The sequence below is a fragment of the Hydrogenophaga sp. genome, assembly GCF_014773545.1.
Lineage (GTDB): Bacteria > Pseudomonadota > Gammaproteobacteria > Burkholderiales > Burkholderiaceae_C > Hydrogenophaga.
Window position 1 is genome coordinate 111,792 of the sequence record NZ_SDDV01000006.1, and the last position, 55,324, is coordinate 167,115.

General features: G+C 66.2%; 57 protein-coding genes (2 of these 57 only partly in view). 27 read left to right on the forward strand and 30 right to left on the reverse strand.

The genetic code is table 11. The annotated features are described in order from the left end of the window. The 4 genes from EST26_RS06395 to EST26_RS06415 form a co-directional block, all read left to right on the forward strand. Positions 1-889 carry the 3' portion of a hypothetical protein gene (locus tag EST26_RS06395; protein ID WP_291066288.1) on the forward strand. It extends 236 nt beyond the left edge of the window, so the window shows 889 of its 1,125 coding nt (coding positions 237-1,125); its start codon lies off the left edge, out of view; its stop codon occupies positions 887-889. 5 nt (positions 890-894) lie between these two features. After that, entirely contained in the window at positions 895-2,271 is a 1,377-nt protein-coding gene (locus tag EST26_RS06400; RefSeq protein ID WP_291066407.1) for a copper oxidase, read from the forward strand. A gap of 52 nt (positions 2,272-2,323) precedes the next feature. Next, the gene (locus tag EST26_RS10465) at positions 2,324-3,076 is read left to right on the forward strand and encodes a copper-binding protein (protein WP_366474460.1); all 753 of its coding nucleotides are present in this window, start codon (positions 2,324-2,326) and stop codon (positions 3,074-3,076) included. A 233-nt stretch (positions 3,077-3,309) separates the two neighbouring features. Beyond that, positions 3,310-3,780, forward strand: coding sequence for a hypothetical protein (locus EST26_RS06415; protein ID WP_291066290.1), 471 nt, complete (start codon positions 3,310-3,312; stop codon positions 3,778-3,780). Positions 3,781-3,846: 66 nt separating this feature from the next. On the opposite strand, the gene EST26_RS06420 is transcribed toward EST26_RS06415, so the two are convergent. The 10 genes from EST26_RS06420 to EST26_RS06465 all read right to left on the reverse strand — a co-directional run bounded on the left by EST26_RS06420 (position 3,847) and on the right by EST26_RS06465 (position 11,043). Then, positions 3,847-4,332 (reverse strand): copper chaperone PCu(A)C, encoded by a 486-nt coding sequence (locus tag EST26_RS06420; RefSeq protein ID WP_291066292.1) that lies wholly within the window; start codon positions 4,330-4,332, stop codon positions 3,847-3,849. Positions 4,333-4,384: 52 nt separating this feature from the next. After that, entirely contained in the window at positions 4,385-5,029 is a 645-nt protein-coding gene (locus tag EST26_RS06425; RefSeq protein ID WP_291066294.1) for an SCO family protein, read from the reverse strand. Between the two features lie 65 nt (positions 5,030-5,094). Further along, a complete protein-coding gene (locus EST26_RS06430) occupies positions 5,095-5,496 on the reverse strand; it encodes a DUF2946 family protein (RefSeq protein WP_291066296.1) in 402 nt (133 codons plus the stop codon). Positions 5,497-5,650: 154 nt separating this feature from the next. After that, complete coding sequence (locus EST26_RS06435; RefSeq protein WP_291066298.1) at positions 5,651-6,145, reverse strand: hypothetical protein; 495 nt, start codon at positions 6,143-6,145, stop codon at positions 5,651-5,653. 223 nt (positions 6,146-6,368) lie between these two features. Continuing rightward, positions 6,369-7,109 carry a lysophospholipid acyltransferase family protein gene (locus EST26_RS06440; RefSeq protein WP_291066300.1) on the reverse strand — a complete coding sequence of 247 codons (741 nt, stop codon included), beginning with the start codon at positions 7,107-7,109 and terminating at the stop codon, positions 6,369-6,371. Further along, the gene (locus EST26_RS06445) at positions 7,106-8,449 is read right to left on the reverse strand and encodes a dihydroorotase (RefSeq protein ID WP_291066301.1); all 1,344 of its coding nucleotides are present in this window, start codon (positions 8,447-8,449) and stop codon (positions 7,106-7,108) included. The genes EST26_RS06440 and EST26_RS06445 overlap by 4 nt, the downstream gene beginning before the upstream one ends. An 11-nt stretch (positions 8,450-8,460) precedes the next feature. After that, a complete protein-coding gene (locus EST26_RS06450; RefSeq protein ID WP_291066410.1) occupies positions 8,461-9,423 on the reverse strand; it encodes an aspartate carbamoyltransferase catalytic subunit in 963 nt (320 codons plus the stop codon). Continuing rightward, the gene (pyrR, locus tag EST26_RS06455) at positions 9,420-9,932 is read right to left on the reverse strand and encodes a bifunctional pyr operon transcriptional regulator/uracil phosphoribosyltransferase PyrR (protein ID WP_291066303.1); all 513 of its coding nucleotides are present in this window, start codon (positions 9,930-9,932) and stop codon (positions 9,420-9,422) included. Before pyrR ends, EST26_RS06450 begins: the two co-directional genes overlap by 4 nt. Continuing rightward, positions 9,929-10,450, reverse strand: a complete 522-nt coding sequence (gene ruvX / locus EST26_RS06460) for a Holliday junction resolvase RuvX (RefSeq protein WP_291066305.1) — start codon at positions 10,448-10,450, stop codon at positions 9,929-9,931. Before ruvX ends, pyrR begins: the two co-directional genes overlap by 4 nt. A gap of 2 nt (positions 10,451-10,452) precedes the next feature. Beyond that, positions 10,453-11,043, reverse strand: a complete 591-nt coding sequence (locus EST26_RS06465; RefSeq protein WP_291066307.1) for a YqgE/AlgH family protein — start codon at positions 11,041-11,043, stop codon at positions 10,453-10,455. A 53-nt stretch (positions 11,044-11,096) separates the two neighbouring features. Here EST26_RS06465 and EST26_RS06470 point away from each other — a divergent pair, with 53 nt between their 5' ends. The 5 genes from EST26_RS06470 (at position 11,097) to ftsB (ending at position 16,930) form a co-directional block, all read left to right on the forward strand. After that, positions 11,097-12,569, forward strand: coding sequence for a deoxyribodipyrimidine photo-lyase (locus tag EST26_RS06470; protein ID WP_291066309.1), 1,473 nt, complete (start codon positions 11,097-11,099; stop codon positions 12,567-12,569). 72 nt (positions 12,570-12,641) lie between these two features. After that, on the forward strand, positions 12,642-14,339 hold the full coding sequence (locus EST26_RS06475; RefSeq protein ID WP_291066310.1) for a CTP synthase: 1,698 nt from the start codon (positions 12,642-12,644) through the stop codon (positions 14,337-14,339). A 25-nt stretch (positions 14,340-14,364) separates the two neighbouring features. Then, positions 14,365-15,222 (forward strand): 3-deoxy-8-phosphooctulonate synthase, encoded by an 858-nt coding sequence (gene kdsA, locus EST26_RS06480; RefSeq protein ID WP_291066312.1) that lies wholly within the window; start codon positions 14,365-14,367, stop codon positions 15,220-15,222. A gap of 49 nt (positions 15,223-15,271) precedes the next feature. Then, on the forward strand, positions 15,272-16,555 hold the full coding sequence (eno, locus tag EST26_RS06485) for a phosphopyruvate hydratase (RefSeq protein WP_291066314.1): 1,284 nt from the start codon (positions 15,272-15,274) through the stop codon (positions 16,553-16,555). A 90-nt stretch (positions 16,556-16,645) separates the two neighbouring features. Then, the gene (gene ftsB, locus EST26_RS06490; protein ID WP_291066316.1) at positions 16,646-16,930 is read left to right on the forward strand and encodes a cell division protein FtsB; all 285 of its coding nucleotides are present in this window, start codon (positions 16,646-16,648) and stop codon (positions 16,928-16,930) included. A 28-nt stretch (positions 16,931-16,958) separates the two neighbouring features. On the opposite strand, the gene glmU is transcribed toward ftsB, so the two are convergent. The 4 genes from glmU to rplM form a co-directional block, all read right to left on the reverse strand. Then, positions 16,959-18,365, reverse strand: a complete 1,407-nt coding sequence (gene glmU, locus EST26_RS06495) for a bifunctional UDP-N-acetylglucosamine diphosphorylase/glucosamine-1-phosphate N-acetyltransferase GlmU (protein WP_291066318.1) — start codon at positions 18,363-18,365, stop codon at positions 16,959-16,961. Between the two features lie 137 nt (positions 18,366-18,502). Next, on the reverse strand, positions 18,503-18,868 hold the full coding sequence (gene erpA / locus EST26_RS06500; RefSeq protein ID WP_291066320.1) for an iron-sulfur cluster insertion protein ErpA: 366 nt from the start codon (positions 18,866-18,868) through the stop codon (positions 18,503-18,505). 270 nt (positions 18,869-19,138) lie between these two features. Beyond that, entirely contained in the window at positions 19,139-19,531 is a 393-nt protein-coding gene (gene rpsI, locus EST26_RS06505) for a 30S ribosomal protein S9 (RefSeq protein WP_291066321.1), read from the reverse strand. 12 nt (positions 19,532-19,543) lie between these two features. Beyond that, positions 19,544-19,975 (reverse strand): 50S ribosomal protein L13, encoded by a 432-nt coding sequence (gene rplM, locus EST26_RS06510; protein ID WP_291066322.1) that lies wholly within the window; start codon positions 19,973-19,975, stop codon positions 19,544-19,546. Between the two features lie 242 nt (positions 19,976-20,217). Here rplM and coaBC point away from each other — a divergent pair, with 242 nt between their 5' ends. After that, positions 20,218-21,444 carry a bifunctional phosphopantothenoylcysteine decarboxylase/phosphopantothenate--cysteine ligase CoaBC gene (coaBC, locus tag EST26_RS06515; RefSeq protein ID WP_291066325.1) on the forward strand — a complete coding sequence of 409 codons (1,227 nt, stop codon included), beginning with the start codon at positions 20,218-20,220 and terminating at the stop codon, positions 21,442-21,444. Positions 21,445-21,476: 32 nt separating this feature from the next. Here coaBC and EST26_RS06520 read toward each other — a convergent pair whose 3' ends face one another. Continuing rightward, the gene (locus EST26_RS06520) at positions 21,477-22,607 is read right to left on the reverse strand and encodes a substrate-binding domain-containing protein (protein ID WP_291066327.1); all 1,131 of its coding nucleotides are present in this window, start codon (positions 22,605-22,607) and stop codon (positions 21,477-21,479) included. Positions 22,608-22,725: 118 nt separating this feature from the next. On the opposite strand from EST26_RS06520, the gene EST26_RS06525 reads away from it, so the two are divergent. From EST26_RS06525 to EST26_RS06570, 10 genes are all read left to right on the forward strand, one after another. Next, on the forward strand, positions 22,726-23,454 hold the full coding sequence (locus EST26_RS06525) for an ABC transporter permease (RefSeq protein ID WP_291066329.1): 729 nt from the start codon (positions 22,726-22,728) through the stop codon (positions 23,452-23,454). Further along, positions 23,451-24,218: an ATP-binding cassette domain-containing protein gene (locus EST26_RS06530; protein WP_291066330.1), complete on the forward strand. Its 768-nt coding sequence runs from the start codon at positions 23,451-23,453 to the stop codon at positions 24,216-24,218. Before EST26_RS06525 ends, EST26_RS06530 begins: the two co-directional genes overlap by 4 nt. After that, the gene (locus tag EST26_RS06535; protein ID WP_291066332.1) at positions 24,215-25,063 is read left to right on the forward strand and encodes a substrate-binding domain-containing protein; all 849 of its coding nucleotides are present in this window, start codon (positions 24,215-24,217) and stop codon (positions 25,061-25,063) included. The genes EST26_RS06530 and EST26_RS06535 overlap by 4 nt, the downstream gene beginning before the upstream one ends. Positions 25,064-25,155: 92 nt before the next feature. Continuing rightward, on the forward strand, positions 25,156-26,016 hold the full coding sequence (locus EST26_RS06540; protein WP_291066334.1) for a transporter associated domain-containing protein: 861 nt from the start codon (positions 25,156-25,158) through the stop codon (positions 26,014-26,016). Between the two features lie 21 nt (positions 26,017-26,037). Then, a complete protein-coding gene (gene lnt / locus EST26_RS06545; protein WP_291066335.1) occupies positions 26,038-27,846 on the forward strand; it encodes an apolipoprotein N-acyltransferase in 1,809 nt (602 codons plus the stop codon). A gap of 92 nt (positions 27,847-27,938) precedes the next feature. Further along, entirely contained in the window at positions 27,939-28,844 is a 906-nt protein-coding gene (gene glyQ, locus EST26_RS06550; protein WP_291066336.1) for a glycine--tRNA ligase subunit alpha, read from the forward strand. A gap of 142 nt (positions 28,845-28,986) precedes the next feature. Then, positions 28,987-31,167 carry a glycine--tRNA ligase subunit beta gene (gene glyS, locus EST26_RS06555; RefSeq protein ID WP_291066339.1) on the forward strand — a complete coding sequence of 727 codons (2,181 nt, stop codon included), beginning with the start codon at positions 28,987-28,989 and terminating at the stop codon, positions 31,165-31,167. Further along, positions 31,164-31,727, forward strand: coding sequence for a D-glycero-beta-D-manno-heptose 1,7-bisphosphate 7-phosphatase (gene gmhB / locus EST26_RS06560; RefSeq protein WP_291066341.1), 564 nt, complete (start codon positions 31,164-31,166; stop codon positions 31,725-31,727). The genes glyS and gmhB overlap by 4 nt, the downstream gene beginning before the upstream one ends. A gap of 34 nt (positions 31,728-31,761) precedes the next feature. Continuing rightward, positions 31,762-32,508, forward strand: a complete 747-nt coding sequence (locus EST26_RS06565) for a lysophospholipid acyltransferase family protein (protein WP_291066412.1) — start codon at positions 31,762-31,764, stop codon at positions 32,506-32,508. Between the two features lie 7 nt (positions 32,509-32,515). Continuing rightward, positions 32,516-33,337 (forward strand): SprT family zinc-dependent metalloprotease, encoded by an 822-nt coding sequence (locus EST26_RS06570; protein ID WP_291066343.1) that lies wholly within the window; start codon positions 32,516-32,518, stop codon positions 33,335-33,337. Between the two features lie 286 nt (positions 33,338-33,623). Here EST26_RS06570 and EST26_RS06575 read toward each other — a convergent pair whose 3' ends face one another. Beyond that, positions 33,624-34,700 carry an MBL fold metallo-hydrolase gene (locus EST26_RS06575; protein WP_291066344.1) on the reverse strand — a complete coding sequence of 359 codons (1,077 nt, stop codon included), beginning with the start codon at positions 34,698-34,700 and terminating at the stop codon, positions 33,624-33,626. 120 nt (positions 34,701-34,820) lie between these two features. On the opposite strand from EST26_RS06575, the gene EST26_RS06580 reads away from it, so the two are divergent. Together EST26_RS06580 and EST26_RS06585 are read left to right on the forward strand one after the other, a co-directional pair. Continuing rightward, the gene (locus tag EST26_RS06580; RefSeq protein ID WP_291066346.1) at positions 34,821-35,240 is read left to right on the forward strand and encodes a MerR family DNA-binding transcriptional regulator; all 420 of its coding nucleotides are present in this window, start codon (positions 34,821-34,823) and stop codon (positions 35,238-35,240) included. Positions 35,241-35,278: 38 nt separating this feature from the next. Beyond that, complete coding sequence (locus tag EST26_RS06585) at positions 35,279-36,460, forward strand: isovaleryl-CoA dehydrogenase (RefSeq protein ID WP_291066347.1); 1,182 nt, start codon at positions 35,279-35,281, stop codon at positions 36,458-36,460. Positions 36,461-36,479: 19 nt separating this feature from the next. Here EST26_RS06585 and EST26_RS06590 read toward each other — a convergent pair whose 3' ends face one another. From EST26_RS06590 to EST26_RS06625, 8 genes are all read right to left on the reverse strand, one after another. Beyond that, positions 36,480-36,776 carry a hypothetical protein gene (locus tag EST26_RS06590; protein WP_291066349.1) on the reverse strand — a complete coding sequence of 99 codons (297 nt, stop codon included), beginning with the start codon at positions 36,774-36,776 and terminating at the stop codon, positions 36,480-36,482. Further along, positions 36,773-37,411, reverse strand: coding sequence for an exopolysaccharide biosynthesis protein (locus EST26_RS06595; RefSeq protein WP_291066351.1), 639 nt, complete (start codon positions 37,409-37,411; stop codon positions 36,773-36,775). The genes EST26_RS06590 and EST26_RS06595 overlap by 4 nt, the downstream gene beginning before the upstream one ends. A gap of 28 nt (positions 37,412-37,439) precedes the next feature. Then, on the reverse strand, positions 37,440-38,780 hold the full coding sequence (locus EST26_RS06600; protein WP_291066353.1) for a hemolysin family protein: 1,341 nt from the start codon (positions 38,778-38,780) through the stop codon (positions 37,440-37,442). A gap of 265 nt (positions 38,781-39,045) precedes the next feature. Beyond that, positions 39,046-39,735 (reverse strand): TorF family putative porin, encoded by a 690-nt coding sequence (locus EST26_RS06605; protein ID WP_291066355.1) that lies wholly within the window; start codon positions 39,733-39,735, stop codon positions 39,046-39,048. A gap of 398 nt (positions 39,736-40,133) precedes the next feature. After that, positions 40,134-41,222: a porin gene (locus tag EST26_RS06610; protein ID WP_291066357.1), complete on the reverse strand. Its 1,089-nt coding sequence runs from the start codon at positions 41,220-41,222 to the stop codon at positions 40,134-40,136. Positions 41,223-41,397: 175 nt separating this feature from the next. Then, on the reverse strand, positions 41,398-42,249 hold the full coding sequence (queF, locus tag EST26_RS06615) for an NADPH-dependent 7-cyano-7-deazaguanine reductase QueF (RefSeq protein ID WP_291066359.1): 852 nt from the start codon (positions 42,247-42,249) through the stop codon (positions 41,398-41,400). Between the two features lie 187 nt (positions 42,250-42,436). After that, positions 42,437-43,945, reverse strand: coding sequence for a D-alanyl-D-alanine carboxypeptidase/D-alanyl-D-alanine-endopeptidase (gene dacB, locus EST26_RS06620; protein WP_291066361.1), 1,509 nt, complete (start codon positions 43,943-43,945; stop codon positions 42,437-42,439). A 309-nt stretch (positions 43,946-44,254) separates the two neighbouring features. After that, positions 44,255-46,213 (reverse strand): choice-of-anchor I family protein, encoded by a 1,959-nt coding sequence (locus EST26_RS06625; RefSeq protein WP_291066363.1) that lies wholly within the window; start codon positions 46,211-46,213, stop codon positions 44,255-44,257. A gap of 674 nt (positions 46,214-46,887) precedes the next feature. Between EST26_RS06625 and tsaB the strand changes: the two genes are divergently transcribed. Genes tsaB through EST26_RS06650 form a run of 5 tightly spaced genes read left to right on the forward strand, consistent with a single transcriptional unit; the run spans position 46,888 to position 50,641 of the window. Then, on the forward strand, positions 46,888-47,697 hold the full coding sequence (gene tsaB, locus EST26_RS06630) for a tRNA (adenosine(37)-N6)-threonylcarbamoyltransferase complex dimerization subunit type 1 TsaB (protein ID WP_291066365.1): 810 nt from the start codon (positions 46,888-46,890) through the stop codon (positions 47,695-47,697). A 25-nt stretch (positions 47,698-47,722) separates the two neighbouring features. Continuing rightward, entirely contained in the window at positions 47,723-48,283 is a 561-nt protein-coding gene (gene rimI, locus EST26_RS06635; protein WP_291066366.1) for a ribosomal protein S18-alanine N-acetyltransferase, read from the forward strand. Beyond that, positions 48,280-49,140: a uracil-DNA glycosylase gene (locus tag EST26_RS06640; RefSeq protein ID WP_291066368.1), complete on the forward strand. Its 861-nt coding sequence runs from the start codon at positions 48,280-48,282 to the stop codon at positions 49,138-49,140. Before rimI ends, EST26_RS06640 begins: the two co-directional genes overlap by 4 nt. Next, positions 49,137-50,006: an orotidine-5'-phosphate decarboxylase gene (gene pyrF, locus EST26_RS06645; protein WP_291066369.1), complete on the forward strand. Its 870-nt coding sequence runs from the start codon at positions 49,137-49,139 to the stop codon at positions 50,004-50,006. The genes EST26_RS06640 and pyrF overlap by 4 nt, the downstream gene beginning before the upstream one ends. Then, positions 50,003-50,641 (forward strand): exopolysaccharide biosynthesis protein, encoded by a 639-nt coding sequence (locus tag EST26_RS06650; protein ID WP_291066371.1) that lies wholly within the window; start codon positions 50,003-50,005, stop codon positions 50,639-50,641. The genes pyrF and EST26_RS06650 overlap by 4 nt, the downstream gene beginning before the upstream one ends. 1 nt (position 50,642) lies before the next feature. Here EST26_RS06650 and EST26_RS06655 read toward each other — a convergent pair whose 3' ends face one another. The 6 genes from EST26_RS06655 to EST26_RS06680 form a co-directional block, all read right to left on the reverse strand. Beyond that, positions 50,643-51,788 (reverse strand): aminotransferase class V-fold PLP-dependent enzyme, encoded by a 1,146-nt coding sequence (locus EST26_RS06655; RefSeq protein ID WP_291066373.1) that lies wholly within the window; start codon positions 51,786-51,788, stop codon positions 50,643-50,645. A 124-nt stretch (positions 51,789-51,912) separates the two neighbouring features. Beyond that, positions 51,913-53,742, reverse strand: a complete 1,830-nt coding sequence (locus EST26_RS06660; protein ID WP_291066374.1) for a peptidase M61 — start codon at positions 53,740-53,742, stop codon at positions 51,913-51,915. After that, the gene (locus EST26_RS06665; protein ID WP_291066376.1) at positions 53,742-54,467 is read right to left on the reverse strand and encodes a DsbC family protein; all 726 of its coding nucleotides are present in this window, start codon (positions 54,465-54,467) and stop codon (positions 53,742-53,744) included. The genes EST26_RS06660 and EST26_RS06665 overlap by 1 nt, the downstream gene beginning before the upstream one ends. Continuing rightward, positions 54,464-54,595 carry a CcdB family protein gene (locus EST26_RS06670; RefSeq protein ID WP_291066378.1) on the reverse strand — a complete coding sequence of 44 codons (132 nt, stop codon included), beginning with the start codon at positions 54,593-54,595 and terminating at the stop codon, positions 54,464-54,466. Before EST26_RS06670 ends, EST26_RS06665 begins: the two co-directional genes overlap by 4 nt. 7 nt (positions 54,596-54,602) lie before the next feature. Next, positions 54,603-54,872, reverse strand: coding sequence for a type II toxin-antitoxin system Phd/YefM family antitoxin (locus EST26_RS06675; RefSeq protein WP_291066380.1), 270 nt, complete (start codon positions 54,870-54,872; stop codon positions 54,603-54,605). A 276-nt stretch (positions 54,873-55,148) separates the two neighbouring features. Further along, a protein-coding gene (locus EST26_RS06680) for an FAD-dependent monooxygenase (RefSeq protein WP_291066382.1) crosses the window boundary here: on the reverse strand, positions 55,149-55,324 show its 3' portion. The gene runs 994 nt beyond the window's last position; only the last 176 of its 1,170 coding nucleotides appear in the window; its start codon lies beyond the right edge, outside the window — the gene reads right to left on this strand; its stop codon occupies positions 55,149-55,151.

The following is a 55,324-nucleotide window of genomic DNA, read 5'->3' on the forward strand; positions in this document are numbered from 1 at the left end:
CAGCGCTGAAGACGCGGTGCGTCAGGCCTGGCGCTCCCAGCCCAAGCTGGCAACGGCGCTGGCGCGGCTGGGGCCACAGGCGCAAAAGCACATCGCTGCCGGGCAGTGGATCGACCTCGACCCCAGCCTGTTTGTGCGCATCCACGATGCCGATGAGGTGCTGAAAACCGCTGTGCAGGCGCGCAAAGTCTGGCTGCAGGCGGTCGCCGCGCAACAGGTGGTGCACCAGCGGCAGCAAGGCCTGCAAGCCGCGCAAGCCGGCAACGAACTGGGGCGGCGCATGGTCAGCGTGGGCAATTGGAGCGCCTTGCAGCGCAGCCAGGTGCAGTTGGCCGAATCGGTGGCGCAGATGGACTTGACCCGTGCGCGCTACGCCGCCGCGCTGGCGCAGGCCGATTTGCTGCGTCTGCTCCAACTCAGCGGCGTCCACGCGGCAGTGGAATTGCCCGAGCAGCTACCTGGCGCGGCGCTGCCGGCGCTGTCGCAGGAACAGGTGCAACGGCGGCTAGAGGCACTGCGGGCACAACTGCCGCGCGCCGAAGGCTTGCGCGCGCGTGCCGATGCGCAGCTCGCGCTGACGGCCTATCAGGCCAGTCAGGCCGTGCTGCACGCCAGCCAGAATGAGGTTTTGACGCTGCAGCAGTTCATCACCGAGCAGACCGTGCTGCACTACAACGGCATGCTCAAAAGCGTCTGGGACCTGTTGGGACAAGCACGCATGCAGTCGCAAGCGGTGATCGATGCCATCGAGACGCAGCGCGATTTTTTGCTCGCCGAGACCGACCTGCAATGGGTGTTGCAGGGCGGAGCGCCCGCGTATTTCGTCTCTCTCGCTGATGCCGGCGCAGACGCCGCCGCCCCCGGACATTTTAAAGGATGGTTGCCATGAACCCAATCAAATCGAGACGTCAATTCTTCGCCGGTGCAGCCGCTGGTGTGGCCGGCCTGGCGGTGGCGCGTTCTGCGCTGGCCGGCCTGCCCGAACCAGCCCTCCAGACCTCCAGCAACACCGCCGCCCCTGTGCTGCCCCACAGCGGCAGGCCGTACCACCCGGTCGTCACCCTCAACGGCTGGACGCTGCCTTGGCGCATGAAAGACGGCGTGAAAGAATTTCACCTGGTGGCCGAGCCGGTGGTGCGCGAAGTCAGCCCCGGCTTCGTCGTCAACATGTGGGGCTACAACGGGCAGAGCCCGGGTCCGACGATAGAGGTGGTCGAAGGCGACCGGGTACGTTTGTTCGTCAGCAACCAACTGCCCGAACCCACCAGCGTGCACTGGCACGGGCAGCGCCTGCCGGCCGGCATGGACGGCGTAGCCGGCCTGAACCAAGCGTCCATACCGGTCGGCAAGACCTTTGTCTACGAATTCCAGGCGCGCCGTCCCGGCACCTTCATGTACCACCCGCACGCCGACGAAATGGTGCAAATGGCCATGGGCATGCACGGTTTTTGGGTCACGCACCCAAAAACCAGCCACCCCTACATCAGCGAAGTGCAGCGCGACTTTTGCTTCCTGCTCAACGCCTTCGACGTCGAACCCGGCAGCAAGACGCCGCGCGTCAACACCATGCTCGACTTCAACATCTGGTGCTGGAACAGCCGCATCTTCCCCGGCATCGACAGCTTGAACGTGCGCCACAACGACCGGGTGCGCATCCGCATCGGCAACCTCACCATGACCAACCACCCGATCCACCTGCACGGCCACGAGTTCGAGGTGACCGGCACCGACGGCGGCCCCACGCCGCCGCTCAGCCGCTGGCCCGAAGTCACGGCCGACATCGCGGTCGGTCAGATGCGCCAGCTCGAATTCCAAGCCACCGAGGAAGGCGACTGGGCCATTCACTGCCACAAGAGCCACCACACCATGAACGCCATGGGGCACGACGTGCCAACCATGATTGGCGTCGACCACCGTGGCCTGATCCAGAAAATCCAGCAACTGGTGCCCGACTACATGATGATGGGCGAGCGCGGCATGTACGACATGAAGCAAATGCAAATGCCGCTGCCCGACAACACCGCACCCATGATGAGCGGCCAGGGCCAGTTTGGTCCGATCGGCATGGGCGGCATGTTGAGCGTGCTCAAAGTACGCAAAGACCAAAAACCCGGCGATTACAGCGACCCCGGCCCCTACCGTTTTCCGGCTGGCACGGTGGCGCGTGAATGGCAAGGCAGCACCCCCGCGCCGGCACGCGCGCCGCAACACGCCAGCGCACCGGCGGCGGCCAGCGTGGTCAAGCCGCGGGGCACGGGCCCACATCACTGATGCCGGAGCGCCACGCGCGGGCTGACCTTGACTTGACTTGACTGGAGCATATATGACCCGGATCAGAATCTGTTTCGCCGCCGCCTTGCTGGCCGCCAGTGCCGGCGCGCTGGCGCACGGCCCGCAAGGCCATATGCCAGAACGCGCTGCTGCGCCGGCGCAACAAAAGCCCTGGGGAATCGCAGGCCAGACCGACAGCGTGGCGCGGACGGTGGAAATCCGCATGACCGACGATATGCGCTTTACGCCAGCCAGCGTGGCGGTCAAGTACGGCGAAACGGTCCACTTCTTGCTGTACAACGATGGAAAAATCACGCACGAAATGGTGCTGGGCACGCCACAGGAACTGCGCGCGCATGCCGCCTTGATGAAAAAATTTCCCGGCATGGCGCACGATGAACCCTATATGGCGCACGTGGAGCCTGGCCAGCGCGGCGAAATCGTCTGGACCTTTAACCGGGCGGGCGAATTTGACTTTGCCTGCTTGTTGCCCGGTCACTTTGAAGCCGGCATGGTGGGCCGCATCCAGGTGCTGGCAGCGGCGCCGGCCCAGCCGGCAAGCACCGACAGCGCTGCCGTTGCGGACATGACCGAGGGCGAGATCCGCCGCATCGACAAAGTCGGGGGGAAAATCACCATCCGGCACGGCGAGATCAAACACCTGGACATGCCACCCATGACCATGGTTTTCACGGCCAAAGACAAAACCCTGCTCGATCGGGTTCAAGTCGGTCAGCGGGTGCGCTTTCAGGTCGAGCAAGAAGCCGGGGTGCTGCTGGTGACGGCAATCGAGCCCGCCAACTAGCGTGGTGGTGCGCGCTTGATGAGGCAAATAAAACCAATGGATTTTTTCCCCTGATCAGGCGCAAACCAAAACCATCCTCCCGTTCGGGCTGCTTGCGGCGTTGAAACTGACACTTTTGTCATGTGCGCGTCATGTTTTTCCCCAGGCCGGGTGGCCACAATCGATTCGAATGCGAGCGGCTGGCGGTCTGCTTGCAGCCCACACATCGACCCACCGTCCTGCAAGGAAATGCCATGTCTTATTGGAAACAAACCCTGATCGGTTTGACCTTTGTCGGCGCCGCGTTCGGGGCCACCGCCCAGACGCCGCCACCCGCTGCGGCACCGGGCGCAGCGCAGCCGGCCGACGATGCCGGCGTGGCCGCGCGTCTGGCGCGCATGGATCAACACATGACCGCCATGCAGGACTTGCGCACCCGCATGGCTGGCGCCAAAACCCCGGCGCAACGTGAGGCGCTGTGGGCCGAGCACAGCAGACTGATGCAAGAAGGCATGACCCTAATGGGCGGCATGGGGCCGGGCGGCAGGGGCATGGGTATGGGCATGGGCGGCATGGGCATGGGCGGCATGGGTATGCGCGGCGGCCCGGGCGCTTCGCTGGACGCCGAAACGCGTCAACTCATGCTGGAGAGACGCATGGAAATGATGCAGTCCATGATGCAACTGATGATGGACCGCCAGGCCGCGCCCGCCGCCCGGCCCTGACACAGCCGGGTGCGGGCCGCGCGCGGCACGGCGGCCGCGCCGGGTTCGCGCCGCCGCGCCGCCACTTCAGTGCATGGGGCCGCGCGGCGGATGGGCGCCGCCTCCGTGTCCATGCGCCGCACCGGCACCCAGCGCGGTCACCGGCGCCAGCACGTCCTGGCTGAAGCGCCGCTGGGCGGCGTCCTCAAACACCAGCGTGATGGGCACGCTCTGCCCGGCCGACAGCGGCTGCTTCAATTCCATCAGCATCACGTGGTAGCCGCCCGGCTTGAGCTCGGTGCTGCGTCCGGCGGGCAAGTCCAGCCCCGCAATCTGGCGCATCTTCATCACGTTGTGCTCCATTTTCATTTCGTGAATCTCGACCACGCCCGCCAACGCTGAGCTGGCGGCCACCAGGCGCGCCGGGGCGCTGGGCGTCAGACGCATGAAAGCGCCGGTGGCCTTTTGCGTTGCCACGGTGCCGCGCACCCAGGCGTTCTCGACCAGGACGGTGATTTGCGCCCAGGCGCTGGCAGAGGTGGCCAGCAAAGCGGCGATCAGTATTTTTTTCATTGCAAACTCCAATTCTGTAACGATTCAAACAATCAAAAAACTCACAGCGGCTTCAGACCGCTGGCTCAGCCAGCAGCAGCCGCACGTCGGCGACGTAATCGGCCGTCGGTTGCTGGTGGCGCAGCGCGACCCGCAGCCGCCCCTGGCGGTCGAGCAGATAAGTCATCGCCGTGTGATCGATGGTGTAGCTGGTGGCGGTGGCAACGGTCTTGTAATAAACGCGAAACTCGTCCGCCACCACCCGAATCTGCGCCGCAGTGCCGGTCAAGGCCAGAAACGAAGGGTCGAACGCCGCCATGTAGGCGCGCAACAACTCGGGCGTGTCGCGCTGCGGGTCCAGCGTGACGAACAGCAGTTGCACCTGCTGCGCCTGCGGCCCGAGCTGCTGCATGACCTGGGCCGCCCGCAGCAAAGCGGTCGGGCAGACGTCGGGGCACTGCACGAAGCCAAAAAACAGCATCACCACCTGGCCGTGAAAGTCGGCCAGGGTGCGCGGCTTGCCGTGCTGATCGGTCAGTGCCAGCGCGCGCCCGTAGGGCACGCCGGTGATGTCTATGCCTTTGAAGGCGGCCGCAGCGCCGCTGGCCGACGGACGTTCGCAAGCGCTGAGCAAAACGCCCAGGGCCGCAACGCCGAACCAGGCCAGGGCGCGGCGACGCGGCAGGATCAGTGCCCCATATTGAATATCAAGCGACATGAAAAACCTCCGCAACGTCCGACCACATGCGCAGCTCCCGGCAACGGGTCTGCGGCCCCAGGGGTTCAGGCGATCCAGGCAGGCGGGGCGCGCGACTGGGCCGAACCCCACAGTCGGGTGGCAAGCCAGACCGGATCGAAGCGCGGCCAGGGCCGCGTCGTCGGCTCTGACGGCACGCCGGTGTGCGGCGTCAGCGCCCAGTTGACGGCCGCCGCTTGTTGCACGCACCAGAGGCAATGCTTGGCCGCATCGGTCAGGAGGCGATCGTCACCATCTGCGTCGGCCGGCGCCGGCTGCAGATCGAACTTGACCCACGCCATGCCGGTGCTGCTACAGACCTCGATCCACTGCACTCGTTCGCCCGCGGCCGCCAGCGCCTGCGCCGCCGTGGGCGCAAGCGCGCCCAGCGCCACGGCCAGCAAGGCCAGCCAGACGGTCAGGCGGCGGTGAAAGCGCGTGAGCGACATGGGCGTAGTTTAGCGGTGCGGCTTGGCGGCTTGGCGGTCTGCCCGCTTGCCTTGGCGACTGCTGCGCAGCGCCCGGCGCCCCCAAGAAGGCCCAGCGCACTGGCGATTGCGACAGGCGCGCTCAGCCAAGACTTGCCAACTGCTGCACCCTTGCTCAAAGACCCGAAGGCCGGGTTGGCAAGTTGGTGCGGTAGATCAGTTCCACGGTCTTGCCGTCGACCATCAACAGTTGCACGGTCATGCGGCGAAAAGACCACAGAAGATCGACGGTGTCCAGCGTCGCAACCGACCGCGAAGGGGCGCTGACGGGCAGGCCGAAACTGGCGCGCAGCGAAGCCCGCAGGGTTTTCAGCAGCGCCTGGGTGCGCTCGGGGGTGGCGGGTTGGGCTCGCAGATGGATACGCTGGAGGCGTTCGGACTCGAAGTGGTAGGTGACTGAGAAGGTCTCGTCTGCAATGGGGGTGCTGGGGATTTCCAGCAAGGCGCTGGGATCGACCGAACGCTGGGCGGCTGACGTTTCGCGGGCTTGCGGCATGAGCGCGCGGATTTCGGCCGGACTGGCCTGCATGGGTGCGTCGCGCCACAGGGTCTGCGCCGAAACACTCAGCGCCATGCTGACCAGCAAAAGACAGGAAAGAAGTTTTTTCATGTTGTCAGACTTCAATTGGCTCGCCGTTGGGCATGTCGGCGCTGGCGTGCGTTGGTTTTTTGGTGTCGCGGGTGAGCCGCATCATGGCCCGAGCAGGCTCGCCAAGGAGCCACCATCTGGGCTGTACGCCCACCCAGGCCAAGCCCGAAGGGAGCGGCAACCACCGCAACGGCAGGAGCGCCAAGACGGGTCAAGGCCGGGCGCACAGCCAACGCCGGGCCGCTCAGCCGGTCTGCAGCAAGCGCTCGACCTCGCTGCGCAGCTCTTGCGCCCAGGCCCGGCGCTCGCGGCCGCTGGCGCATTGCGCTTGGCCAAAGTGCAGCACCGCTTGCAGCTCGCTGGCGCACAGGGTGCGCCAGATCGAGGTCAGCAAGGCGGTGTCGCCGGTGTACAGCGGCGCCGTGCTGCGTGCACCGCTGCGGCGCTCGACGTAGGTCAGCCCCACCGGCAGCGCTGGCGCCTGCGCTGCAATGGCGGCCTGCAGCAGGTTGGCATGAAACGGCAGCAGCGCCGTGCCGTCGCCGGTGGTGCCCTCGGGGAACACCGCCAGCAAGTCGCCGGCCTGCAAGCGTTCGGCCATCAGGTGCACCACGCGCAGGGCGTCGTGGCGGCTGGCGCGCTCAATATAGAGTGTGCCTATGCCGGCGCTGAGGGTGCCGAGCAGCGGCCAGCGCTTGACGTCGGCCTTGGAGACAAAGCGCAGCGGCTGCACGGCATTCAGGGCGATGATGTCCAGCCACGAAACATGGTTGGCCACCAGCAGCAAGGGCCCGCACGTCGGCGGCTGACCGTGCACCACCAGTTCCACGCCCATGAGGCACAGCAGCCGGCGCGACCATTCGCGCACCAAGGGCGTCATTGGCGGCGGCGCCTGCCGCGCCAGCAGGCGGCGCAAGGTCCACCAGCCATGCAGCAGATGCGCCAGCACGCGCAGGCCGCGCCAGAGAGCGCGCCAGCGGCTCACGCCGTGTGCACCCGGGGCCAGCCCGGGGCCAGATGCGTGAGCTGGCCACCCACCAGCGTGGCGCACACCGTCAGCGGCAGCTCGTGGCCGGCAAATGGGGTGTGCTTGCCCTGGCTGCGCAGCGCAGCGGGTTGCACGACCCAGGGCGCGTCGAGGTCGAACACGCACACGTCGGCCGCGCCACCAGGCACCAGAGCACCCACGCTGGCCGGCAGCGTGCCCAAGCGGGTGCCGAGCACGGCACGCGCGCCGCTGCTGAGCACGCGCAGCGCCTGCATCAGGCTGACGCGGTCTTGCTGCGCCCACTTGACGCACAGACCGAGCAAGAGCTCGACCGCCGTGGCGCCGGGTTCGGCCAGGGCAAAGGGCTGCGTCTTGGCGTCGCTGCCAACCGGGTTGTGGTCCGACACCAGCGCGTCTATGCTGCCGTCGGCCAAACCGGCGCGCAGCGCGTCGCGGTCGCGCGGCTGGCGCAGCGGTGGCTGTAGGCGCAAGCGGCTGTCGAAGTAGCCCAGATCGACGTCGCTCAGGTGCAGGTTGTGTACGCTGACGTCGCAGGTCACGGGCAGTCCATCGGCCTTGGCCTGGCGCACCAGTTGCAGACCGGCCGCGCTGCTGAGGCGGCACAAATGCACCCGCACGCCAGCGCCGCCGGCCGTCTGGCCCTGCAGCGCGCGCATGAGCTCGAACAAGGTATGCAAGGCGATGGTCTCGGCCGCCACCGGAATGCCCGACAAGCCCATGCGCGTGGCCAGCGCGCCGCTGGCGGCCACGCCCTGCCCCAGCCAGTGGTCTTGCGGCCGCAGCCACAGCGTGTAGCCGAAGGTGGCGGCGTACTGCAATGCACGCTGCAGCACCTGGGTGTTGACGATGGGCTGTTCGGCCTGGCCAAAACCGATGCAGCCGGACTCGGTCAGCTCGACCATTTCGGTCAGCACCTCGCCCTTGAGGCCGCGCGTGAGCGCGCCGAGCGGGCAGACGCGCGCGCGCTGCAGACGCTCGGCGCGAAACTTCAGCATATCGACCAGCCCGGGCTCATCGAGCACCGGATCGGTATCGGGCGGACAGACCAGCGTCGTGACCGCGCCGGCCACGGCGGCGGCGGTCTCGCTCTCCAACATGCCGGCGTGCTCCTGGCCGGGCTCGCGCAGCCGCACCGCCAAATCCAGCAGGCCGGGCGCGACCACGCAGCCGCTGGCGTCGATGCGGCGGTTGGGCTGGAACTCGGCTCCGATGCGGCCGATGGCGACGATGCGACCGGCGGCAATCGCGACGTCGGCCGGTTCGTCACGGCCGCTGGCTGGGTCGATCAGGCGACCGTTTTGAATCAGAATTTTCATCGTCTTCGCTCTCAGGCCTCGTTGCCCGCCACGATGCCCATCACCGCCATGCGCACCGCAATGCCAAAAGTCACTTGCGACAGGATCACGCTTTGCGGCCCATCGACCAGCGCCGAGTCGATTTCGACCCCGCGGTTGATCGGCCCGGGGTGCATCACGATGGCGTCCGGCTTGGCCCAGCGCAGCCGCTCGGGCGTGAGGCCAAAGCTCTTGAAATATTCCTGACTCGATGGCAGCAACGCGCCGCTCATGCGTTCGTTTTGCAGCCGCAGCGCAATCACCACGTCACAGCCCTTGATGCCTTCTTCCAGCGTGTGGCACACGCGCACGCCCAACTGTGACAGCTCGGGTGGCACCAGCGTGCGCGGCCCCACCACCCGCACGTCCGGGCAGCCCAGTGTGGTCAGCGTGTGGATGTCGGAGCGCGCCACGCGCGAATGCAGCACGTCGCCGACGATGGCCACCGAGAGCTGGGTAAAGTCGCGCTTGTAGTGGCGGATGGTGTAGGCGTCGAGCAGCCCCTGCGTCGGGTGGGCGTGGCGGCCGTCACCGGCGTTGATGACGTGCACATGGGGTGCCACATGCTGCGCAATCAGGTAGGGCGCGCCCGATTCGCTGTGACGCACGACGAAAATGTCAGCCGCCATGGCCGAGAGATTGGCAATGGTGTCGAGCAGCGACTCGCCCTTGGCGGCCGAGCTGCGCCCGATGTCGAGGTTGATGACGTCGGCCGACAGGCGCGTGGCGGCAATCTCGAACGTGGTTCGGGTGCGCGTGCTGTTCTCGAAAAACAGGTTGAAAACGGTTTTTCCGCGCAGCAGCGGCACCTTCTTGACCTCGCGGCTGCTGACGCTGACGAAGCTGGCCGCCGTGTCCAGGATCTGCGTCAGCAGCTCGCGCGACAAGCCCTCGGTGGAGAGCAGGTGCAGCAGGGCGCCGTTTTTGTTGAGCTGGGGATGGCGCGGCACGATCAGGTCTCCTGATTTTTCAGCACGAAGCGCAAGTCCCCGCTGGTCTGGCGCGCCAGCGCCAGCGACTGCCCGGGCGGCAGGCGCAACCGGGCGGCGCAAAACTGGGGCTCAATCGGCAGCTCGCGCCCGCCCCGGTCCACCAGCACCGCCAGTTGCACGCTGGCCGGGCGACCGTAGTCGAACAACTCGTTGATGACGGCGCGCAGCGTGCGCCCGGTGTGCAGCACGTCGTCAATCAGCAGCACGTGCGCGCCCTCGACCGCAAACGGCAACACGGTCTGCGCGCTGGCGGCCAAGCCACGGCGCGCAAAGTCATCGCGGTGCAGCGCCGATGAAATCACGCCCGCGGCCGCGGGCCGACCCAGGTCGCGCTGCAGCCGCTCGGCCAGCCAGGCACCACCCGAAGCAATGCCCACCAACTGCAGCGGCGCCGGACTGCTGGCTTGCAAAGCCTGCACGCCGCGCAGCAGCTCGCCGTACAACATTTGTGCATCCGGCAGCAGAAAACTCAAGGCAAGCTCCTCAAAAACTGTTCCAGGATGATGCAGGCCGCCGCCGCGTCCACGTCGCGCGCGCCCAGGGCGTGCGCTTCGGTGCTGCTGTAGCGTTCGTCAACCTCAAACACCGGCAGGCCAAATCGGCCGCGCAACTGGCGCGCGAATTTCAGCGCCAGCGCCGTGTTTTCGTGCGCTGAGCCGTCTGGGTGGTAGGGCACGCCCACCACCAACGCGTCGGGCTGCCACGACTGGATGCAAGCAGCAATCGGTGGCCAGCGCGCCGCACCCTCGGCGGCAATGCTGGCCTGCGGCGTGGCGCTGCGGGTCAGGCGGTTGCCGCTGGCCACGCCGCTGCGCCGGGTGCCAAAGTCAAATGCCAGAAACAACTGGCAGTGCGCCGGCACCTCGGGCCCCGCAGCAGGGGTTTGCCCCGCAGGCGCGGCCAACGGGACAGCCGCCGGGCCGTCCCGCTGGCTGGCCCAGCCCCCTTGGGGGGCGCGTATGCGCGCAGCGCTGGCGTCTGGCGGCGCCATCGCTAGGCGTGCCCCACGTCGCGCGAGAGCATCCAGGGCTGCAAGCCCAGCAAGGCCAAGGCGCGCGGGTAGCGCTCGGCCACCGGAGCGTCGAAAATCAGGCCCGGCTCGGCCGGGACGGTGAGCCAACTGTTTTCGGCAATTTCCGATTCCAACTGCCCCTCACCCCAGGACGCATAACCGAGCGTGACGAACACCTTGCGCGGCCCGGCCCCCGAGGCCAGGGCTTCGAGCACGTCTTTGGAGGTGGTCATCTCCAGCCCGCCGGGAATGCTCAGGGTGGAGGCGTAGACCGATTCACCCGCGCCAGCCTCGAGCGCCTCGTGCAGCACAAAACCGCGCTCGGTCTGCACCGGGCCGCCGTGGAACACCGGCAGAGCGCTCAAATCGGCGCGGCCCAATGTCAGCTCCACTTTCTCGAACAGCCGAGGCAGCAAAATATCGGCCGGCTTGTTGATCACCAGCCCGAGCGCGCCGCGTTCGCTGTGCTCGCACACGAACACCACGCTGCGGCCAAACAGCTCGTCGTTCAAGCCGGGCATCGCAATCAGAAAATGATTGGTGAAATCGTTCGAGGCAAAATCAACGGGCATGAGGTCATTCTAAGCCGCCCGCTGTGGGCACCCCGCACACGCCAGCCCAACACATGAACCGCTACGACAAAGGCCTGATGTGGTTTCGGCGCGACCTGCGCAGCCAGGACAACGCCGCGCTGCACCACGCGCTCAAGGCCTGCCGCCAAGTCTGGTGCGTATTCGTGTTCGATACCGCCCTGCTGGACGCACTGCCGCGGCGCGACCGGCGGGTCGAGTTCATCCGCGAGTCGCTGCTGGAGCTGGACGCTGAACTGCGCACGCTGGGCCAGGAAAACGGTGCACCCGGCGCCGGACTGATCGTGCTGCACGCCAACGCCAAGCACGCCATTGCCAAACTGGCGCAGCACCTGCGGGTGCAGGCGGTGTTTGCCAACCACGACGACGACCCGGCCGCGCTGGCGCGCGATGCGCAGGTGTTTGGCGAACTGGCGCACGCCGGCATTTTGCTGCACAGCCACAAAGACCATTTGATTTTCGAGCGGCGCGAACTGCTCACCCAGGCCGCCCACCCCTACACCGTCTTTACGCCTTACCAAAAGGCCTGGCTCAAGCAGATCACGCCCTTGCATTACCAGCCCTACCCAGTGGCGCGCTACGCGCAGGCGCTCGCGCCGCGGCCGACCGAATGGGCGCTGGCGCCGCCGCGCCTGTCCGACATCGACTTTGAACCCAGCAACCTGGCGCAACTGCCGCTGCCCACCGGCGCCAGCGGCGCGCAGCACCTGCTGCAAGACTTTTTGCCGCGCCTGGGGCGCTACACGCAAACGCGCGATTTTCCCGCCCTCAAAGGGCCCAGCTACCTGAGCACGCATCTGCGCTTTGGCACCGTCTCGATCCGGCAACTGGTGGGGCTGGCGCACCCGCTGCACCTGCAGGGCGACGCGGGCGCGAGCTGCTGGCTGTCGGAGCTGATCTGGCGCGATTTTTACCACCAGATTTTGGCCAATTTTCCACACGTGGCGCAGCAGGCCTTCAAGCCCGAGTACGAGCGGCTGCGCTTTGAGCACGGCAAACACGCCCAGCACTTGTTTGCCGCCTGGTGCGAGGGCCGCACCGGCTACCCGCTGGTGGATGCAGCGATGGCGCAGCTCAACCAGACCGGCTACATGCACAACCGGCTGCGCATGGTGGCGGCGAGTTTTCTGGTGAAAGACCTGGGGCTGCACTGGCGCTGGGGCGAGCGCTATTTTGCCGAGCACCTGCTCGACTTCGACCTGGCGGCCAACAACGGCGGCTGGCAATGGTGCAGCTCAAGCGGTTGCGACGCCCAGCCCTGGTTTCGCATTTTCAACCCAGTCCGGCAAAGCGAGCGCTTTGACCCGCAGGGCAAGTTCATTCGCCGCTACCTGCCGCAACTCGCCGCCCTGCCCGATGCGGCGATCCATGCGCCCTGGCTGGGCCATGAAGTGGAGCTGGCGGCAGCGGGCGTGGCGCTGGGCAAAAACTACCCGCTGCCCATCGTCGATCATGCGTCGGCACGCGCCCGCACGCAGCAGCGCTATGCCGTGTTGCGCCAAACCTGAGCCGCCAGCCGCCGCCGGGGGGCTTTACAATCCACATTTCCACCTCCTGCGGGCAAGCGGCTCGCCCGAGACATGACCAAATTTGTGTTCGTCACCGGCGGCGTGGTGTCCTCGCTTGGCAAGGGCATTGCATCCGCATCGCTGGCCGCTATCCTTGAATCGCGCGGCCTCAACGTCACCCTCATCAAGCTCGACCCCTACATCAACGTCGATCCGGGCACCATGTCGCCGTTTCAGCACGGCGAAGTCTTCGTCACCGAAGACGGCGCCGAAACCGACCTCGATCTGGGTCACTATGAGCGTTTCATCGAAACGCGCATGAGGAAAACCAACAACTTCACCACCGGCAAAATTTACCAGTCGGTGCTGGAAAAAGAGCGGCGCGGCGACTACCTGGGCAAAACGGTTCAGGTCATCCCGCACGTGACGAACGAAATCCAGGAATTCATACAGCGCGGCGCCGGCCTGCTGCCGCCCCAGGGCCAAGACCCGAAAACCTTCCAGCCCGAGCCGCCCGACGTGGCCATCGTCGAAGTCGGCGGCACCGTGGGCGACATCGAATCGCTGCCGTTTCTGGAAGCGGTGCGTCAGATGAGCCTGCGCATGGGCCCCAACCATTCGGCCTTTGTTCACCTGTCCTACGTGCCCTGGATCGCGGCGGCCGGCGAGCTCAAAACCAAACCCACCCAGCACACGGCGCAAAAGCTGCGCGAAATCGGCATCCAGGCCGACGTCTTGCTGTGCCGCGCCGACCGCCCGATTCCAGCCGAAGAACGCGCCAAAATTTCACTCTTTTCCAACGTGGCCGAGTGGGGCGTGATATCGATGTGGGACGTCGACACCATCTACAAAGTGCCGCGCATGCTGCACGAGCAAGGACTCGACGGCCTGATCTGCGACAAGCTGCGCCTGCACACGCCGCCGGCCAACCTCAAGCGCTGGGACGATCTGGTCTACGAGCTCGAACACCCGCAGGGCGCGGTGCACATTGCCATGGTCGGCAAGTACGTCGATCTGTCTGACAGCTACAAATCGCTCAACGAGGCGCTGCGCCACGCCGGCATGAAAAACCATGTCAAGGTGCAGATCGACTACATAGACTCCGAAACCCTGCACGCCGACAACGTGGCCTCCGAGCTGCGCCGCTTCGACGCCATTTTGGTGCCGGGCGGTTTTGGTAAGCGCGGCGTCGAAGGGAAAATCTGCGCCGCCCGTTTCGCACGCGAAAACCGGGTGCCCTACCTGGGCATTTGCCTGGGCATGCAGGTCGCCACCATCGAATTCGCGCGCCACGTGGCCGGCCTGAGCCAGGCCAATAGCACCGAATTCGACCCCGACACGCCGCACCCGGTGATCGCCCTCATCACCGAATGGACCAACGCTGACGGCAGCGTGCAACTGCGCGACGCCAGCTCCCACCTGGGCGGCACCATGCGGCTGGGCGCGCAAAGCTCGGACGTCGCACCCGGCACGCTGGCGCAGCAGATCTACGGCGACGTGCTCAGCGAGCGCCACCGGCACCGCTACGAGGCCAACGTCCATTACCTGGACCGCCTGCGCAGCGCCGGGCTGGTGATTTCAGCGCTGACGCAGCGCGAGCAACTCACCGAGGTGATCGAACTGCCGCAAACCGTGCACCCCTGGTACCTGGGCGTGCAGTTCCACCCGGAATTCAAATCCACCCCCTGGGACGGCCACCCGCTGTTCAACGCCTTTATCCAGGCCGCCGTGGAACAGCACGGTCGGCAACAACTCAAGGCCGTGGCCTGAGAAACTGACACTGGAGCGCCCACCCATGAAACTCTGCGGATTCAACGTCGGCCTGGACCAGCGCTTTTTCCTGATCGCCGGCACCTGTTCGATCGAAAGCCTGCAGATGTCGCTAGACGTCGCGGGCCAGCTCAAGGAAACCTGCGCCGCGCTGGGCATTGCGCTGATCTACAAGGGTTCGTTCGACAAGGCCAACCGCTCCTCAGGCAGCAGCCCGCGCGGTGTGGGCCTCGATGCCGGCCTGAAGATACTCGACGAGGTGCGACGCCAACTGCGCTTGCCCATTCTCACCGACGTGCACGACGTGTCGCAGGTGGCCGAAGTGGCCAGCGTGGTGGACGTGCTGCAGACGCCGGCCTTTCTGTGCCGCCAGACCGATTTCATTCGCGCCGTGGCCCAGAGTGGCAAGCCGGTGAACATCAAGAAGGGCCAATTTCTTGCGCCCTGGGACATGACGAACGTGATCGAAAAAGCCCGCGCCGCCGCGCGCGAGGCGGGCCTGTCGCAAGACCGCTTCCTGGCCTGCGAGCGCGGCGTGTGCTTTGGTTACAACAACCTGGTGGCCGACATGAGCAGCCTGGCCGAAATGCGCCACTCCGGTGCCCCGGTGGTGTTCGACGTCACCCACTCGGTGCAAAAGCCGGGTGGCCTGGGCGCGGTCAGCGGTGGCGCGCGCAACATGGTGCCGGTGCTGGCCCGTGCCGGCGTGGCGGCCGGGGTTTCTGGCCTGTTCATGGAGACCCACCCCAAGCCCGCCGAGGCCTGGTCAGACGGCCCGAACGCCGTACCGCTCAAGCACATGCGCGAGCTGCTGCAGACGCTGCTGGAGCTGGACACGGTGACGAAAAAGCACGGCTTTCTGGAAGACCGCTTCAACGACTGACCCCCCTTTCTTTGCTTATCGTTTTAACTCACTCAAAGGCAAACACCACATGAGCGCAATCGTAGACATCGTCGGCCGCGAAATCCTGGACAGCCGCGGCAACCCCAGCGTCGAATGCGACGTGCTGCTGGAGAGCGGCGTCATGGGCCGCGCGGCCGTACCCTCGGGTGCGTCCACCGGCTCGCGCGAAGCCATAGAGCTGCGCGACGGCGACAAAAACCGCTACCTCGGCAAAGGCGTGCTCAAGGCGGTCGGCCACATCAACACCGAAATCTCGGAAGCCGTGCTCGGGCTGGACGCTTCCGAGCAGGCCTTTCTGGATCAGACCCTGATCGATCTCGACGGCACCGACAACAAAGGCCGCCTGGGCGCCAACGCCATGCTGGCGGTCTCGATGGCGGTGGCGCGTGCCGCTGCCGAAGAATCCGGCCTGCCGCTGTACCGCTACTTCGGCGGCATGAGCGCGGTGCAAATGCCGGTACCGATGATGAACGTGGTCAACGGCGGCGCGCACGCCAACAACAACCTCGATCTGCAAGAGCTGATGATCGTTCCGGTCGGCGCGCCGAGTTTTCGTGAAGCGCTGCGCTGGGGTGCCGAGGTGTTCCACGCGCTCAAGCAAATCATCCACGACCAGGGCATGAGCATTGCCGTGGGCGACGAAGGCGGTTTTGCGCCCAACGTGGCAAACCACGAAGCGGCGATCCAAATGATTCTGCAAGCCATAGGCAAGGCCGGTTACACCGCCGGCACGCAAATCGCGCTCGCCCTGGACTGCGCCGCCAGCGAGTTCCACCAAGACGGCCTGTACCGACTGCAAGCCGAGGGCCTGGCGCTGAGCGCGGTCGAATGGACCGACATGCTGGCCGCCTGGGTTGACAAATACCCCATCATCAGCATCGAAGACGGCATGGCCGAAGGCGACTGGGACGGCTGGAAAATCCTCACCGAACGCCTGGGCAAAAAGGTGCAACTGGTGGGCGACGACCTGTTCGTGACCAACACCAAAATCCTCCAAGAAGGCATTGACAAAGGCGTTGCCAACTCGATCCTGATCAAGATCAACCAGATCGGCACCCTGACCGAGACCTTTGCCGCCATTGAAATGGCCAAACGCGCCGGCTACACCGCTGTCATTTCACACCGCTCGGGTGAGACCGAAGACAGCACGATCGCCGACATTGCCGTCGGCACCAACGCCGGTCAGATCAAAACCGGTTCGCTCAGCCGCTCGGATCGCATGGCCAAGTACAACCAGTTGCTGCGCATCGAAGAAGACCTGGGCGACGTTGCGGTCTACCCCGGCCGGGCAGCGTTTTACAACCTGCGCTAAAACCCCATGCGCCCAGCCGATCGGCTGGGCGACGCAGCCCCAAGCAAACCAAGCGCGACTGCGGGTGCTGTGCCCGCATAATCAAACGGTATGACGCGCCGCCTGATTCCCGCTCTGCTGCTTGGCTTACTGCTGCTGCTGCACGCCCAACTCTGGTTCGGGCGCGGCAACGTGGCGCAAGTAGCCGCCTGGCGTGAACAACTGGCGGCGCAACAAGCCGAAAACCGCGCCGCGCAGCAGCGCAACGATCAAATCGCCAGCGAAGTGCGCGACCTGCAAGAAGGCCTGGAAATGGTCGAAGAACTGGCCCGGCACGAACTCGGCATGGTCAAACCGAACGAAATTTTCATCCAGTTCGCGCAGAGCCGGCCCTGAGCGAAGCATCGGAATCCTCCGACCCCGATCAACTGGCTTGGCCCGGCTTGCGCGGTCGCTGCCAACCCGGCACACTCGCTTGCCGGGCGCGCGCCAGGCTCAGGCCGCCCGTCGGCGTGCTCTGGGTGATGGTCGAACCCGCACCCACCGTGCTGCCCGCCCCCAGCGTCAGCGGCGCCACCAGCACGCAGTTGCTGCCCACGTGCACGTCGGCCTCGATCACAGTGCGGTGCTTGTGGGCACCGTCGTAGTTGGCGGTGATGCAACCAGCGCCGTAGTTGACGCGCTCACCCAACGTCGCATCGCCCAGATACGCCAGGTGATTGGCCTTGGCGCCGGCTGCCAGGCTGGAATTCTTCACTTCGACGAAATTGCCAATATGTACCTGCGCGCCCAGTTGCGCGCCCGGGCGCAGACGGGCGAACGGTCCCACCTGTGCACCGGGCCCGACGCTCACGCCGGCGGCCTCACCCTGAATATGGGTGAAAGCCTGAATGACGGCACCGTCTTCAATCACCGCATCGGAAATCACACAATGAGGGCCGATCCGCACCCCGGCGCCCAGACGCACGCGGCCTTCAAAGATGCAATTGACGTCGATCTCGACATCCGGCCCACAGCTCAATACGCCGCGCACGTCCAGCCGCGCCGGATCGACCAGGCGCGTGCCCTGCTCCAGCAGTGCCTGCGCCACCCGCTTCTGATAAGCGCGCTCGAGTTCGGCCAGTTGCAGCGGGCTGTTGACGCCCGCCACCTGCAGCGCATCGTCGATGCGATGCGCCAACACCGGCTGGCCATCGGCAACAGCAAACCTGACCACGTCAGTCAGGTAATACTCACCCTGTGCGTTCTGATTCTCCAGCCGCGCCAACCACCGACGCAGCCAGCGCGTCGGCGCCGCCATGATGCCGCTGTAAATCTCACTGATCGCCAACTGCGCCGGGCTGGCGTCTTTTTGCTCGACGATGGCCTGCACCGCCCCCTGCGCGGTGCGCAGCACGCGGCCGTATCCGCTTGGGTCTGGCAGCTCCAGCGTGAGCAAGGCCAGTTGCTGGCCGGCGCACAGATCGAGCAAGGCGCGCAGGGTAGACGGCTGCGTCAGCGGCACGTCGCCCGACAGCACCAGCGTCACGCCGTCGTCGGGCAACAACGGGGCAGCCTGTTGCAGCGCGTGGCCGGTGCCCAACTGCGGCTGCTGGCGCACAAACTGCAACTGCGCCGCGCTGTGCTCGCCGCACCGCAAGCCCGCCTCGACCTGAGCGGCCTCGTGGCCGGTGATCAGCAGCACCGAGCGCGGCTGCAAGCTGCAAACGCAATCGATCACGTGCTGCGCCAGCGCGCGTCCGCCCAAACGGTGCAAGACCTTGGGGCGGGCGCTTTTCATGCGCGTGCCCTTGCCGGCCGCCAAAATCACCACATCGACGGGAAATGACATGATTGCATCGGTTTTTGTTGGGGCGCAGCCCAGCGGCGCGCCCAAGCGCCGATTATCCCAAATCCAGCATTGTCAGCCGCGCCCGAACGCGCCAGCGGGCCTTGGGCCGATCCGCCAGACCAGACGCAGCGCTCGCTTCAGACGCTGAAGCTGGAGCCGCAGCCGCAGGTGGTGGTGGCGTTGGGGTTGCGGATGACGAACTGAGCGCCTTCCAGGTCGTCCTTGTAGTCGATCTCGGCACCCAGCAGGTACTGGTAACTCATGGCGTCGATCAGCAGCGAAACGCCGTTCTTGCTCATGGTGGTGTCGTCTTCGTTGATCACCTCGTCAAAGGTGAAACCGTACTGAAAACCGGAGCAGCCCCCGCCCTGCACGAAGACGCGCAGCTTGAGATCGGGGTTGCCTTCTTCGGCCACCAGCTCGGCCACCTTGGCCGCAGCGCTGTCTGTGAAGACCAGCGGAGCGGGCATTTCAGTCTGAATGGTTTGCGCCAGTGCACTCATGGATCACCTCGTGTCTTGCTCGTGCCAACTCAGCCTGCAGCACGAAAATGTAGCTCTGCGGATGACCACCACCCACAGCAGCGGCAATGCTATAGCAAAACGCTCGGGAATGTGCTCAAGAGCTGTTTGCCGCTCATTTCAACGTGGGTTTATCCCAGGCGGGAGCGGGCATTGCGTCTGAAGATCCGGGGCCGCTGCCGCTCGGCCCTGAAAGAAAAAACCGCCCCAAGCCGAACTTGCAGGCGGTTTTTGCAGCGAAAGCAGACCCGATCAGCGTTTGCTGAACTGCTTGGCGCGGCGCGCCGAGCGCAGACCGACTTTCTTGCGTTCCACTTCGCGCGCATCGCGCGTGACGAAGCCGGCTTGCGACAAGCTGGGCTTGAGCGTGGCGTCGTAGTCGATCAGGGCGCGCGTGATGCCGTGGCGCACCGCGCCGGCCTGGCCCGATTCACCCCCCCCATGCACGTTGACCTGCACGTCAAAGCTGGTGGCGTGGTCGGTGAGCAGCAGGGGCTGCTTGGCGATCATGATCGAGGTTTCACGGCCAAAGTAAGCCTGAATGTCCTTGCCATTGACCGTGATCTGGCCGCTGCCTTTTTTCAAAAACACGCGCGCCACGCTCGATTTGCGACGGCCGGTGCCGTTGTTCCATTCACCAATCATTGGAAGGCTCCTTTACAGTTCCAGCACTTGCGGCTGTTGGGCGGTGTGCGGATGCTCGGCGCCGCCGTAGACCTTGAGCTTCTTGATCATGGCGTAGCCCAGCGGGCCTTTGGGCAGCATGCCCTTGACCGCTTTTTCGAGCGCGCGGCCGGGGTGTTTGGCCTGCATGTCACGAAAATTGGTGCCGTAAATACCGCCGGGGTAGCCCGAGTGGCGGTAGTACACCTTGTCTTGGGCTTTGTTGCCCGTGACGCGGATTTTGGCCGCATTGACGATGACGATGTAGTCACCGGTATCGACGTGAGGCGTATAAATGGCCTTGTGTTTGCCGCGCAAACGGAGAGCAACTTCACTGGCTACTCGTCCGAGGACCTTGTCGGTCGCGTCAATCACAAACCACCCGTGCACCACGTCAGCGGGTTTGGCGCTGAAAGTTTTGGTCATGAGATGTTCTTCAAGAGAAGTGGTTTGGCAGGCTCGGCGTGAGCCTGCGAACGCGGGTTCTTTTCCACGGTCGGTTCTTCTCTGACGGAAAACTCTTAGGTGGGTTTGCAGCGCGCCAGTGAACCGGCAGGCCGCCTTCGTCGCGGAACCCTGAAAATTCGCTGCGAAGCCCGCGATTATATGAAACTACAGCGCTGCCCCGACTTTTTTTTACCTGCGGCGTCTGCTGCTACATTGCGCGCATGGACGAGCTTGCAGACAAACACATCGTACTGGGTCTCTCGGGCGGCATTGCCTGCTACAAGGCGGCCGAACTCTGCCGCTGCCTGATCAAACACGGGGCGAGCGTGCAGGTGGTGATGACCGAGGCGGCCGAACAATTCATCACCCCGGTGACCATGCAGGCGCTGTCGGGCCAGCCGGTGTTTCGCTCGCAGTGGGACGCGCGCAGCGCGGGCGGGCTGGCCAACAACATGGCGCACATCAACCTCAGCCGCAAGGCCGACGCGATTCTGGTGGCCCCGGCCAGCGCCGACTTGATGGCCAAGCTGGCGCAGGGCCACGCCTGCGACCTGCTGACCCTGCTGTGTCTGGCGCGGCCGCTGCAGCGGGTGCCCTTGCTGCTGGCACCGGCCATGAACCACGAAATGTGGGCGCATCCGGCCACGCAACGCAACGCCGCGCAACTGCGCGCCGATGGCGTGCGCGTGCTCGACGTCGGCGTGGGCGAACAGGCGTGCGGCGAAAGCGGCGACGGCCGCATGCTGGAGCCGCCGGATCTGCTCTACGAGCTGCTGCGCGCCCTCAGCCCGCAAACGCTGGCCGGCCAAGCGGTGCTGGTGAGTGCCGGGCCCACCTATGAGGCGATCGACCCGGTGCGCGGGCTGACCAATTTGTCCAGCGGGAAAATGGGTTTTGCCATCGCGCGCGCCGCGCACGAGGCCGGCGCCGAGGTCACGCTGGTGGCCGGGCCGGTGGCGCTGGCGACGCCGCGCGGCGTGCAGCGCATCGACGTGCGCTCAGCGCTGCACATGCAAGCGGCGCTGCAAACGCACAGCCAGCGCGCGCGCATCTTCATCTCGGCGGCGGCGGTGGCCGACTGGCGTCCGGCGCAGACGCAGGACGAGAAAATCAAGAAGGGCGGCAGCCGGCAGGCGCCGACCCTGTCCCTGGTCGAAAACCCCGACATTCTGGCCGGCATCGCGGCCAGCGAACGCGCGCGCAGCGGCGCTTTGTTTTGCGTCGGTTTTGCCGCTGAGAGCCACAACCTGCTGGCACACGCCCAGGCCAAGCGCGTGCGCAAAGGCGTTGCGCTGCTGGTGGGCAACATCGGGCCAGACACCTTTGGCCGCGACGACAACGCCTTGCTGCTGGTCGACGCGCAGGGCGCGACCGAACTGCCGCGCGCGCCCAAGCTGCAACTGGCGCGCCAATTGGTGGCCGAAATCGCCCGCCGCCTGCCCGGCTGAACCGACGGGCACAGCCCGCGCCGGTGAGCCCATCAAGGCCACCAAGGCAGCAAGCGCTTCATCGCCGCCACTTCGCCGCTGTGATCGGCGGCGTAGCCGGGCAGGCTATCCAGCCGCTGCTGCCAGGCCGGACTGCGCAGCAGCGCCAGCAACTGCTGCACGGCCGCCAACTCCAGCGCCGATTGCAGACACACCAACAGGTAGCGTTCGTCGGTCAGCGCAACAAAATCGAGCCCCTGGCTGCGCGCGGCGTAAGCGGCACCCAGACCGACGTCGGCCGCGCCGCTGGCCACCGCCTGCGCCACGGCGGCGTGCGAGCTCTCCACGTCATCGAAGCCGCCGATATCGCTCGCCACCAGCCCGGCCTGCGCCAGCAACTCGTCGAGCAGCAAGCGCGTGCCAGTGCCCTTGGCGCGGTTGACGAAACGCGCCCGCAAGCGGGCCACGTCGGCCAAGCGGGTCAGCCGCAGCGGATTGCCCGGCGCCACTATCAGACCCTGGGTGCGCCGCGCAAAGCCGATGATCTTGTGGCGCCCGGGCTTGAGCAGCGCACGGTAGGTGCGCGCACTCAGGCTGCCGGCGCCGGCAAACGGCTGGGTGTGAAAACCCGCCAGCAGACAGCGCCCTTCATTGAGCGCGCGCATCGCGTCGACGCTGCCGCAAAAACGAATATCCAGGTGCAGCGCTTGCAAGCCGCCCGGCACGCCAGCGTCCAAACCGCTGGCCAGGTCTTGCAGTTCGGTCAGCGCGTGGTCGTGGCTGGCGTAGAGCGTGATCGATTCGCTGGCGCGGGCCTGCGAGAGCGGCTGCAGCGCCAGCGCAAAAGCGCGCTCCAACTCGCTGCGCAGATGCTGCAGTTGCGGCCCCAGGCGCGCCTGCGCCAGCCGCTCGGCTTGCAACAGGCGCTGACCAAACAGGCTGAGCCGGGCCGACTGACCGCGCTCCCAGACGATCAACTCCTGACCGAGTTCGAGCTCCCAGGCCTTCAACTGACCCCAGACGTGGCGGTAGGAAAAGCCCAGTTGGCGCGCGGCGGCCGAGATAGAGCCGTGCTCGCGCACCGCGTGCAGCACATCCAGCATGGGGTTGCGCAGCAGCGCCGGCTGCGGCGACCGCTGCGACTGCGCAGCCCCAATCGAATAAGACAGCTCGATCTTTTTCATGCCTGCGAGTGTGCATCAGGACGGTCTGCAACGCGGTCCACGGCACTATGTGCAGCGCTTCATACCTCGTCTGTACCAAGTTTCAAAGCAGCGCCCAGCCGTTAAGCTGCGCCGCGACATGGATACCTTTAGCGCCAGCGCGGCCACCGCGCTGCAATTGATTGCCTCGGGTGACCCGGGCCTGTGGGCGATCGTGCTGCGCTCGCTGGCGGTCAGCGCCAGCGCCTGCTTGCTCGCCAGCGGCCTGGGGCTGCTGTTCGGCGCCTGGCTGGCGGTGGCGCGCTTTGCCGGGCGCGGCGCGCTGCTGACCCTGCTCAACACCTTGCTGGCCGTGCCCTCGGTGGTGGTCGGCCTGGTGGTGTATCTGCTGCTGTCGCGTTCCGGCCCGCTGGGTTTTCTGGGCTGGCTGTTCAGCTTCGAGGCGATGGTGCTGGCGCAAACGCTGCTGGTGCTGCCGCTGGTGACGGCGCTGACGCGCCAGGTGGTGGAAGACGCCGAACGCAGCCATGGCGAGCAACTGCGTTCGCTCGGGGCAGGCACCGTGCTGCGCAGCCTGCTGCTGGCCTGGGACGAGCGCTACGCCCTGCTGATGGTGCTGATCACGGCCTTTGGCCGCGCCATCTCGGAAGTGGGCGCGGTGATGATAGTCGGCGGCAACATCGAGGGTTTCACCCGCGTCATGACCACCGCCATCGCGCTCGAAACCGCCAAGGGCGACCTGCCGCTGGCGCTGGGTCTCGGGCTGGTGCTGCTGGCGGTGGTGCTGCTGCTGAACGCGCTGGTCGCGCTGCTGCGGCGCTGGCGCGAGCGCGCCGACGGCACCGGTCTGCCACTGGTGCTGACATGAGCGGCAGGCCAGCACATCAGGTGGCGCCGGCCTGCTTCGAGCTGCACGACGTGCAGGTGCGACTCGGTCCGGCGAACCAATTGCTGGCCTTGAACGGCTTGAACCTGCGCATCGAGGCCGGCGAACGGGTCGCGCTGGTGGGCGCCAACGGCAGCGGCAAGAGCACCCTGCTGCGCACCTTGCACGGCTTGCAGCGCATCAGCGCAGGCCAGTTGCACGCCCGACCCGGCCAGCGGGTGGCGATGCTGTTTCAACGCCCGCACCTGCTGCGCCTGAGCGCGCTGCGCAACGTGATGCTCGGCCTGTGGCTGCAAGGCCTGCCCTGGTCGCAGGCGCGCCTGCAAGCGCAGCAGGCGCTGCAGCGCGTGGACCTGGCTGCGCTGGCCGCGCGCAACGCGCGCGCGCTCTCGGGTGGCCAGCAGCAACGGCTGGCACTGGCGCGCGCCTGGGCCACGCAACCCGAGGTCTGGCTGCTCGATGAGCCCACCGCCAGCCTGGACCCGCAGTCCAGACGCGAGGTCGAGACCCTGATCGCCGGCTTCAGCACTGCACCGCCGCGGTCTGACGGCACGCCGTCTTGGCCCGCCACGCTGGTCTTCAGCAGCCACAACCTGGCTCAAGTCAGGCGCCTGGCGAGTCGGGTGATCTACCTCGAACAAGGACAACTGCTGGCCGATTTGCCGGCGCACGATTTTTTCAACCACCAGTTGCTGCAGGCGCTGTGTCCGCCGGCCTACTGGTTTACGCAAGGAGAAAGCGCATGAACTCGATCCCCACCCTGCACCACACCCGGCGGCACCTGGCGCGCTGGCTCGCCGCCACCCTGCTGGGCGGCGTCGGCCTGCTGCTGGCCAGCGCGTCGGCCACGGCGCAAAGCATCGTAGTCGCATCGACCACCTCGACCGAACAGTCGGGCCTGTTCTCGCATTTGTTGCCAGCCTTCAAGCAGGCCAGCGGCATCGACGTCAGAGTGGTGGCGCTGGGCACCGGACAGGCCATCGACGTGGCGCGCCGCGGCGACGCCGACGTGCTGTTCGTACACGACCGGGCGGCGGAGGAAAAATTCGTCGCCGACGGCTTTGCCGCCCGCCGCATCGACGTGATGTACAACGACTTCGTGCTGATCGGGCCGCAGGCCGACCCGGCGCGGGTGCGGGGCAAGGACATCGTGCAGGCGCTGCAGCGCCTGGCCACAGCCAACGCGCCCTTTGTTTCGCGCGGCGACAACAGCGGCACCCATGCCGCCGAACTGCGCTTTTGGCAGTTGAGCGCTGCCCCGACCCAGCGCGGCAGCGGCTACCGCGAATGCGGCTGCGGCATGGGCGCGGCGCTGAACATGGCCGCCAGTCTGGGCGCCTACGTGCTGGCCGACCGCGGCACCTGGCTGAATTTCAGCAACCGCGCCGATCTGACGATTCTGGTCGCCGGCGACCGTCGCCTGTTCAATCAGTACGGCGTGCTGCTGGTGAGCGCGGCCAAACACCCGCACGTGAAAACCGCCGAGGGGCAAAAATTCATCGACTGGCTGACCAGCCCGGCCGGCCAGGGCGTCATTGCAAGCCACAGAATCGGCGGCGAGCAGCTCTTTTTCCCGAACGCCGCGCGCTAAAGTGCCCCCAGCGGGCCAGACCGACCGCCACTTGACGCCCCGGCTATGGGATGCGTTATCCTTGCAGACTGTTTCAACCACCGGCGACATCCGTGCCCGACTCCCCCCCCAGTAGCGGGCCGCAGCGCGGTCTGCGGCCGCTCGACAAACGTGGTTTGCTGCAAAAATTGGCTGAACTCATCCACCCCGGCCCCGACTCCAAAGACGAACTGATCGAGTCCCTGGCCGACGCCGAAGGCAATGACATCATCGATGCCGAGTCGCGTGCCATGCTCGAGGGGGTGATCCGCATGGCCGACATGAGCGCTGGCGACGCGATGGTGGCTGCGCCTCGCATGGACGTGCTCGACATCAACGCGCCCTACCCCGAATTGCTGCACCAAGTGATAGACACCGCGCACTCGCGCTTTCCGGTGTTCGAGGGCGAGCGCGAAAACATCATCGGCATTCTGCTGGCCAAAGACCTGCTCAAACTGCAGCGCGCGCCCGAACTCAGTCTGCGCGCTTTGCTGCGTCCGGCCATTTTCATTCCTGAAAACAAGGGCCTGAACGACTTGCTGCGCGAATTCCGCAGCAAGCGCAACCACCTGGCGATCGTGATCGATGAATTTGGCCGCGTCGCCGGCCTGATCACGATCGAAGACGTGCTGGAAGAAATCGTCGGTGAAATCGAAGACGAATTCGACACCGCGCACGACGACGGCGACATCTTTGCGCTGGCCGACGGCAGTTGGCGCGTGCGCGGCGACACGCCGATCGAGCGCATCAACGAATCTTTTGGCGTGGCGTTGCCAGAAGAAGGATTCACCACCATTGGCGGCCTGATGGCGCACCGCACCGGCCATGTGCCGACGCGCGGCGAAGTCCATCAACTGGCCGGGCTGCGCTTCGTCGTGCTGCACAGCAAGGGTGGCGCGGTCAAGTGGTTCAAGCTCACGCCGGTGCCGACCTGAGAGCTTGAGAGCAAATCGTTCATGCGCAGCCTGTTCCGCTCATTGCACACACCGTCTGGCGGCGCGACGGCCACCCGACAGCCCCGCGGGCACGCCACGCGCTCCAGCCGCTTGTTCTGGTTCGGTCTGTGTCTGCTGGCCGGGGCCTTGCAAGCGGGCGCACTGGCCTGGCCGCTGCAAAGCTGGAGCCTGCCCGGCAGCGCCCCCGGGCAGGCCAGCGGCTGGCTGCAAATCGCCTCGCTGGCGCTGCTGGTGCTGGCCTTGCAGCGCAGCAAGAGCCTGTCCAGCGCGGCCTGGCGCGGCTGGGTGTTCGCCACCGCCTGGTTGGCGTTCACCTGCTGGTGGCTGTTTGTCTCCATGTACACCTACGCCGGCCTGCCGGCCTGGCTGGCGGCACTGGCGGTGCTGGCGCTGACCGGCGCGCTGGCCTTGTTCTACAGCGCCGCCGCCGCCGCCTGGTGGGCCTGGGCACCGGCCTCGCGCAGCGCGCAGGCGCTGCTGTTTGCTGCCCTGTGGACGCTGGCCGAGCTGGCGCGCGGGCGCTGGCTGACCGGCTTTCCCTGGGGTGCGGGCGGCTACGCCCAGGTCGACCTGATGGCCGCCTGGGCGCCCTGGGTGGGCGTGTACGGTATGGGTTTTCTGGCCGCGCTGCTGGCCTTTGCGCTGGCTTCGCTGCTGAACCGAAGCCGCTGGCCCGCGTTGCCCAGCCGCTCTCTTTGGGCCAAGCTGCGTGCTGCGCTGGCGCTGCTGCTGCTGTTGCCGCTGCTGGCCAGCCTGTGGGGCGGCGGCGCCTCCTGGCGGCACTGGGCCGAGCGCGGCAGCAGCGACAGCGGCGAACTGCGCGTCTGGTTGTTGCAAGGCAATATTTCTCAGGGTGAAAAATTCGTCCCCGGCACCGGCATCGAACAGGCGCTGACCTGGTACCCGCAGCAAATTGCCGCTGCGGTGCAGGCCGCGCGCAGCGGCGCCGCCACGGCGCCGCACCTGGTGGTGACGCCCGAGACCGCCCTGCCGCTGTTGCCGCAGCAAATCGGCGCCGACTTCTGGCGCGAACTGCTGGGCCAACTGGCTCAGCCCGACGTCGGCGCGCCGGTCAGCGCGCTGATCGGACTGCCGCTGGGCGACCCGCTGCGCGGCTATACCAATTCGGCCTGGGGGCTGCAAGCGGCGTCGGCCCAGCGCGCGCTGGCGTCCTTGACCGAGCTGGGCGAGAACGCCAGCGAACAGGCGCTGGCGCAATGGGCGCACCGCGCTGGCTTCTACCGCTACGACAAATACCACCTGGTGCCGTTTGGCGAATTCATTCCACCTCTGTTCGGCTGGTTCGTCGACCTGATGGACATGCCGCTGGGTGATTTCCAGCGCGGCGCGCTGCCGCAGCCCCCCTGGACGCTGGACGGCCAGCGCATCGCCACCAACATTTGCTACGAAGACCTGTTTGGCGAAGAACTGGCGGCCTCGTTTCGCGACCCGGCAAACGCGCCCACGCTGCTGGTCAACCTGAGCAACATCGCCTGGTTTGGCGACACGGTGGCGATCGACCAGCACCTGCAAATCTCGCGCCTGCGCGCGCTCGAACTGGGCCGCCCGATGCTGCGCGCGACCAACACCGGTGCCACCGCCGCCATCGACCACCGCGGCGTGGTCACGCACAAACTGCCGCGCCTGACGCGCGACCGGCTCGAAGTCACGCTGCAAGGCCGCACCGGCCTGACGCCGTATGCGCGCTGGGCGGCGCACTGGGGCTTGTGGCCGCTGTGGACAGTCTGCCTGAGCCTGGTGCTGCTAATCGCTGTGGCGCTGCCCCGCAGGCCGCCGGGGGGCCGGTAAAATCGACTGCTTTCGCAGCCGACCCATTCCGGGCTGCTTGCGCGCCCGAGCCAGAACCCTTTTGCTGCGCGCCCCCGCGCGCGCCCCGCTGCATGTTGACCTTCCAGCACCTCATTCTGAAACTGCAATCGTACTGGGACGCCCAGGGCTGCGCGCTGCTGCAACCCTACGACATGGAAGTCGGCGCCGGCACCAGCCACACCGCCACTTTTCTGCGCGCGCTCGGCCCCGAGCCCTGGAAGGCGGCCTACGTGCAGCCCAGCCGTCGCCCCAAAGACGGCCGCTACGGTGCAAACCCGAACCGCCTGCAGCACTATTACCAATACCAGGTGGTGCTCAAACCAGCGCCCAGCGACATTTTGGACCTGTACCTGGGCAGCCTGACAGCGCTTGGCTTCGACCTGAAGCAAAACGACGTCCGCTTCGTCGAAGACGACTGGGAAAACCCCACTCTGGGCGCCTGGGGCCTGGGCTGGGAAGTCTGGTTGAACGGCATGGAAGTCACCCAGTTCACCTATTTCCAGCAAGTCGGCGGCATCGACTGCCGCCCCATCACGGGCGAAATCACCTACGGCCTGGAGCGGCTGGCGATGTACCTGCAAGGCGTAGACAATGTCTACGACCTCAAGTGGACCGAGCACATCAGCTACGGCGACGTCTACCTGCAAAACGAAAAAGAGCAGTCGGCCTACAACTTTGAACACGCCGACGCCGCATTTTTATTCACCGCCTTTGCCGCCCACGAAAAGCAGGCCGCGCACCTGATGCAGCAGCAACTCGCGCTGCCCGCTTACGAGCAGGTGCTCAAGTGCGCGCACAGCTTCAACCTGCTGGACGCGCGCGGCGCCATCAGCGTGACCGAACGCGCCGCCTACATCGGCCGCATCCGCCAGCTCGCGCGCAGCGTGGCCCAGAGCTACCACGACAGCCGCGAGCGTCTGGGCTTTCCCATGGCGCCGCGCGAATGGGTGGCGCAAATGGACAAGAAAGCCACCTGAACACACCCATCCCCGTTCGCCCTGATCTGAACACACCCATCCCCGTTCGCCCTGATCTGAACACGCCCATCCCCGTTCGCCCTGAGCTTGTCGAAGGGCTTGCACTCGCTCGGCCCAAACGGTTTGAACTGTGATTCGCCACATGAAGCAAAACAACCTCCTCGTCGAACTGCTGGTGGAAGAACTGCCGCCCAAGGCACTCAAAAAACTCGGCGACGCCTTTGCCGGGGTATTGTTTGAACAGCTCAAGACGCTCGGCCTGACCGCTGCCGACTCGATAGCCACCGCTTTTGCCTCGCCGCGCCGTCTGGGCGCGCACATCAGCCACGTCAGTCGCAAAGCGCCCGACTTGCCGCTGCGGCAAAAACTGATGCCGCTGGCGGTCGGTCTGGACGCAGCCGGCCAGCCCACCCCGGCCTTGCTGAAAAAGCTGGCCGCACTCGGCGCCGACCTGTCCGACCCGCACGCCGCCGTGGCCGCACTCGAACGCGCGCCCGACGGCAAGGGCATGGCCCTGTACCACTGCAGCCTGGCCAACGGCGCCACACTCGACATCGGCCTACAGGACGCGCTCGACCAAGCGCTGGCCCAGTTGCCCATCCCCAAAGTGATGAGCTACCAGCTCCATCACGACTGCGGCATCGAGAACTTTTTGCCCGGCTGGAGCAGTGTGCACTTCGTGCGGCCGGCGCAGGCCCTGGTGGCGCTGCACGGCAGCACGGTGCTGCCGGTGCGGGCGCTGGGCCTGACGGCGGGCCGACGCACCCAGGGCCACCGCTTTGAAGCCCGCCAGTCGCCGCTGCTGATTGCCGACGCCGACAGCTACGCGCAAACCCTGCTGACCGAAGGCGCTGTGATCGCCAGCTTCGACGACCGGCGCTTTGCCATCGTGCAACAACTCGCACAAGCAGCCGAACGCCTGGGGCCGCTCTACCAGGTGCAAATGGACGAAGCGCTGCTTGACGAAGTCACCGCGCTGGTGGAGCGACCGCAGGTCCTGACCTGCAGCTTCGAAGAGCAATTCCTCGACGTGCCGCAAGAGTGCCTGATTCTGACCATGAAGGCGAACCAGAAATACTTTCCGCTGCTAAACACCCACGGCAAGCTGACCCACAAGTTTCTCGTGGTCAGCAACATCTTCCCGGCCGACCCGAGCGCGGTGATTGGCGGCAACGAGCGCGTGGTGCGAGCGCGCCTGGCCGACGCCAAATTTTTCTTCGACCAAGACCGCAAGAAAACGCTGGCCGCGCGCGTCGCCGGGCTCGATCAGGTGGTTTATCACCACAAACTCGGTAGCCTGGGCGATCGCATGCAGCGCGTGCGCGCCATCGCGAGCGCCATCGGCCAGCAGCTCGGCGGCGCGGCACTGGCGCACAACGCCGCTACCGCCGCCCAACTGGCGAAAACCGATTTGCTGACCGACATGGTGGGCGAATTCCCCGAACTGCAAGGCATCATGGGCGGCTACTACGCGCGCCACGACGGCCTGAACGAGGACATCGCCTGCGCCATCGAAGACCACTACAAACCGCGCTTTGCCGGCGACACGCTGGCGCGCGGCCAAACTGGCCTGGTGCTGGCGCTGGCCGACAAACTGGAAACGCTGGTCGGCATGTTCGGCATTGGCAATCTGCCCAGCGGCGACAAAGACCCATTCGCGCTGCGCCGCCACGCGCTCGGCGTGATCCGCATGCTGGTCGAAAAAGACCTGCCACTGGAACTGAACCGGCTGCTGGCCGACGCTGCGCTGCCATTTGGCACCCTGATCGACACGCCCGGCGCGGCGCTGGCCGAATTCATCGGCGAGCGGCTGGCCAGCGCGCTGCGCGAACAAGGCTTTCGCGCGCAAGAGGTCGATGCCGTGCTGGCACTGCAACCGCAACGCCTGGCCGACGTGACGCGGCGCTTGCAAGCGGTGCGCGACTTTGCCGCGCTGCCCGAAGCACCGGCGCTGGCGGCGGCCAACAAGCGCATCGGCAACATCCTGAAAAAATCCGACGCCGCGCCCGCGGCCCTGAGCGCGCGCCTGCTGGTCGAACCGGCCGAGCACGCGCTGTTTGCCGCCATGCAAGCCAGCCTGCCCAGCGCCCAACTGCACTTCGATGCCGGCCACTACACCGCCGCGCTGGCCGCACTGGCCGCGCTGCGCGCACCGGTCGACGCCTTTTTCGACACCGTGCTGGTCAACACCGACGACGCCGCGCTGAAAGCGAACCGGCTGGCGCTGCTGCAGCGCCTGCACCAAGCCATGAACCGCGTGGCCGACCTGTCGCGCCTGGTGAAATTGGGGTCAGATTCCGATTGTCTTCCCTGCACCCCATGAAGCTGCTCATTCTCGACCGCGACGGCACGCTCAACCGCAGCCGTGAAGACTACGTCGCCTCGCCCGACGAGTGGGAGGCGCTGCCGGGCGCGCTGGAAGCGCTGGCGCGGCTGAACCACGGCGGCTGGCGCGTGGCGCTGGCGACCAACCAGTCCGGCCTGGGGCGCGGCGTGTTCGACATGACCGCGCTCAACGCCATTCACAGCAAGATGCACCGCCAGCTCGCGGCCGTGGGCGCACGGGTGGATGCGGTTTTTTTCTGTCCCCACGTCCCAGAAGACGCCTGCGGCTGCCGCAAACCCGCGCCGGGCTTGTTCGTGCAAATCAGCAAGCGCTTTGGCGTCCCCCCGGCCCAGTTGCCGGTGGTGGGGAACGCGCTGCGCCACGTGCAAGCAGGCGCCGCCGCCGGTTGCCCGACCCACCTGCTGCTGACCGGCAAGTCCGAGTCGCTGCGCGCCCTTGCCGACCCTGGCAGCGTCATTGGCCTGCCACCCGGCACCCGGATACACGAAGACCTGTCGGCCTTTGCCGACTGGCTGTTGCAGCAACCGGTCAAATGACCGCTCTTTTTTCTCCCAAGCCCGCATGATCTTCATCAACTTGCTGCGCGCCGTTTTGCATCTGTTGTTCATGGCCGTCACCGTGGTGCCGTGGGCGCTGGCGGTGCTGATCGCCGCGCCCTTCCTCAACAGCACGCAGGTGTACTGGATGTGCGCGCGCTGGCTCAAACTGTCGGTCGACAGCGGCACCCTGATCCTGGGCATTCGCAACCGCGTGCTCGGTTTTGAAAACCTGCCAACCGCCAGCGACGCGCCGGCCGTGCTGCTGCTCAAGCACCAATCGACCTGGGAGACCTTTTGCATGCCGGCGCTGATGCCACACCCGCTGGCCTTCGTGTTCAAGAAAGAGCTGCTCTACGTGCCGTTTTTCGGTTGGGCCATGGCCTGCATGGACATGATCCACATCGACCGCAGCAAGCGCACCAAGGCGTTCAGCAAGGTGGTCGAACAAGGCCAGCGACTGCTCAACAAGGGCACCTGGGTCATCATGTTTCCCGAAGGCACACGCATGCCGCGCGGCCAAAAGGGCCAGTACAAAAACGGCGGCACGCGGCTGGCGATTGCCACCGGCGCGCCAGTGATCCCGATCGCCGTCAGTTCGGCCAAGTGCTGGCCGAGCAAGGCTTTCATCAAACAGCCGGGCGTGGTCGAGTTCTCGATCGGCAAGCCGATCCCGAGCCAGGGCCGCGAGCCCGACGAATTGATGCGCGAGGTCGAAACCTGGATCGAGGCCGAAATGCGCCGCATCGACCCCAGCGCCTACCCTGACGCCAAGGCCTGAGTTACCGATGCTGCGCTCGATGTCACAGGCACTCGGTGCGTTGCTGCGACCCCACACGCCCGCCGGCTTGCCCGCTGCGCACACGCAGCACCGGCGCGTGCGCCTGGGCGCGCAGGAAGTGGCATACGAATTCAAGCGCGGCCAGCGCCGCAGCATCGGTCTGAGCATCGGCCCCGACGGCTTGCGCGTGCGGGCGCCGAGCTGGACGCCACTGGCCGAGGTCGAAGCGCTGCTGCAAGCCAAGTCGGCCTGGGTGCTGGAGAAGCTGCAGCGCGCGCGCGAGCACGCCGCTGCCCGGGCGGCGGCCCGCACCGTCTGGGCCGACGACGCCGCGCTGCTCTTTCTGGGCCAGCACGTGCGCCTGCGGCTCGAGCCGGCGCAGCGCTTCTCGCCCCCGCGGCTGCAAGCCGCCTTGGCCGCTGCGCAGCCCGCCACGCTGTGCCTGGGACTGGCGGGCTGCGCCAGCGCGCTTCAGATCCGCCACACCACCCAGGCCTGGCTCAGGCAGCAGGCACAGTCGGTGTTCAACGACCGGCTGGCATACTTCGCCCCGCTGCTGCAGGTGCACCCGAGGCGGCTGCAGCTCTCGAATGCCCGCACGCGCTGGGGCAGCGCCAGCGCCGACGGCAGCATCCGCCTGAACTGGCGCCTCATCCACCTGGAGCTGCCGCTGATCGACTACGTGGTGGTACACGAACTCTGCCATCTGCGCCACATGAACCACAGTGCACCCTTCTGGAGCCTCGTCGCCAGCGTCCTGCCCGACCACGCGCAGCGCCGCCAAGCGCTGCGCCGCGCCGTGTTGCCACCGCTGGACGCAGACGTTTGAGTTGAACCCGTTCCCGTTCGGGCTCTGCACCCTTCGACAGGCTTCCTTCGACAAGCTCAGGACGAACGGTTTTTGTCAGGACAAACCCTTCGACAGGCTTCCTTCGACAGGCTCAGGACAGGCCCTTCGACAGGCTCAGGGCGAACGGCTTCTGACGTGACGAACCCACCCAACCATTCGCCCCGAGCACCCAACCGTTCGCCCTGAGCCTGTCGAAGGGCCCAGAGCGAACGGCTTCTGACGTGACGAACCCATCCAACCGTTCGCCCTGAGCCTGTCGAAGGGCCTAGAGCGAGCAGCTTCTGAAGCGCCAGACGCCTTGCGCGTCGCGCTCGCGCCGCAGTTGCCCGGCAAACCACAGCCGGTGCAGGTGCGCCACCGTCTCGCCCATGGCAAAGGTGGTCTGGTGCAGGTCCAGCTCGCGCTTGAACATCAGCGGCAAAATATCGGCGCCGCTGCACGCGCGCTCCTGACAAGCCTGCAACACCTCGGCCAGACGGTCGGCGTGGTGCTGTTTGAGCTGGCCGATGCGCTCGTGCAGACCGGTGAACGGCTTGCCGTGCGAAGGCAATACCAGCGTCTGCGCGGGCAGTGGCAGGTATTTTTCCAGCGATTCCAGAAACAGCCGCAAGGGATCGCTCTCAGGCTCGACGTCGTACACGCTGACGTTGGTCGAAATGCGCGGCAACACCATGTCGCCGCTGATGAGCACGTCGAGCTCGCCGCAGTGCAGGGCCATGTGCTCGGGCGCGTGGCCGTAGCCGCTGATGCAGCGCCAGCCGCGCCCGCCTATGCGCAGCGTCTGGCCGTCTTGCAGGCGACAAAACCGACCCGGCACCTGCGGCACCATGTTCGGGTAGTAGCTGGAGCGGGCACGGATTTTCTCCAGGCTCTGCGGGTCGCTCAGGCCGTGAGCAGCGAAAAAGGCGGCCGCGCCCGCGCCACCAAAGCCGGTGCTGCTGACCGATCCGACGCGCGCGGCGTAGTAGTCGGTGGCGCTGATCCACAGCAGGCACGACCAGCGCTCGCACAGCCAGTACGCCAACCCCACATGGTCCGGGTGCATGTGGGTGACGATCACGCGCAGAATCGGCAGGCCTTCGAGTTCGTTCTCAAAAACGGCTTCCCACTGCGCGCGCGACTCGTCGCGCGCAATGCAGCAATCGACCACCGACCAGCCGTCCCGGCCGTCCAGCGTGTCGCGCAGCAGCCACAGATTGATGTGATCGAGCGCAAACGGCAGGCTCATGCGCAGCCACTTGACGCCCGGCGCCAGCACCAGCGCACGCCCTGGCGGCGGCAGCTCTGCGCCCAGCGGGTAGTGCAAGCGGGCTTCGAGCTGTTCTTTGGTGGGCGGTGTCATGCGCTGGCGTTTCCGGTAAGATGGCTGGGTTTGACGTTAACGTAAACGTCAAATCTGCGCGCATTTTACGCAGCCCCGAACAAGCCTGCTGTCAAGCACCAGACAACACCCGAGTGCCCCATGTCGAGCCACCAGACCTACGGCATCAGCGAGTTGGCGCGCGAGTTCGACCTGAGCACGCGCACGATTCGTTTTTACGAAGACATGGGCCTGCTGCAGCCGCGGCGCGAAGGCCCGGGCGGGCGCAACCGGGTCTACAGCGCGCGCGACCGCACCCGCCTCAAGCTCACCTTGCGCGCCAAGCGCCTGGGCCTGTCGCTGACCGAGGCCAAAGAAATCATAGACATGTACGACAGCCCGCGCGACACCGGCGCGCAGTTGCATAAATTTCTCAGCGTACTGGCCGAACACCGGCACCAGATCGAAGCGCAACTGGCCGATCTGGCGGCCAATCTCGACGAAGTCAAGGCGCACGAAAGAGAAGCCCGCGCCTTGCTGCTCAAAGCCGAACAAAAGCTCGCGCGCGCCAGCTCCGCCTGACGTCTTTGCAACGCTTCATTTCAGGAGACACCCCCGCCATGAACACCCTGCCCGGCCTGGACTTTCAACTCGGCGCCGACATCGACGCGCTGCGCGACGCGGTGCGCGACTTCGCGCAGGCCGAAATTGCCCCGCGCGCGGCCGAAATAGACCGCAGCGACTGTTTTCCCGCCGACCTGTGGCGCAAGATGGGCGACGTGGGCCTGCTCGGCATCACGGTCGGCGCGGAATACGGCGGCGCCGACATGGGCTACCTGGCGCACATGGTGGCGATGGAAGAAATCAGCCGCGCCAGCGCCTCGGTCGGTCTGTCTTATGGCGCGCACAGCAATTTGTGCGTCAACCAGATCAAGCGCAACGGCAGCGCCGCGCAACGGCACAAATACCTGCCCCCACTCATCAGCGGCGAACACATCGGTGCACTCGCCATGAGCGAGTCCGGCGCCGGCTCGGACGTCATGGGCATGCAGCTCAAGGCCGAAGACAAGGGCGGCTACCACCTGCTCAACGGCAGCAAGATGTGGATCACCAACGGCCCCGACGCCGACACGCTGGTGGTCTACGCCAAGAGCGAACCCGAACTCGGCGCGCGCGGCGTGACGGCCTTTCTGATCGAGCGGTCCATGCCCGGCTTTCGCGTCGCGCAAAAGCTCGACAAACTCGGCATGCGCGGCAGCCCCACCGGCGAACTGCTGTTCGACAACGTCGAGGTGCCGCCGGAAAACATCCTGGGCGGCCTCAACCACGGCGCCCGGGTGCTCATGAGCGGGCTGGACTACGAACGCGCGGTGCTGAGCGGCGGTCCGCTGGGCATCATGCAAGCCGTGCTCGACAACGTGATGCCCTACATCCACGACCGCAAGCAGTTCGGCCAAAGCATCGGTGAATTTCAGTTGATTCAGGGCAAAGTGGCCGACATGTACACCGTGCTGCAAGCGGCGCGCTCGTTTGCCTACACGGTGGCGAAGAATCTGGACCTGCTGGGCAGCGAACACGTGCGCCAGGTGCGCAAAGACTGCGCCTCGGTCATTCTGTGGTGCGCCGAACAAGCCACCTGGATGGCCGGCGAAGGCGTGCAGATTTTTGGCGGCAACGGCTACAGCAACGACTACCCGCTCGGGCGCCTGTGGCGCGACGCCAAGCTGTACGAAATAGGCGCCGGAACGAGCGAAATTCGCCGCATGCTGATCGGGCGCGAGCTGTTTGCCCAGACCTGCTGAGCGCCGCGCCGGGGTGCGCTCACAACAGCAGCATGACGCCAAACCAGAGCCCGGCCACCAGCAAGGTGAGCGGGGTTCGCTGCGGCGAACGCCAGACCGCCAGCAGCAAAAACAGGTTGTAGGGCTTGAGCGCAAAGAAAATGACCAGCACCCAGGTCGCCTGCAGGCCCTGCGCCAGCACAATCAAGACCAGAAAGCCGACCAGCAAGTTGAGCAAGGTGGCCACGCCCAGCATGTCGCGCCAGAACAGCAGGCTCAAACTCACCCGGGCCTGCCAGCGCGCGGCAAAAAAATCTTGACAAATGGAAAAGCTCATTGCAACACCTGTGCAAGCATGAACAGCGCCGCTTTGGTCAGCGCAAACAACACCCCGGAGACTACCACGGCGGCCACGACCGAGGTGAACAGACCGGCCAGTATGCAGTAACCGTCGCGCTCCAGAATACCGAGCGCAAAAAAGCTGATCGCCAGCGACGGCAGCGCGTTGCCCAGCGGAATCGGCAGCACCACCAGCAGCGCCAGCAACAGGCACAACAAGCCAACCAGGCGCTCGAACGGCGGACGCACCAGCACACCCAGGCGCGGTCTGAGCAATTTTTCGGCCCGCATGACCCAGGGCACGAGGCGACGCACCAGGGTGACGAAGTCGGCGCGCGCGATCGAGCGCCGCGCCAACCGGGCCGGCAGCCAGGGCCGCAGCCCGAGCATGAGTTGCGGCGCCAGAAAAACCAGCGGTGCGCCCAGCACCGAAGAGGCCCCGGGCGGCAGCGGCAGCACGTTGATGGCGGCAAAAATGAACATCATCGCCGCCAGCGCGCGGTCGCTTAGCGCGTCGAGCAAGTCTGCCACCGAAATGCGCTCGCGGCTGCTGTCGTGGGCCAGCTCGAACAACAGCACCGACAAGTGCCGCCCTGGGCTGCGCGCTGCAGGCGGCAACTCCGGCGGGTTCATGGCAGCTCCGGGCGTCGGCCTGGTCGGTTCATGCCGGGCGCAGCGGTTCTTCGGGCGCCTCAGCGGGCGCCAAGTCGGCATCCGACGGCGGCCGGCTGGCCAGCACCTTGTCTATGGTGCGTCCGTCCATGTCGACGATCTCCAGCCGCCAGCCCTCCCAACTGACCACGTCGGTCACCTTGGGCAAGCGCCCGGTCAGCAGCATCATCATGCCGCTCAGGGTATGGTAGCGGCCGCGCTCCTCGTCGGGCACCGCATCCAGGCCCAGGCGGTCTTTGAGCTCGGGCACCGGAATGTGGCCGTCGAGCAGCCAACTGCCGTCTTCGCGCTGCACGGCCCACGAGGTTTCGGGGTCGCGCGGGCTGAATTCGCCCGTGATGGCCTCGATCAGGTCTTGCAGCGTCACAATGCCCTGCACCTCGCCGTACTCGTCGATCACGAACGCCATGTGCACGTCAGACAGGCGAAAATTGTCCAGCAGTTCCATGCCGGTGATGGTCTCTGGAACATAGAGCGGCGCTTGCAGACTTTGCTCGCCGAGTTCGCGCCGATCGCCGCCGCGCAGCGCGTTGGACAACCAGGCGCGCGCGCTCAGCACGCCCACCACATCGCTCATGCTGCCGCGCACAACCGGAAAGCGCGCATGGTCGGTCTGCTCCACCCGCTCCATATTGGTCTCATACGGCTGCTCCAGGTCCAGCACCACCACGTCGCCGCGCGGCACCATCAAAGAGCCGATCTGGCGGTCGTCGAGCCGAAACACGTTGCGCACCATGGTGTGCTCATGCGACTCGATCACACCGGCGGTGGTGCCCTCGGCCAGCATGGCGTGAATCTCCTCTTCGGTCACGGCGCTGTTGCTGTTGCTCTTGACCTTGAGCAGGCGCAGCAAAGCCTGGGTCGAGAACGATAGCAACAGCACGAAGGGCTTGGTGCCAATGGCCAGCCAGTCGATCGGGCGCGCCACCAGCCGCGCCAGCATCTCTGGGTTTGACTGCGCTATGCGCTTGGGCACCAGCTCACCGACGACGATGGAGAAATAGGTGATGACCACCACCACCAGGCCAGTGGCCAAAATGACGCTGGATTTTTCCGACACGCCCAGCCCGATCAGCCAGGCGGCCAGCGGATCGGCCAGCGCGGCCTCGCCGACGATGCCGTTCAGAATACCGATCGAGGTAATTCCGATCTGGATGGTGGAGAGAAAACGGGTGGGGTCTTCGCCCAGCTTGAGCGCAGCGGCTGCGGCCCCGTCGCCTTCGTCGATCAACTTTTGCAGCCGCACCTTGCGTGCGGTCATGAGCGCGATCTCTGACATGGCAAACAAGCCATTGAACAAGATCAGCGCGACAAGTAAGGCAATTTCCATGGGTTCAGGTTCTCAGGCCGCAGCGACGCAGCACGCCGGCAAGGGTGTGTTTCATCCGGCGCCGATGTGGCGCGCATGACAAGACTGCGGCTGCAGCCGGCGCCGGCGCGCCTGGCATGGTTGCGGCTGCGCGCGCAGGCCAAACGCCGGCGCGCGCAGGCCGCGGCCGGCATGGGAACGCAATCGCTGCAAGCGGTTTCAAAAGGCCTTGATTCTAGCGCGCCCCCGGCAAGACTGCCAGCCCCCAGGCCGCGCCGTCAGCGCATCAGAACGAGTGGCTCAGGCCCAGCACCAGACGGGTCTTGCCGGCCGCACCGGCTTTGTCGGCAGCCGTATCGGCGCCGGAGACGGTGGCCGATGCGCTCAGGCCCGGGTTCAGCGCGTAGCTCAGGCCCAGGTGAAAGTCGCGCGCGCCGCCGAAATTGGCCGAATTGCGAAAACCCACACCGGCGTTGAGCGAAATTTTCTCACCCAGCGGGTGCTCCAGGCTCAGGCTCAGGCGTTCGCGCTGGTCGTTCCAACCGCTCAGGCCGTGCTGGTACTTGACGCTGAAGGCGCTGTAGGCCAGGCTGGCGTAGGCTTCTGTGCCGTTCCAGCCGCCACCGCTGTTCGGGTACAGGTAGCGCACCAGGCCCAGGTCTGCCGTCAGCCCGGGGATGAGCTCGCGGCTGAAACCGCCGTAGAGGTCGATTTCGACATTGGCCTGACCGAACTTGCCGGTGGAATTCCAGTTGCCGATGTAAAAGCCATTGGCAAAAACGTAATCCACCCCGCCCTGCAAGGCGGGAATGAAATTGCCCGGCTGCCGGTTGTCCTGGTCAATGCCCTGGTACTTGTAGAGCGAAACCGCACCGATATTGAACGACAGGCCCTGGGCTTGCACCAAGTTGGGCAGGCTGGCGGCTGCCAGCAGGCTGCCCGCCAAGGCCAGGCGGGTGAAAGTGCTTTTTTTCATGGGGAAACTCCGGTGCAAGATTGATGAAGCGGACACTGGAACACGCGCCCTGAGCAAATTAGCAACAAACGTGCCCACTGTCGCCCCGGTGTCATGGGTTTGTCACGCTTGTTGTTGCCGCTGCGCAAGGTTGCGGCGCCGCTGGCTGCCCTGTTGCTTCGGCCCGGTGAAAACGGGGCAGTCCCTGAAGCGGGGACGCCACAAAGCACGATGAGCCTTGTCCACGGACGCCTCCAGCTTCGTGGCAGTCGCCCTCATGCCCTTGCGCTTGGCGCCCTGTGCGCGGTTCGCGCCAACACCCAGGCGCCCGTGCCGGGCGCAAAAAAACCCCTGCCGCACAAAGACGGCAGGGGTTTGACACAGCAGCCAAGGCTCAGCGGGCCCAAGCCCGCTTGGCATCAGAAGTTGTGGCGAACGCCCACGGCGAACTGGGTGCGATCGAGCGTGCCTCGGCCGGCTACATCGAGTTCGAGACTGCCGTAGTTGACGTAGGCGCTGGTGCGGCGCGACAAAGCGTAGGTGGCGCCGAGCTGGAAGCCGGTGACGTCGATACTGTTGGCCACACCGGCGCGCGTCACGTCGGCCTGACCGAAGTTGCCGAACAGGGTGATGGCGCCCATGGGGACCTGCACGCCCAGGTTCCAGCCGTCGGACTTGACGTCGTTGCCAACGGCTTTGTCGTCGGTCAGGTAGGAGTAGGCCAGCGCAACACGGGCCACTTCGAAGTTGTAGGCGCCGCCGACGGCCCACACGCTGGTGCGTCTGGAAAGACCGGCCATGCCAGGAACAGCGCCGTTGTCACCGAACAGCGGAATAGCAGCACCGGCGTTCCCACCGACCGAGCTGAAAGTGCGGGCGTAGTCAACCCGGTCAAAGGCGGCGGCCAGCGTCAGCGGGCCGGCGGCGTAAATGGCGTTCAGGCCGAAGGAGTTGTCGTTGCGAGCATCAGCAGGAACGTTGTCATGCTCGCCCACGCCGGCCTGCGCCGTCACGGTCACACCGCTGAAGCTGGGGCTGATGTAGGTGATGGCGTTGCTGCTGCGAGCGCGGTTGTGCAGCAGGGGAATGTAGCCGGGCGAAGCCAGGCCGCCGCCGAAGTCGACCGCGCCCTGAACGGTGTGGTAGGGCGTAACCTGGCGGCCCAGGCGAACTTCACCGAAGGCGCCGCTCAGACCGACGAAGGACTGACGGTTGCTGATGGTGAAGGTATCTTCGCTGGGGTCAAGGCCCCCCTCGACCAGGAAGTTGGCGCGCAGACCGGCGCCCAGATCTTCGTTGCCGCGAATACCGATGCGCGAGGCGCCGGAAACCGACATCATGCGGTTGCGCTCCATACTTGCCGGACCCAGTCCCGCAATGCCGGTGGTGTTGGTGTTTTCCTGCATGGCAATGCCCATGTCCACCACGCCGTACAGCGTGACGGCAGACTGGGCAAAAGCGGCGCCGGTGGCGGCGACGGCGGCCAGGGCAATCAAGGTCTTTTTCATTGAGATTTCTCCAGAGTTGAAAAAATGAGCCGGCAGGCCTGACGGCCCACAAACCAACTTCCGTGCTTGGAAGCTGCGCCCATTGCACCAGAAGCCGCGCCAGGATGCAAAGATTTCCCGCACCGGCGCGCTTTTGTGTCGCTTGGCCGCAACAAAGCGCGCCACAGCCCGGCTTTTACTGGCGTGCGCTGCGCGAAAGCACGGGCTGCGGCCGCGGGTGGCTGCTGCGCCAGGGGTTGATGTCTATGCCGCCACGGCGCGTGTAGCGCGCGTACACAAACAAGCGGCTGGGCCGGCAGCGCGCCATGAGGTCGGTGTAGATGCGCTCGACGCAGGGCTCGTGAAATTCCTGCTGCAAGCGGTAGCTGACCAGGTATTGCAGCAAGCCGGCCTGGTCTATGGCGGGGCCGCTGTAGGCAATTTGCACGCTGGCCCAGTCGGGCTGGCCAGTGACTTGGCAGTTGCTCTTGAGCAAGTGGCTGAGCAGGGTTTCGTGCACCGGCGCTGCGTCGCTGGCGCTGCGCAGCAGCTCGGGCGCCACCTGCTCGTGCTGGCATTCCACGTCCAGGCGGTCCAGGCACAGGCCGTCGAGCTCTTGCAGCGTTTGGCTGGCAAATTCGGGCGGCAGCAGCAGGCGCACGCCGGGCAGCGAGCGCACCGGCGCGCCGCCCCAAATGGCGGCCGCCAGGTCGGCGCGCAGGGTCTGGCGCACCGCCTCGGCGCTGTCAAAGCGGGTTTGGTTAAAGCTGTTGAGGTAGAGCTTGAACGACTTGCTCTCGACCATGTGGCTGCTGTGGCAGTCTATGCTGATCTGCGCCAGCGCCACCTGCGGCTTGCCCCTGGGGTTGAGCCAGCTCAGCTCGTAGGCGCTCCAGAGGTCGGCGCCGACAAAGGGCAGCGGCTCGCCAATGCCGAGTTCGCTGCGCCGGCTTGCGCGCGGCAGCGCAAACAGCAGCGTGGGGTCATAGCGGTCGGGGTAGCGGCTGGCTTGGCCCAGCGGCGATTGCGCGGCGGTGTGGGGTTTCATGGGGCGGGCTGGGGCGGCTATGCGCTGAGATTTTGAAGGACACTTCTAAGAATACCCGTTCGCCCGAATGGAGGTTCTTGGATTCATAGAAGCGCCCTGCAACTACCCGTTCACCCTGAGCTTGTCGAAGGGCCTGTCCTGAGCCTGTCGAAGGAATAGAGGCGCTCTTATGAGCATGCAGCAAAACTCAATCGGCCTGGCTGGCGCTCCACTCCAGCAGGGCTTCGAGCGCGGGCCGCGCGGCCGGGGCGTTGGGGTGGTTGATGATGGCCACCACGGCCAAGCGCGTGCCGCTGCGGGCGAAGACGTAGCCGGCGATGCCGCTGACGTCGCGCAGGGTGCCGGTTTTCAACCAGGCGTTGCCGCGCGCCGCACTGTGTTCGCCGCGCGCCATGCGCGCGGCCGTTCCTTTTACCCCGGCCAGCGCCAGTGAGCGCGTGAACTGCTCGCCCTGCGGGTGCGAATCGGCATGGCGCAGCAGGCTGACCAGGGCTTCGGGGGTGATGCGCTCGTCGCGCGAGAGGCCGGAGCCGTTGTCCAGCACCGGGGTGGCGTAGCGGGTGCCAAAGGTGCTGTGCCACCAGCGGTGCATGACTTCGCGCGAGCGCTCGAAACCGCCTACGCGCACGGGAGTCAGGCGTTCGCGCGGCACCGTCAGCGCGTTGATGCGCTCTGGCGCGAGCTGCCCCAGGGTGAGAAAGACCTGCTGCGCCATGACGTTGTTGCTCAGGCGGTTGACGTCGTCGATGATTTCAGACAAGGGCAGCGAGCGCGCTTCGTGCAGCAAGCGCGCACCCGCCGGCGTGCGGCCGGCGCGCACGCTGCCGGTGAGGGCTCCGCCACCGGCGCGCCAAAGACCCTCGAGCGCGCGCGCAGCGTGGCTGGCCGGCTCCTGGTAGGCCAGCGACCAGCTTTGTTCGCCGCAACGCTGCGGGAACTGGCCCTCGAAACGGATGGCGTTCGCGTCGTCAAAGCGGGCTTGCAGGCCGGCGCGCCAGTTGCCACAGGGCGCGCGCGACAGCGGCACTTGCGCATCAATGGCCAGCCCCTGCAGCGGCGGCACGCTGCTGACGCGCGCCACGCCGGCCGCCTGGTCGGGTGCAAAGCGCAGCTCGACGGTGCGAAAGTTGACCAGCAACGCGTCTGGCCCGGCGTTGTAGGGGCGCAGGGCGGCGCCGTCAAAGGCGCCGGGGTCGTGTACCGGCAAGTCAAAGGCGCTGTGGTCGAGCACCAGGTCGCCCAGAATCACGTACACGCCCTGCTGTTGCAAGTTGCCGAAAGCGGCTTGCAGGCGTTCGTACACCAGTTTGGGGTCGCCGCCGCCGCGCACGTACAGGTTGCCGCGCAGCACGCCGTGCGAGACGGGACCACCGGCGTAGAAGTCGGTGTGCCAGGTGAAGTCGGGGCCGAGCAGGTCGATGGCGGCGTAGGTGGTGACCAGCTTCATGACCGAGGCGGGGTTGACCACGGCATGCGCGCGGTGGCGCAGCCGCTCGCGCGGCTGCGGGCCCAGCGTGACCACCAGCGCCGAGAACGCGCTCGGCGGCACGTCGGCACGCGCCAGCGCGGCCCGCACGGCGGGTGGCAAGGGGTCATCGGGCGGCAGCGCCTGGGCCGCGGCGGGCAAGGCCCACGCGCTGGCAGCAGCCAGCAGCCAGCCAGCCAGCGCTGGCCGGGCGGCGCGTCTCAGGCTCAAGAGGCAAGCGCAAAAAAGAAGCGGCATGGTCGCGTTGATTATCGGTCGTTTGCGGCGCGCGCACTGGCAGCGCCGCCGGCGCGGCGCGCCGGATCATTCTGAATCCGGCCGGTGTGGTGCTGCACGCTTGCTGCAACACACAAAACCGCTGGTTGGTGAAAACAAATTCAGCCCATTTGTCGCAGACAAACCAGAACCTGAATCCGTGACAAAGCAACCAAAAAACATGACCCCAAACGCTCGACCCAAACACTCAAACAAAAAAGCCGCTCACAGGAGCGGCTTTTTGCCGGACGCTTGCCCGCTGAATCAGAATCGCAGGTTGAGCCGAAGCACGGTGGTGGTGCCACTCACCTCGTTGCTCACGATCAGCAGCGGTTGGCCGTTGGGCGACTGGCGAGCCGGCACGAACACCAGGCCTTCGGGGCCCAGGTCGCCAATGGTGGCGAGCCCGCCGATGGCCGCTGCGGCTGCGGGATCGCTCGTCCATTCGTCGCGGGTGTTCAGGTAGTCCACACGAAAAGGTGCGCTGGGGTTGGTGATGTCGTACACCAGCACACCGCCCATGCGCTCCAGACCAATGAAGGCGAAGGTTTTGCTGCCTATGGTGCCCACCGCCACGCCTTCGGGCTCGGGGCCTTTGGCGTCGCTGCGGCTGTCTTTGGCGTTGCCTTCGTTGTGCCCGCTGTTAAAGAAGTCGACGCAAGGAATATTGCGTGTGCTGCCGAGTCGGCAATCAGCGCTGGCAAGGAAGTTTTCGATCGCGGCGCCCGAGTCCCAGACCAGCTTGCCGTTTTCGTCCCAGATGCTGAAGGAGCGCGCGCCGTAGCTGTAGAGCCTGTTGTACATGAGGCGGTCGCCGGCGGGGTGTTGCACGCCCGCGCTGGTAAAGCGCAGGGGCATGCCTTGGGCGTCAGTCCTGAACCCCTGTGTCCAAGTGATCATGAGCCGTCCGAGCTGATCGGGGGCGTTGCAGGTGCCCGGGCTGCCCGCCACCGCACCGCAGTAACCGAACACCGCCGGGTCGAGCAGGGCACCCAGCACCGGCGTGGGGGTGGGGCCCGCCACTGCGCGCAGTTGCGGTGGCACCACTTGCCAGCCAGCGGGCCTGACCAGGGCCGCGACCCGCAGCTCTTCCACAAAGCCCAGCGCCGGGTTCTGGGTGCCCAAGTAGGCGGGGTTGCCCTCACCCCAGGCGCGGGCGTCGCCCTCGTTCGCGGTCACCAGGAAGGTTCGGCCGCCCACAGTGTACGAGGCTATGGTATCGGGCTGGAACATGCCGAAGACACCGGGCCAGGTTCTGATGTTGATCGTGTTGCCGTCTCGGTCTGAAACGTCAAGCTCGTTACCGGCAGTTCCGTGGTTTTTTAAACCCAGTGGAAGAATATCAGTGACGGTGGCGGTGGCGATGTCTACCTTGGCCAGCGCATTGTTCTCCTGCAGCGTGACCCAGGCGGTGCGGCCATCGGCCGAGATGGCAATGGACTCAGGCTCAAGGTCTTGCGATGCCGAGGCGCCGGGGCCGCGCGGAACGTCTCGGGGGCAGGCAACTTCTTGTCCAATGCCTTGCGAAGCCGGGACGCCAGGGCCGTAAATTCGAATACCACGTGCGCGCAGCGTATCTTCCTGCCCGTTGAAGGTGCAAAGACAAGCGGTGCGCACCACCGGGCGGGCGGGGTTGCTCACGTCGATGATGCTGATGCTGCCGTCGGGGTCGATCTGATAATCGTCGCTGGGTTCGCCTTCGTTGGCGGTAAGCACGGTCCGGCCGTCGGGCGTGAAGGTAACCATGTCGGGCTGCGCGCCCACCGTGGCGGTACCGAGCAGGCTCAGGTCGCTGGCGCGGTAGAGCGCCATGCGGCCGGGGTCGGTCTTGCGTGGCGCCTGAATAGCCACAGCCACCAGGCCGTTGAACACGGCCACGCTGTTGATGGAAGAGCCCGCCAGCACGGTGTTGCTGGCGAGCTGGGTGATGAAGCGAGGCAGCGCAGGGTTGCTCAGGTCGATCACATCAATCATGCCAGCTTGGGCGTTGACGACAAACAGTCGCTTGCTGGCCGCGTCAAAAGCAGGTATTTCGGCCGCACTCACGCCATACTGGTTGGTTCTGAAGACGCCGATTCTTTCCAGCGACAGGCTGGCCGGGGTGGCTTCAGGGGGAGGCGCGTCGTCACCGCCGCCACAGGCGCTGAGCAGGGCTGCGGCGGCGAGGGCAGCAGCCAGCAGGTTCAGGCCGGTGCGAGGGAAAGAGGCTGGGCGTTTAGTCATGAAGCAGTCCGAATTCAGGGGTGATGTAGCCTTTGGTTTTAATCGCTTGGGATGACATTTTTATTAAATCATCGTGATTTTGGTAAAAATTTGCGTCGTCAACACGACGGCGCGATCCGAATGTCAAGCTCCGCCTGTTCCTCGCGCGTAGCCTTTCGCGCAGAGATGATGCGAATGGCATCGCCCTCGGCTCGATAGCAGTGAGCCACGATGCTTGGGATCCCACTCGAAGTACAAGAGGGACTTGCGTGCACTGTACGTACGATGTACGGAAGCCGCAACGAACGGCATGTGGTGCTGGCTGTGCGGTCACCGTCAATACTGTTCAGGGTACTTCTATAACGCCGTCATTTCGTACCTGACACGGAATCCAGTTCCTTGACTTTGCTGTGGTCCCGCCTGAGCGGGAATGAAGAAAACAGGATTTATGGAAGTGCACCCACATGAACCATCCCGGTTGAAGCAGAGTGACGGGAAAAACCCAATCCAAAATGGAATGGAAACAGAAAAATCAGCAAAAAATTCGGACGAATCGACGCCAGCTCACGGATTCAGGCTTCCAGAAATGCCCCTTGCCACCCCCCGTTCGCCCTGAGCCTGTCGAAGGGCTACGCCCGAACGGTTGCTGCCTCACTGGGCCAGAGCACTAACGGGCAATCTCAGATAATCGCACCATGCTTTCTTTGCCTGCCCGCGCCCAGCCTGCCCCGTGCGCCAGCCTGCGCCTGCTGGCGCTCGAGACCAGCACCCACAGCCTGTCGCTGGCGCTGGGCAGCGGCAGCCCGGGCGGCCCGCTGTGGCAGCGCAGCGGCGCGGGCGGCGCGCAGGCATCGGGCAGCGTGCTGGCGCTGGTGGACGAGTTGCTGGCCCAGGCCGGCTGGCCGCTGGCTGGCCTGGACGCGCTGGTGTTTGGCCGCGGCCCGGGTTCTTTCACCGGCCTGCGCACCGCCTGCGCGGTGGCGCAGGGGCTGGCTTATGGCGCGCAACTGCCGGTGCTGGCGCTCGATACGCTGCTGGCGCTGGCCGAACAAGCGCGTTGGTTGCAAGAGCAGGCGGGCCAGCCGGCGCCGCCACTGATTGTGGCGCTGCTCGACGCCCGCATGGGCCAGCTCTACGCCGCGCCCTACGCCAACGGCACGCCGGGTTTGCAGCCGCTGGCGGCACCGTTTCTGTGCGCGCCACACAAACTGGGCGCGCACCTGGCGCAGCGCCTGCCCGGTGTGGCGCTGCACCCGGACGCGCCGGTTTTGCTGGCAGGCAATGTGTTTGAGGCCTACGGCGCAGCACTGGCCGGCTTGCCTGCGGCGCGCTTGTGCGCCCTGCCCTGCGCCAGCGCCCTGTTGCGCCTGGCGCCGGCTTTGCTGGCAGCGGGGGCGGCGGTGGCGCCAGCACAGGCGCTGCCGCTGTACGTGCGCGACCAGGTGGCGCTGACCACGGCCGAGCGCGAGCACCTGCGCACGGCTGGCGCTGCGCTGCCGGCTTGAGCCGCCGAGACCGCAGCAGCACATCATGCAAGCCCTCAGTCTGCTTGAATTCGCCCGCACGGCGCCACTGCCCGGGCGCCGCTGTGCCTGTGCCGCCATGACCGAGGCCGATCTGGACGCGGTGCTGGCGCTGGAGCAGGCCGCTCATGCTGCGCCCTGGTCGCGGCTGAATTTCCGTGACTCGCTCCTGCACGGCCACCCGACGCTGCTGCTGCTGGAGGCCGCCGGGCCGGGCGCAGGCAGCCAGCACGCTGCGGCTACCGATGCGGCGCTGCTGGCTTTTCTGGTGGCCATGCCGGGCGTGGACGAGGTGCATGTGCTCAACCTTGCCGTTGCCCCGGCGCACCAGCGCCAGGGCTGGGCGCGCCTCTTGCTGGACCTGCTGGCGCGCTGGGCGCAAGGGCAGCGCGCGCAGTGGCTGTGGCTGGAGGTGCGCCAGAGCAACACGGCAGCGTTGCAGTTGTATCAGCGCTGCGGCTTTGCCCCGCTGGGACGGCGCCGCGGCTACTACCCGCTCGGCCCCAACCAACGCGAAGACGCCGTGCTGATGGGTCTGAATTTGAACGCCAGTCAGGCCAAGCCGTGAACTCAAGCGCCCACACGACAGATGCGGCAGCGCCCGCTGCGTGGGTGGCGCAATTGGATAAGCGCCAGCGCGCCATGCTGGCCGAAATGGGTCTGCGCGTCTGGCTGCCCGAGCCGGCGATGGCGCAGCAACGCAGCGTGGCTGCTGCACCTGGCGATGCTGCACCGGTGGCGCCGCCTGCAACGGCAGCCGCGGCGCCGGCACAGCCAGACGCAACCACCGAGGCCATGGACTGGGTGGCACTGCGCGCGGCGGTGACGGCATGCACCGCCTGCGGCCTGTGCCGCGGACGCACCCAAGCGGTGCTGGGCAGCGCCGACACGCAGGCCGACTGGATGCTGGTGGGTGATGCACCGGATGAGAGCGAAGACCTGCAAGGCCAGCCTTTCGTGGGCGCGCCCGGCGCCCTGCTTGACCAGATGCTGCACGCCGTTGGGCGCAGCCGCAGCGGCAGCCCCGCCGCTGCGGCGCCGGCCTACCTGAGCCACGCGCTCAAATGCCGCCCGGCGACCGGGCGCAACCCGCTGCCCGACGAGGTGGCGCGTTGTGAACCGTATCTGGCGCGCCAGGTGGCGCTGGTGCAACCCAAGGTGATCGTGGCGCTGGGGCGCTTTGCGGTGCAGGCCTTGCTGCACAGCCAAGAGCCGCTCGGCCGTCTGCGCGGCCAGCCGCACATCTACCGCGGCGTGCCAGTGATCGTGAGCTACCCCCCGGCTTATTTGCTGCGCCATCCAGCCGACAAGGGCAAGGCCTGGGCCGACTGGTGTCTGGCACTGGAGACGGTGGCGGGGCGGGGCCCGGCGGCGGCAGACTCAAGCGGGCTTCAAGCGGGCCAAGTCAATAAAATCGGCACATGAATTTTCTTGCTCTGCTGCGCGCGGCCGAAATCCGCAACCGTTCTTTGCTGTGCATCGGTCTGGACCCGGATCCGGCGCGTTTTCCAGACCGCTTCCGGGGCGATGCGAGCCGGATTTATGATTTCTGCGCCGCCATCGTCGACGCCACGGCCGATCTGGCGCTGGCTTTCAAGCCGCAGATTGCCTACTTTGCCGCCCAGCGCGCCGAGGGCCAATTAGAGCGTTTGATGGCGCACCTGCGCCGCGTGGCGCCGCAGGTGCCGGTCATTTTGGATGCCAAGCGCGGCGACATTGGCAGCACCGCCGAGCAGTACGCGATCGAGGCCTTCGAGCGCTACGGCGCCGACGCGGTGACGCTGTCGCCCTATATGGGCTTCGATTCGCTGCAACCCTATTTGAAATACCACGGCAAGGGCGCGTTTTTGCTCTGCCGCACCTCCAACCCGGGCGGCGACGAGCTGCAAAATCAGCGTCTGGCCACGCTGGACGGCCAGCCGCGGCTGTATGAGCACATTGCCGCGCTGGCCCAGGGGCCGTGGAACCAGAACGGCCAGCTTGGCTTGGTGGTGGGTGCGACCTACCCGCAGGAAATTGCGCGCGTGCGCGAACTCGCGCCCACGCTGCCGCTGCTGATTCCCGGCGTCGGCGCGCAAGGCGGTGACGCGGCGGCCACGGTGCAGGCCGGCCTGCGCTTGCAGGGGGCGCAAACCAGCGGGGCGATCGTGGTCAATTCATCGCGTGCCATTTTGTATGCCTCGGCCGCCGAAGACTATGCCAGCGCCGCGCGGCGCGCGGCGCTGCACACGCGCGCGCTGCTGGAGGCCGCGCGCGCCCAGCCCGCACCGGCGGCGCGGGGCGCGCCATGACAGGCAAACACCAGCCGCCGCTGGACACGGTGGGCGACCGGCTGCGCGTTGCCATTCTTCAGTTGCCGGCCGACGACGTCAGCCTGAACGACATCATGGAGATGTTTGGCGCAGACAGCCTGATGTTGATGGTGTGCTTTCTGACCCTGGTGTTTTTGGTGCCGGTGTCGATCCCGGGCGTGAGCACCTTGTTCGGCGCCGTGATTTTGCTGATTTCGATCACCCGCTTGTTGGGCCGCGACTTGTGGCTGCCGCGCTCGTTTGCCCAACGCCGGGTCTCGGCCGATAGCCTGCGTGCCGCGCTCAACCGTGCCTTGCGGGTGTTTGCGCGCGTCGAGCGGGTTTGCCGTCCGCACCGCTTGAGCTGGCTGACGTCGGCACGCGGCATGGGCCTGATCAACAACACCTTGCTGATTCTGGGCGCCTTGCTGCTGATGATGCCGTTTGGCCTGATTCCGTTTAGCAACACGCTGCCGGCGCTGTCTTTGCTGCTGCTGGCGCTGGGCTTGTTGCAGCGCGACGGGGTCTGCATCTTGCTCGGCTACGCCGCCAACCTGGCGACCTGGCTCTACTTTGGCTTGCTGATCGGCGGCGGCAGCGCGGCGCTGCTGGAACTCTGGCGCCACCTGTTCTGACTCAGCCCGCGCTGGCTGCCGGCGCTACTTGGGCCAGCGCGCGCTCCAGGCTTTGCAGTGTGCCGGCCACGTCGCGCCATTTGTCGAGCCCGAACAGGCCGATGCGAAAGCTGCTGAAATCTGCGCCTTCGCCGCATTGCAGCGGCACACCGGCGGCGGTTTGCAGGCCGGCGGCGATGAATTTCTTGCCCGACTTCAATTCAGGATCGCTGGTGTGCAAGACCACCACGCCCGGCGCCTGAAAGCCCTCAGCGGCCACGCTGGCAAAGCCGTGGCGCTGCAGCAGCGCGCGCGCGCCGCGCCCGAGTTCGAGCTGCGCGTCGTGCAGGCGAGCAAAGCCCAGCGCTTGGGTTTCCTGCATGGTGTCGCGCAGGCGCAGCAAGGCGTCGGTGGGCAAGGTGGCGTGGTAGGCGTGGCCGCCGCCTTCGTAGGTTTCCATGATGTGCAGCCACTTCTTCAAGTCCATGGCAAACGAGCTGCTCTGGCCGGCCTCGACGGCGGCGCGGGCGCGCTCGCTGAGCATCACCATGGCGCAGCAAGGCGTGCTGCTCCAGCCTTTTTGCGGCGCCGAGATCAGCACGTCGACGCCGGTGGCGGCCATATTGACCCAGAGCGCGCCGGAGGCGATGCAGTCGAGCACGAACAGGCCGCCGACCGCGTGTACCGCGTGCGCCACCGCGCGCAGGTAGTCGTCGGGCAGCAGCAGGCCGGAGGCGGTTTCTACGTGCGGCGCGAACACCAGCGCCGGTTTTTCGCGCGCGATGGTGGCCAGCACTTCCTCGATCGGCGCCGGCGCCCAGGCCGCCTGTGGCGCGTCGCTGCTGCGCCGGGCTTTCAAGACGCTGTGGCTGGCGGGAATGGCGCCCATCTCAAAAATCTGCGTCCAGCGGTAGCTGAACCAGCCGTTGCGCAGCACCAGCACGTGCTTGCCGTGGGCAAACTGGCGCGCCACCGCTTCCATGCCATAGCTGCCGCTGCCCGGCACCAGCACCACCGAGCGCGCGCCGTAGACGCGCTTGAGCAGGGCCGAGATGTCGGTCATGACGCGCTGAAAGCGCTTGGACATGTGGTTGAGCGAGCGGTCGGTGTAGACGACCGAGAATTCCAGCAGACCTTCGGGGTCGATGTGGGGCAGCAGTCCGGGCATGGGGTCTCCTGGTTTGGCTTGCACAGGTGAGGGTGCGAACAATGATCAACTGGATGAAACGCAAAGTCACAGGCGCTTGGCGCACATTGTCGGTCAGACGCAGGCGGTTTGCCCAGGCGCCGCTTCAGGCGCTGGCGCGCGGCGCGTCGAGCCAGGCCGCCAGCAAGGCGGTGTCGCCGGGGCTCAGGCTGAGTGTTTTGGACTCGGCCGGCCAGTCTAGCGTGCAGCGCAGCAAGCGCTGCTCGCGCGCCAGCAGCGCCACCAGTCGTTGGCGCTGCCCGCGCAGCAGCGGCACTTGCTCGAGTTTGTGGATGCGCCAGGCTTCGGCGGGCATGTCCGGCTGCCGGGCGTCGAACTCGATGCCCAGCCATTCGTCGCCCGCGGCCATGCCGGCGGCTTCGGCGGCACCGCCGCGCAGCACATTTTTCAGGCTGACGCCTGCGGCCGATTCATTCAGGCGCAGGCCCAGTTGTTGTGCCAGCGGGGCTTTTTCTTCGCCGATTTTGACCCCGTGCGCCTGCAACAGCGCGGACAGCGGCAGCTCTTGGGTGCTGTGTACCCAGGCCTTGATTTCCGGCTCGAAGCTGCGCCGGCCCAGGCGCTGGAGCACGCGCAGCAGGTCAATCTCGCGCATCGGGCCGCCGGCGCAGCGCTGCCAGAGTGCGCGCAGCACCGCGTCTAGCGTGCTGTGGCCCTCGGCGCGCAGCGTCAGGTCCAGGCACAGCGCCACCAGCGCGCCCTTGCTGTAGTAGTTGACGGTGGCGTTGGGTGTGTTCTCGCCCACCCGGTAGAACTTGGTCCAGGCGTCAAAACTGGCCTGCGCCACACTTTGCACGTGCCGCCCCGGCGTTTGCTGCACCAAGTTGATGGTCTTGGCCAGCAGTTGCAGGTAGGTCGCGCTGTCTATCAGTTCGGCGCGGCGCAGCAGCAAGTCGTCGTAGTAGCTGGTGAAGCCCTCGAAAAACCACAGCAGTTCAGTGTGGTTTTCGCGTCCGTAGTCGTAGCGGGCAAATTCGGCCGGACGCAGACGCTTGACGTTCCAGGTGTGAAAGTATTCGTGGCTGATCAGGCCCAGCAGCGTGGTGTAGCCGTCGCTGGCCTTGCGGGCGGCGGGCGCGGCGCTCTCGTCCAGGTTGGGCAGGTCGGCGCGCTGGCACAGCAGCGCGGTGCAATTGCGGTGTTCGAGCCCGCCGTAGCCGTCGGCGCTGGCGTGCAGCATGAACAAGTAACTGGAAAACGGCGGCGCAGCGTCTGGCTGCGGGTGCCAAAAATCGATTTGCGCTTCGCAGATGCGGCGCGTGTCTGCGAGCAAGCGCGCGCCATCGAGCCAGGCGCCGGCGCCGCTGACGACGAAGCGGTGCGGCACGCCGCGCACGCTGAAGCTGCCGCTCCAGAACGTGCCCAGTGCCAGCGGGCAGTCGGCCAGCTCGTCGTAGTCTTGCGCCTGGTAGCGGCCAAAGCCGTCGCTGCCCACTTGCAGCGGGCCAAGGCCGGTGACAAGCTGCCAGCCCTGCGTGGACGGGCCGGGCAGGCATTCGAGTTCGTGCGGCTGGTCTTGCTGGCCCAGCACGCGCAGGCACAGGCTGGTGGCGTTGAAGAAGCCGCGCGTGGCGTCCAAATAGGCGCTGCGCACCGATGTGTCGAAGGCGTAGACCTCGTAGTGCAGCTCCAGCGGCAGCTCGCTGGCGGCTTCGCTGCGCCAGTTGTTTTTGTCTACCTGGCGCAGCGCCAGCGGCTGGGCGCCCTGGAAGGCGCGCAGGTTTTGCAGGTGCTGCGAAAACTCGCGCACCAAGTAGCTGCCCGGTATCCAGACCGGCAGGGAAAAACCTTGCCGGGGGCGCGGCCGCTGCACGCGCAGCACGACCGAGAACAGGTGGGCGTGCGCGTCGTGCACCGAGACGGTGTAGCGCACGGCGGCGCGCTGCCCGGCGTGCGGCTGCGGGCACTCGGGCATCAGGGTCTGGCCTGCGTCAGCAGTTGCTCGATTTGCGCCGCGCTGGCGGCGCCCGGCACGCGCCGGCCGTCCAACAAAAAGGTGGTAGGGGTGCCGCTGATGCGGTGCTGGCGGCCAAATTCGACGTTGCGCTGCAGCGCGGCGCTGTCGCAGCGCGCCGGCGCCGCCGCGGGCGCCGCGTTGCGCAGCATCCAGTCCTGAAAGGTGCGCGCGCGCTCGCGGCTGCACCAGATCTGGCGCGACTTTTGCATCGAGTCCGGGCCCAGGATGGGGTAGAGAAAGACGTGTATGGTGACGTTGTTGATTTGCAGCAGTTCGTGTTCGAAGCGTTTGCAAAATCCGCAGTTCGGGTCTTGGAACACCGCCAGTTGGCGCTGGCCGTTGCCGCGCACAATGGTGAAAGCGTCGCGCAGCGGCAGGTCTTTGAAGTCAATCGCGCTGAGCTGCTGTTGCCGTTGCTCGGTCAGATTGACGCGCGCACGGGTGTCGATCAGCGCCCCTTCGATCAGGAAGTTGCCCTGCGCGTCGGTGTAAAAAATCTCACTCTGGTTGACGCGCACCTCGAACAGCCCCTCCATCGGCGTCGGGCTGACGGCGTCGATGCGCGGCAGATGCGGCAGCCGTTCGGCCAGGTTTTTGCGAATGGTGGCCTCTTGCGCCAGCGCGCCCAGCGACAGTGTCAGCAACAGCGTCAGCAGGATAGTTCGAAGGTATGTGATGCTCATGTGGGGAGTGTGGGGAGTGTCAGACGCGTGGCCAGGGCGTCCAGCAGATCGCTCTGAATGACCACCACATAGGCAATGCCATTGGCGGCGCTGGCACTCGGATGGGGGAAGACGTCGTACTGCGCCATCGGTGGTTCACCAAGGAAGCAGCTCGGCACCGGGAATGCCGTGCGACTCGAAGCGGGCGTTCTGCGCGGCGATCCAGTCGCCGAATTCGGCTTCAAACGCCTGCTTGCGAGCAGCACGGCTGGGCTTGTCGTGCCCTGCCTGAAGAGCCTGGTACTGCTCGGCGGAAAGAATCACCGTGTCGAGTTTTCCGGCCTTTTCCACGAACACCGGCTCACGTTTGGCCTGGGCACAGAGGCTGCCAAACCGATTCTTGGCTTCAGTGGCGGTGACGCGCACAGCGGGCTCCTTGGATGATGGGCCATTTTAGTCGTTTACTTCACACGGGTCATGTCTTGCCTTTCGCGCCCTACGCCCGCCATCTGCCGCCATCTGCCGCCATGGCAAGACCGCGGCACCGTGCACCAGGGTCATACGGGCAGGCGATCTCTTCACCAGCGTCCCGGTCCGGCGTCTGCTGTGGCACCCACGCGCTTTTGGGGTGGCGCGAGGAGTAATCGGGGTTGATGGGCAACAGGCAAGACCTGCCCCCGGCACCCCTCACCAACAGCAATCTCAGAGCAAGGGGTTCAATCCGCTGGCTTGGCGCGCGGCCCAGCCTTTGAGTGTGTGGCTGCACGAAAACCCGCTCAGGCCCCAGTTGCGCAGCGCCTGCACGCGCGCATCGGGGTGGGCAAACAGTTCAAACAACCCGTCGGTGGCCCAGCTCATGGCGGCCACAGCGGCCGCGC

Excerpts from the sequence above, each read along its gene's own strand:
- EST26_RS10465 (WP_366474460.1), top strand. The coding sequence starts at position 2,324 with ATGACCCGGATCAGAATCTGTTTCGCCGCCGCCTTGCTGGCCGCCAGT.
- EST26_RS06415 (WP_291066290.1), top strand. The coding sequence starts at position 3,310 with ATGTCTTATTGGAAACAAACCCTGATCGGTTTGACCTTTGTCGGCGCC.
- EST26_RS06420 (WP_291066292.1), bottom strand. The coding sequence starts at position 4,332 with ATGAAAAAAATACTGATCGCCGCTTTGCTGGCCACCTCTGCCAGCGCC.
- EST26_RS06425 (WP_291066294.1), bottom strand. The coding sequence starts at position 5,029 with ATGTCGCTTGATATTCAATATGGGGCACTGATCCTGCCGCGTCGCCGC.
- EST26_RS06430 (WP_291066296.1), bottom strand. The coding sequence starts at position 5,496 with ATGTCGCTCACGCGCTTTCACCGCCGCCTGACCGTCTGGCTGGCCTTG.
- EST26_RS06435 (WP_291066298.1), bottom strand. The coding sequence starts at position 6,145 with ATGAAAAAACTTCTTTCCTGTCTTTTGCTGGTCAGCATGGCGCTGAGT.
- EST26_RS06445 (WP_291066301.1), bottom strand. The coding sequence starts at position 8,449 with ATGAAAATTCTGATTCAAAACGGTCGCCTGATCGACCCAGCCAGCGGC.
- ruvX (WP_291066305.1), bottom strand. The coding sequence starts at position 10,450 with ATGGCGCCGCCAGACGCCAGCGCTGCGCGCATACGCGCCCCCCAAGGG.
- EST26_RS06465 (WP_291066307.1), bottom strand. The coding sequence starts at position 11,043 with ATGCCCGTTGATTTTGCCTCGAACGATTTCACCAATCATTTTCTGATT.
- EST26_RS06470 (WP_291066309.1), top strand. The coding sequence starts at position 11,097 with ATGAACCGCTACGACAAAGGCCTGATGTGGTTTCGGCGCGACCTGCGC.
- EST26_RS06475 (WP_291066310.1), top strand. The coding sequence starts at position 12,642 with ATGACCAAATTTGTGTTCGTCACCGGCGGCGTGGTGTCCTCGCTTGGC.
- kdsA (WP_291066312.1), top strand. The coding sequence starts at position 14,365 with ATGAAACTCTGCGGATTCAACGTCGGCCTGGACCAGCGCTTTTTCCTG.
- eno (WP_291066314.1), top strand. The coding sequence starts at position 15,272 with ATGAGCGCAATCGTAGACATCGTCGGCCGCGAAATCCTGGACAGCCGC.
- ftsB (WP_291066316.1), top strand. The coding sequence starts at position 16,646 with ATGACGCGCCGCCTGATTCCCGCTCTGCTGCTTGGCTTACTGCTGCTG.
- glmU (WP_291066318.1), bottom strand. The coding sequence starts at position 18,365 with ATGTCATTTCCCGTCGATGTGGTGATTTTGGCGGCCGGCAAGGGCACG.
- erpA (WP_291066320.1), bottom strand. The coding sequence starts at position 18,868 with ATGAGTGCACTGGCGCAAACCATTCAGACTGAAATGCCCGCTCCGCTG.
- rpsI (WP_291066321.1), bottom strand. The coding sequence starts at position 19,531 with ATGATTGGTGAATGGAACAACGGCACCGGCCGTCGCAAATCGAGCGTG.
- rplM (WP_291066322.1), bottom strand. The coding sequence starts at position 19,975 with ATGACCAAAACTTTCAGCGCCAAACCCGCTGACGTGGTGCACGGGTGG.
- coaBC (WP_291066325.1), top strand. The coding sequence starts at position 20,218 with ATGGACGAGCTTGCAGACAAACACATCGTACTGGGTCTCTCGGGCGGC.
- EST26_RS06520 (WP_291066327.1), bottom strand. The coding sequence starts at position 22,607 with ATGAAAAAGATCGAGCTGTCTTATTCGATTGGGGCTGCGCAGTCGCAG.
- EST26_RS06525 (WP_291066329.1), top strand. The coding sequence starts at position 22,726 with ATGGATACCTTTAGCGCCAGCGCGGCCACCGCGCTGCAATTGATTGCC.
- EST26_RS06530 (WP_291066330.1), top strand. The coding sequence starts at position 23,451 with ATGAGCGGCAGGCCAGCACATCAGGTGGCGCCGGCCTGCTTCGAGCTG.
- EST26_RS06535 (WP_291066332.1), top strand. The coding sequence starts at position 24,215 with ATGAACTCGATCCCCACCCTGCACCACACCCGGCGGCACCTGGCGCGC.
- lnt (WP_291066335.1), top strand. The coding sequence starts at position 26,038 with ATGCGCAGCCTGTTCCGCTCATTGCACACACCGTCTGGCGGCGCGACG.
- glyQ (WP_291066336.1), top strand. The coding sequence starts at position 27,939 with ATGTTGACCTTCCAGCACCTCATTCTGAAACTGCAATCGTACTGGGAC.
- glyS (WP_291066339.1), top strand. The coding sequence starts at position 28,987 with ATGAAGCAAAACAACCTCCTCGTCGAACTGCTGGTGGAAGAACTGCCG.
- gmhB (WP_291066341.1), top strand. The coding sequence starts at position 31,164 with ATGAAGCTGCTCATTCTCGACCGCGACGGCACGCTCAACCGCAGCCGT.
- EST26_RS06570 (WP_291066343.1), top strand. The coding sequence starts at position 32,516 with ATGCTGCGCTCGATGTCACAGGCACTCGGTGCGTTGCTGCGACCCCAC.
- EST26_RS06575 (WP_291066344.1), bottom strand. The coding sequence starts at position 34,700 with ATGACACCGCCCACCAAAGAACAGCTCGAAGCCCGCTTGCACTACCCG.
- EST26_RS06580 (WP_291066346.1), top strand. The coding sequence starts at position 34,821 with ATGTCGAGCCACCAGACCTACGGCATCAGCGAGTTGGCGCGCGAGTTC.
- EST26_RS06585 (WP_291066347.1), top strand. The coding sequence starts at position 35,279 with ATGAACACCCTGCCCGGCCTGGACTTTCAACTCGGCGCCGACATCGAC.
- EST26_RS06590 (WP_291066349.1), bottom strand. The coding sequence starts at position 36,776 with ATGAGCTTTTCCATTTGTCAAGATTTTTTTGCCGCGCGCTGGCAGGCC.
- EST26_RS06595 (WP_291066351.1), bottom strand. The coding sequence starts at position 37,411 with ATGAACCCGCCGGAGTTGCCGCCTGCAGCGCGCAGCCCAGGGCGGCAC.
- EST26_RS06600 (WP_291066353.1), bottom strand. The coding sequence starts at position 38,780 with ATGGAAATTGCCTTACTTGTCGCGCTGATCTTGTTCAATGGCTTGTTT.
- EST26_RS06605 (WP_291066355.1), bottom strand. The coding sequence starts at position 39,735 with ATGAAAAAAAGCACTTTCACCCGCCTGGCCTTGGCGGGCAGCCTGCTG.
- EST26_RS06610 (WP_291066357.1), bottom strand. The coding sequence starts at position 41,222 with ATGAAAAAGACCTTGATTGCCCTGGCCGCCGTCGCCGCCACCGGCGCC.
- queF (WP_291066359.1), bottom strand. The coding sequence starts at position 42,249 with ATGAAACCCCACACCGCCGCGCAATCGCCGCTGGGCCAAGCCAGCCGC.
- EST26_RS06625 (WP_291066363.1), bottom strand. The coding sequence starts at position 46,213 with ATGACTAAACGCCCAGCCTCTTTCCCTCGCACCGGCCTGAACCTGCTG.
- tsaB (WP_291066365.1), top strand. The coding sequence starts at position 46,888 with ATGCTTTCTTTGCCTGCCCGCGCCCAGCCTGCCCCGTGCGCCAGCCTG.
- rimI (WP_291066366.1), top strand. The coding sequence starts at position 47,723 with ATGCAAGCCCTCAGTCTGCTTGAATTCGCCCGCACGGCGCCACTGCCC.
- pyrF (WP_291066369.1), top strand. The coding sequence starts at position 49,137 with ATGAATTTTCTTGCTCTGCTGCGCGCGGCCGAAATCCGCAACCGTTCT.
- EST26_RS06650 (WP_291066371.1), top strand. The coding sequence starts at position 50,003 with ATGACAGGCAAACACCAGCCGCCGCTGGACACGGTGGGCGACCGGCTG.
- EST26_RS06655 (WP_291066373.1), bottom strand. The coding sequence starts at position 51,788 with ATGCCCGGACTGCTGCCCCACATCGACCCCGAAGGTCTGCTGGAATTC.
- EST26_RS06660 (WP_291066374.1), bottom strand. The coding sequence starts at position 53,742 with ATGCCCGAGTGCCCGCAGCCGCACGCCGGGCAGCGCGCCGCCGTGCGC.
- EST26_RS06665 (WP_291066376.1), bottom strand. The coding sequence starts at position 54,467 with ATGAGCATCACATACCTTCGAACTATCCTGCTGACGCTGTTGCTGACA.
- EST26_RS06670 (WP_291066378.1), bottom strand. The coding sequence starts at position 54,595 with ATGGCGCAGTACGACGTCTTCCCCCATCCGAGTGCCAGCGCCGCCAAT.